The 57,289-nt window shown below is 61.5% G+C and carries 47 protein-coding genes and 2 pseudogenes (1 of these 49 running past the window's edge); 28 read left to right on the forward strand and 21 right to left on the reverse strand.

Annotated elements, in window-relative coordinates:
• Positions 1-300 precede the first annotated feature (300 nt).
• The 9 genes from ACFY9W_RS00290 (at position 301) to ACFY9W_RS00330 (ending at position 11,396) form a co-directional block, all read left to right on the forward strand.
• A complete protein-coding gene (locus tag ACFY9W_RS00290; protein WP_391124208.1) occupies positions 301-2,187 on the forward strand; it encodes a DUF1302 family protein in 1,887 nt (628 codons plus the stop codon).
• 25 nt (positions 2,188-2,212) lie between these two features.
• Positions 2,213-3,577 (forward strand): DUF1329 domain-containing protein, encoded by a 1,365-nt coding sequence (locus tag ACFY9W_RS00295; protein WP_391124211.1) that lies wholly within the window; start codon positions 2,213-2,215, stop codon positions 3,575-3,577.
• 353 nt (positions 3,578-3,930) lie between these two features.
• Positions 3,931-6,648 carry a LuxR C-terminal-related transcriptional regulator gene (locus tag ACFY9W_RS00300; protein WP_391124214.1) on the forward strand — a complete coding sequence of 906 codons (2,718 nt, stop codon included), beginning with the start codon at positions 3,931-3,933 and terminating at the stop codon, positions 6,646-6,648.
• A 159-nt stretch (positions 6,649-6,807) separates the two neighbouring features.
• Positions 6,808-8,415, forward strand: a complete 1,608-nt coding sequence (locus ACFY9W_RS00305; RefSeq protein ID WP_391124217.1) for a response regulator — start codon at positions 6,808-6,810, stop codon at positions 8,413-8,415.
• The gene (locus ACFY9W_RS00310) at positions 8,412-9,104 is read left to right on the forward strand and encodes an ATP-binding protein (protein ID WP_391124220.1); all 693 of its coding nucleotides are present in this window, start codon (positions 8,412-8,414) and stop codon (positions 9,102-9,104) included. Before ACFY9W_RS00305 ends, ACFY9W_RS00310 begins: the two co-directional genes overlap by 4 nt.
• Before the next feature lie 174 nt (positions 9,105-9,278).
• Positions 9,279-9,557 carry an AbrB/MazE/SpoVT family DNA-binding domain-containing protein gene (locus ACFY9W_RS00315; protein WP_391124223.1) on the forward strand — a complete coding sequence of 93 codons (279 nt, stop codon included), beginning with the start codon at positions 9,279-9,281 and terminating at the stop codon, positions 9,555-9,557.
• Entirely contained in the window at positions 9,554-9,901 is a 348-nt protein-coding gene (locus ACFY9W_RS00320) for a type II toxin-antitoxin system ChpB family toxin (protein ID WP_019472461.1), read from the forward strand. Before ACFY9W_RS00315 ends, ACFY9W_RS00320 begins: the two co-directional genes overlap by 4 nt.
• Positions 9,902-9,919: 18 nt before the next feature.
• Positions 9,920-10,564: an MBL fold metallo-hydrolase gene (locus ACFY9W_RS00325; protein ID WP_391124226.1), complete on the forward strand. Its 645-nt coding sequence runs from the start codon at positions 9,920-9,922 to the stop codon at positions 10,562-10,564.
• 109 nt (positions 10,565-10,673) lie between these two features.
• On the forward strand, positions 10,674-11,396 hold the full coding sequence (locus tag ACFY9W_RS00330) for an OmpA family protein (RefSeq protein WP_016501466.1): 723 nt from the start codon (positions 10,674-10,676) through the stop codon (positions 11,394-11,396).
• A gap of 130 nt (positions 11,397-11,526) precedes the next feature.
• Here the strand turns inward: ACFY9W_RS00330 and pta are convergent, their stop codons facing one another.
• Both pta and ACFY9W_RS00340 read right to left on the reverse strand, forming a co-directional pair.
• Complete coding sequence (gene pta, locus ACFY9W_RS00335; protein ID WP_391124230.1) at positions 11,527-13,614, reverse strand: phosphate acetyltransferase; 2,088 nt, start codon at positions 13,612-13,614, stop codon at positions 11,527-11,529.
• A 31-nt stretch (positions 13,615-13,645) separates the two neighbouring features.
• The gene (locus ACFY9W_RS00340; RefSeq protein WP_391124233.1) at positions 13,646-13,948 is read right to left on the reverse strand and encodes a DUF3565 domain-containing protein; all 303 of its coding nucleotides are present in this window, start codon (positions 13,946-13,948) and stop codon (positions 13,646-13,648) included.
• On the opposite strand from ACFY9W_RS00340, the gene ACFY9W_RS00345 reads away from it, so the two are divergent.
• Both ACFY9W_RS00345 and ACFY9W_RS00350 read left to right on the forward strand, forming a co-directional pair.
• Entirely contained in the window at positions 13,947-14,432 is a 486-nt protein-coding gene (locus tag ACFY9W_RS00345) for an FKBP-type peptidyl-prolyl cis-trans isomerase (RefSeq protein WP_391124236.1), read from the forward strand. The two genes, ACFY9W_RS00340 and ACFY9W_RS00345, sit on opposite strands and share 2 nt — an antisense overlap.
• Before the next feature lie 145 nt (positions 14,433-14,577).
• The gene (locus ACFY9W_RS00350) at positions 14,578-15,060 is read left to right on the forward strand and encodes a glutathione peroxidase (RefSeq protein WP_391124239.1); all 483 of its coding nucleotides are present in this window, start codon (positions 14,578-14,580) and stop codon (positions 15,058-15,060) included.
• 48 nt (positions 15,061-15,108) lie between these two features.
• On the opposite strand, the gene ACFY9W_RS00355 is transcribed toward ACFY9W_RS00350, so the two are convergent.
• Positions 15,109-16,305 (reverse strand): glycosyltransferase, encoded by a 1,197-nt coding sequence (locus ACFY9W_RS00355; protein ID WP_391124242.1) that lies wholly within the window; start codon positions 16,303-16,305, stop codon positions 15,109-15,111.
• Between the two features lie 307 nt (positions 16,306-16,612).
• On the opposite strand from ACFY9W_RS00355, the pseudogene ACFY9W_RS00360 reads away from it, so the two are divergent.
• Together ACFY9W_RS00360 and ACFY9W_RS00365 are read left to right on the forward strand one after the other, a co-directional pair.
• Positions 16,613-17,206: pseudogene (locus ACFY9W_RS00360) on the forward strand (PAS domain-containing protein); the annotation flags it as partial.
• A gap of 177 nt (positions 17,207-17,383) precedes the next feature.
• Positions 17,384-17,800 (forward strand): annotated as a pseudogene (locus tag ACFY9W_RS00365) (methyl-accepting chemotaxis protein); the annotation flags it as partial.
• Between the two features lie 185 nt (positions 17,801-17,985).
• Here the strand turns inward: ACFY9W_RS00365 and cysZ are convergent.
• A complete protein-coding gene (cysZ, locus tag ACFY9W_RS00370) occupies positions 17,986-18,714 on the reverse strand; it encodes a sulfate transporter CysZ (RefSeq protein ID WP_391124245.1) in 729 nt (242 codons plus the stop codon).
• Positions 18,715-19,045: 331 nt separating this feature from the next.
• Here cysZ and trxB point away from each other — a divergent pair, with 331 nt between their 5' ends.
• Complete coding sequence (gene trxB / locus ACFY9W_RS00375) at positions 19,046-20,008, forward strand: thioredoxin-disulfide reductase (RefSeq protein WP_391124248.1); 963 nt, start codon at positions 19,046-19,048, stop codon at positions 20,006-20,008.
• Between the two features lie 175 nt (positions 20,009-20,183).
• Here the strand turns inward: trxB and nadC are convergent, their stop codons facing one another.
• Positions 20,184-21,032, reverse strand: a complete 849-nt coding sequence (gene nadC / locus ACFY9W_RS00380; protein WP_016713265.1) for a carboxylating nicotinate-nucleotide diphosphorylase — start codon at positions 21,030-21,032, stop codon at positions 20,184-20,186.
• 242 nt (positions 21,033-21,274) lie between these two features.
• Here nadC and ACFY9W_RS00385 point away from each other — a divergent pair, with 242 nt between their 5' ends.
• From ACFY9W_RS00385 to ampE, 3 genes are all read left to right on the forward strand, one after another.
• Positions 21,275-23,425 (forward strand): DUF1631 family protein, encoded by a 2,151-nt coding sequence (locus tag ACFY9W_RS00385; RefSeq protein ID WP_391124251.1) that lies wholly within the window; start codon positions 21,275-21,277, stop codon positions 23,423-23,425.
• A gap of 88 nt (positions 23,426-23,513) precedes the next feature.
• Positions 23,514-24,086 carry a 1,6-anhydro-N-acetylmuramyl-L-alanine amidase AmpD gene (gene ampD / locus ACFY9W_RS00390; RefSeq protein ID WP_391124254.1) on the forward strand — a complete coding sequence of 191 codons (573 nt, stop codon included), beginning with the start codon at positions 23,514-23,516 and terminating at the stop codon, positions 24,084-24,086.
• Positions 24,083-24,913: a regulatory signaling modulator protein AmpE gene (ampE, locus tag ACFY9W_RS00395; protein WP_391124257.1), complete on the forward strand. Its 831-nt coding sequence runs from the start codon at positions 24,083-24,085 to the stop codon at positions 24,911-24,913. Before ampD ends, ampE begins: the two co-directional genes overlap by 4 nt.
• A gap of 122 nt (positions 24,914-25,035) precedes the next feature.
• On the opposite strand, the gene ACFY9W_RS00400 is transcribed toward ampE, so the two are convergent.
• Both ACFY9W_RS00400 and cra read right to left on the reverse strand, forming a co-directional pair.
• Entirely contained in the window at positions 25,036-25,812 is a 777-nt protein-coding gene (locus tag ACFY9W_RS00400) for a TatD family hydrolase (RefSeq protein WP_391124260.1), read from the reverse strand.
• Between the two features lie 2 nt (positions 25,813-25,814).
• The gene (gene cra, locus ACFY9W_RS00405; RefSeq protein ID WP_391124263.1) at positions 25,815-26,810 is read right to left on the reverse strand and encodes a catabolite repressor/activator; all 996 of its coding nucleotides are present in this window, start codon (positions 26,808-26,810) and stop codon (positions 25,815-25,817) included.
• 284 nt (positions 26,811-27,094) lie between these two features.
• Here cra and ptsP point away from each other — a divergent pair, with 284 nt between their 5' ends.
• Genes ptsP through ACFY9W_RS00420 form a run of 3 tightly spaced genes read left to right on the forward strand, consistent with a single transcriptional unit; the run spans position 27,095 to position 32,631 of the window.
• Entirely contained in the window at positions 27,095-29,947 is a 2,853-nt protein-coding gene (ptsP, locus tag ACFY9W_RS00410) for a phosphoenolpyruvate--protein phosphotransferase (RefSeq protein WP_391124266.1), read from the forward strand.
• Entirely contained in the window at positions 29,948-30,895 is a 948-nt protein-coding gene (gene pfkB, locus ACFY9W_RS00415) for a 1-phosphofructokinase (protein WP_391124268.1), read from the forward strand.
• The gene (locus tag ACFY9W_RS00420; RefSeq protein WP_391124271.1) at positions 30,892-32,631 is read left to right on the forward strand and encodes a PTS fructose-like transporter subunit IIB; all 1,740 of its coding nucleotides are present in this window, start codon (positions 30,892-30,894) and stop codon (positions 32,629-32,631) included. The genes pfkB and ACFY9W_RS00420 overlap by 4 nt, the downstream gene beginning before the upstream one ends.
• Positions 32,632-32,752: 121 nt before the next feature.
• On the opposite strand, the gene ACFY9W_RS00425 is transcribed toward ACFY9W_RS00420, so the two are convergent.
• Positions 32,753-32,974 (reverse strand): putative quorum-sensing-regulated virulence factor, encoded by a 222-nt coding sequence (locus ACFY9W_RS00425; RefSeq protein WP_391124274.1) that lies wholly within the window; start codon positions 32,972-32,974, stop codon positions 32,753-32,755.
• A gap of 202 nt (positions 32,975-33,176) precedes the next feature.
• On the opposite strand from ACFY9W_RS00425, the gene ACFY9W_RS00430 reads away from it, so the two are divergent.
• Positions 33,177-33,653, forward strand: a complete 477-nt coding sequence (locus tag ACFY9W_RS00430; RefSeq protein WP_391124276.1) for a PA2169 family four-helix-bundle protein — start codon at positions 33,177-33,179, stop codon at positions 33,651-33,653.
• Here the strand turns inward: ACFY9W_RS00430 and ACFY9W_RS00435 are convergent.
• Positions 33,650-35,146 carry a diguanylate cyclase domain-containing protein gene (locus tag ACFY9W_RS00435; RefSeq protein WP_391124280.1) on the reverse strand — a complete coding sequence of 499 codons (1,497 nt, stop codon included), beginning with the start codon at positions 35,144-35,146 and terminating at the stop codon, positions 33,650-33,652. The two genes, ACFY9W_RS00430 and ACFY9W_RS00435, sit on opposite strands and share 4 nt — an antisense overlap.
• A 370-nt stretch (positions 35,147-35,516) precedes the next feature.
• Between ACFY9W_RS00435 and ACFY9W_RS00440 the strand changes: the two genes are divergently transcribed.
• The 7 genes from ACFY9W_RS00440 (at position 35,517) to ACFY9W_RS00470 (ending at position 41,272) form a co-directional block, all read left to right on the forward strand.
• Positions 35,517-35,921, forward strand: coding sequence for an NUDIX domain-containing protein (locus ACFY9W_RS00440; RefSeq protein WP_391124283.1), 405 nt, complete (start codon positions 35,517-35,519; stop codon positions 35,919-35,921).
• A 475-nt stretch (positions 35,922-36,396) separates the two neighbouring features.
• On the forward strand, positions 36,397-37,335 hold the full coding sequence (locus ACFY9W_RS00445; protein ID WP_391124286.1) for a GSCFA domain-containing protein: 939 nt from the start codon (positions 36,397-36,399) through the stop codon (positions 37,333-37,335).
• Between the two features lies 1 nt (position 37,336).
• Complete coding sequence (locus tag ACFY9W_RS00450; protein ID WP_391124289.1) at positions 37,337-38,635, forward strand: hypothetical protein; 1,299 nt, start codon at positions 37,337-37,339, stop codon at positions 38,633-38,635.
• Positions 38,613-39,479 (forward strand): UDP-N-acetylmuramate dehydrogenase, encoded by an 867-nt coding sequence (murB, locus tag ACFY9W_RS00455; protein ID WP_391124291.1) that lies wholly within the window; start codon positions 38,613-38,615, stop codon positions 39,477-39,479. The genes ACFY9W_RS00450 and murB overlap by 23 nt, the downstream gene beginning before the upstream one ends.
• Entirely contained in the window at positions 39,476-39,931 is a 456-nt protein-coding gene (locus ACFY9W_RS00460; RefSeq protein ID WP_391124293.1) for an NUDIX domain-containing protein, read from the forward strand. The genes murB and ACFY9W_RS00460 overlap by 4 nt, the downstream gene beginning before the upstream one ends.
• Positions 39,918-40,451 carry a hypothetical protein gene (locus ACFY9W_RS00465; RefSeq protein ID WP_391124295.1) on the forward strand — a complete coding sequence of 178 codons (534 nt, stop codon included), beginning with the start codon at positions 39,918-39,920 and terminating at the stop codon, positions 40,449-40,451. Before ACFY9W_RS00460 ends, ACFY9W_RS00465 begins: the two co-directional genes overlap by 14 nt.
• Positions 40,452-40,465: 14 nt before the next feature.
• Entirely contained in the window at positions 40,466-41,272 is an 807-nt protein-coding gene (locus ACFY9W_RS00470; protein ID WP_391124298.1) for a methyltransferase domain-containing protein, read from the forward strand.
• A 318-nt stretch (positions 41,273-41,590) separates the two neighbouring features.
• On the opposite strand, the gene ACFY9W_RS00475 is transcribed toward ACFY9W_RS00470, so the two are convergent.
• From ACFY9W_RS00475 to ACFY9W_RS00530, 12 genes are all read right to left on the reverse strand, one after another.
• Complete coding sequence (locus ACFY9W_RS00475) at positions 41,591-42,925, reverse strand: OprD family outer membrane porin (RefSeq protein WP_391124302.1); 1,335 nt, start codon at positions 42,923-42,925, stop codon at positions 41,591-41,593.
• Positions 42,926-43,130: 205 nt separating this feature from the next.
• Positions 43,131-43,355, reverse strand: coding sequence for a hypothetical protein (locus ACFY9W_RS00480; RefSeq protein WP_391124305.1), 225 nt, complete (start codon positions 43,353-43,355; stop codon positions 43,131-43,133).
• A gap of 319 nt (positions 43,356-43,674) precedes the next feature.
• Positions 43,675-45,063 (reverse strand): heavy metal sensor histidine kinase, encoded by a 1,389-nt coding sequence (locus tag ACFY9W_RS00485; RefSeq protein ID WP_391124308.1) that lies wholly within the window; start codon positions 45,061-45,063, stop codon positions 43,675-43,677.
• Entirely contained in the window at positions 45,038-45,712 is a 675-nt protein-coding gene (locus ACFY9W_RS00490) for a heavy metal response regulator transcription factor (RefSeq protein ID WP_391124310.1), read from the reverse strand. The genes ACFY9W_RS00485 and ACFY9W_RS00490 overlap by 26 nt, the downstream gene beginning before the upstream one ends.
• Before the next feature lie 9 nt (positions 45,713-45,721).
• Positions 45,722-48,814 (reverse strand): multidrug efflux RND transporter permease subunit, encoded by a 3,093-nt coding sequence (locus tag ACFY9W_RS00495; protein WP_391124313.1) that lies wholly within the window; start codon positions 48,812-48,814, stop codon positions 45,722-45,724.
• Positions 48,811-49,974 (reverse strand): efflux RND transporter periplasmic adaptor subunit, encoded by a 1,164-nt coding sequence (locus tag ACFY9W_RS00500; protein ID WP_391124316.1) that lies wholly within the window; start codon positions 49,972-49,974, stop codon positions 48,811-48,813. The genes ACFY9W_RS00495 and ACFY9W_RS00500 overlap by 4 nt, the downstream gene beginning before the upstream one ends.
• A 257-nt stretch (positions 49,975-50,231) precedes the next feature.
• Entirely contained in the window at positions 50,232-50,966 is a 735-nt protein-coding gene (locus tag ACFY9W_RS00505; RefSeq protein WP_391124319.1) for a YkgJ family cysteine cluster protein, read from the reverse strand.
• A complete protein-coding gene (locus ACFY9W_RS00510) occupies positions 50,963-51,274 on the reverse strand; it encodes a hypothetical protein (RefSeq protein ID WP_391124322.1) in 312 nt (103 codons plus the stop codon). The genes ACFY9W_RS00505 and ACFY9W_RS00510 overlap by 4 nt, the downstream gene beginning before the upstream one ends.
• Positions 51,275-51,362: 88 nt before the next feature.
• Complete coding sequence (locus ACFY9W_RS00515) at positions 51,363-52,262, reverse strand: chemotaxis protein CheW (protein ID WP_391124325.1); 900 nt, start codon at positions 52,260-52,262, stop codon at positions 51,363-51,365.
• A 542-nt stretch (positions 52,263-52,804) separates the two neighbouring features.
• Positions 52,805-53,989: an HlyD family type I secretion periplasmic adaptor subunit gene (locus ACFY9W_RS00520; protein WP_391124329.1), complete on the reverse strand. Its 1,185-nt coding sequence runs from the start codon at positions 53,987-53,989 to the stop codon at positions 52,805-52,807.
• A complete protein-coding gene (locus tag ACFY9W_RS00525) occupies positions 53,986-56,154 on the reverse strand; it encodes a type I secretion system permease/ATPase (protein ID WP_391124332.1) in 2,169 nt (722 codons plus the stop codon). The genes ACFY9W_RS00520 and ACFY9W_RS00525 overlap by 4 nt, the downstream gene beginning before the upstream one ends.
• Positions 56,151-57,289, reverse strand: partial view of a TolC family outer membrane protein gene (locus ACFY9W_RS00530; protein ID WP_391124334.1) — the 3' portion only. It continues 298 nt past the right edge of the window; 1,139 of the gene's 1,437 nt are visible here — the last part of the coding sequence; the start codon falls outside the window, past its right edge; it ends in the stop codon at positions 56,151-56,153. Before ACFY9W_RS00530 ends, ACFY9W_RS00525 begins: the two co-directional genes overlap by 4 nt.

Genomic DNA, 57,289 nt, shown 5'->3' on the forward strand with positions numbered 1-57,289 from the left:
CCCGCACGCTAGAGGCCTCGGCGCCTTGCCAAACGGCAGAAATGCGCCATCCTTTAGCACTGCCAGCCCGCAACCGGAGCAACAGAGCAGCGAGTTGGCGGCACGGAGCGCAAATCACACTTTAGAGGGATCAAGCGCCTGTGCCTTGCTGGCTATAGTCGGGGCCAGGGGATTTTCAGGAATGGGGGAGGGCGACACGCGCAAGCCGTGTCGCCGCGGGCGAAAGCCTGCAAACCGGTCGCTCGGGCCGTTCTTGAAGGGACTCACTGCCATAACAATAAAGTACATGGAGTAGCGTCGATGAAATCTGCAAACCTGTTCTGGCGCCGGGCCAAGTTGCCCCTGGCCGTCAGCCTTGCTTCCACGCTCGCAAGTCCTGCTTTCGCTGTCAGCTTCAACATTGGTGAAATCGAAGGCCAGTTCGACTCCTCGCTCTCCATCGGCGCCAGCTGGTCGACAGCCAACCCCAACAAGAACCTGATCGGGGTGAACAACGGCGGCAAGGGCCTGTCGCAGACCTCCGACGATGGTCACCTGAACTTCAAGAAGGGCGAAACGTTCTCCAAGATCTTCAAGGGCATCCATGACCTGGAGCTGAAGTACGGCGATACCGGTGTGTTCGTGCGCGGCAAGTACTGGTACGACTTCGAGCTGAAGGACGAGGGCCGGGAGTTCAAGGACATCAGCGACTCCAACCGCAAGGAAGGCGCCAAGTCGTCCGGCGCCCAGTTGCTCGACGCCTTCGTGTACCACAACTACTCCATCGGTGATCAGCCTGGCTCCGTGCGCCTTGGCAAGCAGGTGGTGAGCTGGGGCGAAAGTACCTTCATTGGCGGTGGCATCAACTCGATCAACCCCATTGATGTATCGGCGTTCCGCCGCCCAGGGGCCGAGATCAAGGAAGGCCTGATCCCGGTCAACATGTTCTACATCTCGCAAAGCCTGACCGACAACCTGTCGGCCGAAGCCTTCTACCAGATCGAGTGGGACCAGACGGTTGTCGACAACTGCGGCACCTTCTTCTCCCAGCCGGACATCATCGCCGATGGCTGTACCGACAACCTGCGCGTGCTTAACAGCAGCCGCACGGTGCCGGCTGCGGCCCAGCAGTTCCTCGCCACGCGTGGCGTGAACATCAACGAAGAAGGTGTCATGGTGGCCCGTGGCGCCGACCGCGACGCCCGTGACAGCGGCCAGTTCGGTGTGGCCATGCGCTACATGTTCGAACCGCTCGACACCGAGTTTGGCGCCTATTTCATGAACTACCACAGCCGGGCGCCGATCTTCAGCGCTACCGGTGCCGCGCCTTCGGTATTTGCCGGGCTGAGTGCGCTGCCGGCGCAGCTGCGTGCACTGGCGCCGTTGATCGTCGCGGGTAACTCGAAGTATTTCGTCGAGTACCCCGAAGATATCCGCCTGTATGGCCTGAGTTTCTCCACCACGCTTCCCACCGGCACCGCGTGGAGCGGTGAAATCAGCTACCGGCCGAATGCCCCGGTGCAGCTGAACACCACCGATATCCTGTTCGCTGGCGTGCGTCCGATTGGCGGTGCATTGACCAACGCCTCGCTGCTTACCGGCACGCCGGGGCAGGACCTGCACGGCTATCGTCGCAAGGAGATCACTCAATTCCAGACCACCCTGACGCACTTCTTCGACCAGGTAATGGGCGCCAGCCGCATGACTGTAGTGGGCGAAGTTGGGGTCACCCACGTTGGCGGCCTGGAAAACGCACGCGAGACCCGCTATGGCCGTGACCCGGTCTTCGGGCCTGGCCCGCTGCCTGCCACCGGCGGTGCCGACACCTGCCAGGCGCTCAATGCCAGCACCATCGCGGGTGCTGGTGCGGGGGCATCCACTGCCAACCTGAACCGCAACTGCGAGAACGATGGCTACACCACCAGCACTTCCTGGGGTTACCGCGCCCGCGTCATCTGGGACTACAACGACGTGTTCGCCGGGGTCAACCTGAAGCCGAGCGTGGCCTGGTCGCATGACGTTTCCGGCTACTCGCCAGGCCCTGGTGCCAACTTCGAGGAAGGCCGCAAGGCAATTAGCCTGGGCCTGGACGCCGAGTACCAGAACACCTACACGGCGAGCCTGTCGTACACCAACTTCTTTGACGGCAAGTACACCACCGTGGATGACCGCGACTTCGTCGCCCTCAGCTTCGGCGTGAACTTCTAAGCACACAGATCCAGGACGACACGACATGAACAAGACCAGAAGTCTGCTGCAAGCCGGTGTACTGGGCCTGTCCCTGCTGGCGACCAGCGTAATGGCTGCGGTATCCGCCGACGAGGCGGCCAAGCTGGGCAGCACCCTGACCCCGATGGGCGCCGAAAAGGCCGGTAACGCCGATGGCTCGATCGGCCCGTGGGAGCCGCTGTCGAAGACCGCGGGCAGTGTCGACGGCAAGGGCTTTTTGTCCGACCCGTATGGCAGTGACAAGCCGCTGTTCACCATCACCGCGCAGAACGCCGAGCAGTACAAGGACAAGCTTTCGCCAGGCCAGCTGGCCATGCTCAAGCGCTACCCGGATACCTTCAAGATCCCGGTATTCAAGACCCACCGCGGCTCGACCGTGCCGGCTGATGTGTTCGCCGCCATCAAGGAAAACGCCACCAAGACGACCCTGGTCGAAGGTGGCAACGGGCTGAACAACTTCCGCACGGCCGTGCCGTTCCCGATCCCAAAAAGCGGCCTGGAAGTGATCTGGAACCACATCACCCGCTACCGGGGTGGCAGCGTCAGCCGCCTGGTAACCCAGGCTACGCCGCAGCAGAACGGCTCGTTCAACCCCGTGTATTTCTCCGACCAGTTCGTGTTCCGCGACAAGATGAAGGATTACGATCCGAACAACCCGGGCAACATCCTGTTCTACTTCAAGCAGGAAGTGACCGCGCCTGCGCGCCTTGCCGGTACCGTGCTGCTGGTGCACGAAACCCTCGACCAGGTGAAGGAGCCGCGCAAGGCGTGGATCTACAACGCTGGCCAGCGTCGCGTGCGCCAGGCGCCGCAAGTGTCGTATGACGGCCCGGGCACTGCCGCGGACGGCCTGCGGACTTCGGACAACCTGGACATGTTCAACGGTGCGCCAGACCGCTACGACTGGAAGCTGGAAGGCAAGAAGGAGCTGTACATCGCCTCCAACGCCTTCAAGCTCGATGACCCCAAGCTGAAGTACACCGACATCATCAAGGCCGGGCACATCAACCAGGACCTGGCCCGCTACGAGCTGCGCCGTGTCTGGCATGTGGTCGCGACCCTCAAGCCGGGCCAGCGGCACATCTACGCCAAGCGTGACTTCTACATCGACGAGGACACCTGGCAGGCTGCAGTGATCGACCAGTACGACGGCCGCAACCAGCTGTGGCGCGTTTCCGAAGCCCATTCCCAGCCGTATTACAACAATGAGGTGCCGTGGTACACGCTGGAAACCATCTACGACCTTCAATCGGGGCGCTACCTGGCCCTGGGCATGAAGAACGAAGAAAAGCGTGCCTACGACTTCGGCTTCAGTGCCAGCAAGGCCGACTTCCAGCCTGCAGCGCTGCGCCAGTCGGGTATCCGGTAACCTGAAGTTTTCAACTCCGCGTGATCCCCAGAACGCCCCGGCTTGCCGGGGCGTTTCTATTTGCCTGTACGGGCCCTTTCGCGGGCACGCCCGCTCCCACAGGGATTGCTGCGCTTTCAAGGTCAGTGCAGTACCTGTGGGAGCGGGCATGCCCGCGAAGAGGCCGGAGCAGGCAATAAGTCTGCTGAATACCCACCCAACCCCCCGCCCCAGCCCTTGTCCATCAGCCATGTTGCTTTTTGTCGCAGTCTTTTCCACACCAATAGCGCCCATCATCTTCAAATGCGCTGCGTTACCGGCTAGTCTCGCAAGCATCCATAACGCCGTAGTCTTCCACCCAGAATGAGCCGGCCATGACAGACCTGTCCCGTACGCATGGATTCACCAGCCAGGCCCTGGGCCTGCTGGACGGGCGTTTCTTCCGGCCGCCGCTGCCGGACGGCCATGTGCCACGTCTACGGTTGTGCCAACGTCTGCGCGCCGGCCTCGGCGGCCGCTTGCTGTTGGTAAATGCGCCGGCCGGTTTCGGTAAAAGCTCCCTCGCCATCGAATTTTGCGAAGCGCTGCCTCAGCACTGGCGCAGCCTTTGGCTGGGCCTGAGCCAACGGGATGCCGACCCTGGCCGTTTCCTTGAGCGCTTGCTCGAAGGCCTGCAGCAGTACTGCCCGGCCCTGGGGGGCCAAGCGATGGGCTTGCTGAAAATGCGCCAGCGCCACCAGCCGTTCGCCTTCGAAGAGTGGCTCGACGGCCTGCTCGACGAGCTGGCGCTGTACCTGCAAGCCGATACGCCGGTGCTACTGGTGCTGGACGACTATCACCTCGCCCAGGGGCCGGTGCTTGACCGCTGCCTGCAGTTTTTCCTCAATCACTTGCCCGCTGGCCTGGTGCTGCTGGTCACCAGCCGCCAGCGCCCTGACTGGCATCTGGCGCGCCTGCGCCTTTCACGGCAACTGGTCGAACTTAACGAACAGGAGCTGCGCCTTACGGCAGATGAGTCGTTGGCAGTGATCGGTCGCCAGCCCACCGGCCTGCGTGGCCAGGCGCTGGACAACCTGATCCAGCGTAGCGATGGCTGGGTGGCCGGGTTGCGCTTCTGGCAACTGGCGGCCAGCGACAGCGCCGACGAGCAGGCCTTGCCCCAGGCATTGCATGGCGGCGAGGGCCTGATCCGCGACTACCTGCTTGAAGAAGTCATCGACATGCTGCCCGCCGATGTGCAGGCCTTCCTGTACGAAACGGCCAGTCAGGAGCGTTTCTGCGCGCAGCTTTGCGATGCCGTGCGGGGCCGCCACGACAGTGCCGCAGTGCTGCGCTTCCTGCAGGCGCACCAGGTGTTCCTGGTGCCGCTGGACGAGCATGGCCACTGGTTCCGCTACCACCACTTGTTTTCCGACCTGCTGCGCAGCCGCCAAGCCAGCGAACCGCTGGCCGGCCTGCACCTGCGGGCGTGCCGCTGGTTCGAAACCCAGGGCCTGCTGGACGAAGCGGTGGAGCAGGCGCTGCGTGCCGGCCACCTCGATGTTGCTGCCGACCTGGTGCAAAGCTTGTCCGAAGAGCAACTGCTGGCCGAACAGAACGTTGGCATGTTGCTGCGCTGGAAGATGGACCTCCCCGACAGCCTGCTGATCAGCACGCCCCGGTTGATCGTGCTGTACAGCTGGGCGTTGGGCCTGGCGTGCCAGCTGGACGCGGCCGAGGAACTGGCCGGCTACCTCAGCCGCTTTCTGCCCGCGCCTTCGGCGACCGCGCAAAAGTCGATGCTGGCCCAGTGGTTGGCGCTGAGTGGGGTCATAGCCCGTGGCCGTGGCGACCGCGAGCGCACCCTGGCCTATTGCGGTGAAGCGCTGCAGAGCCTACCGAGCAAGCGCTATGGCCAACGCCTGGTGTGCCTGTCGACGCTGTCCAACCTGGCCATCGCCGATGGTGATTTCTGGCGGGCCCGCGGCTGGAACCGGGAAGCCCTGGAGCTGGCCCAGCGAGTCGGCAACCCGTTGTTCGAGGCCTTGGCCCATTACGACCGGGCGCGTGTGCTGCACGCCCGTGGCGAAGTATTGCGGGCGCTGGACGAAGTGCGCCAAGGGCTGCAACGCCTGCAAGGGCTTTCGGCACAGCGGTTGTACGCCGTGCGCGCACGCCTGACGCTTTACGAAGGCTATCTGTTGGTTTCGCGCCTGCAACCGGCCCAGGGCCGTGCGCGGTTGCGCGCGGGGCTGGGCGAGGCGCGGGCCTGCCGGGACATCAGTGTGCTCATCGGCCATTGCGTGATCGCCACGCTCGATGGGCGGGAAGGGCACTTTGCCGAGGCCTTTGCCGAGCTGGCCGAGGCTGAGCGCCTGATGCATATCTGGGACGTCCCCCCGGTCTATTACCTGGCCATGATTACCCTGGTCAAATGCGAACTCTGGCTGGCCCAGGGGCGCACCGACCTGGCCGAGTCGTGGCTGCTGCGTCTGGGCCAGACCTATGGCGGTGAGCAGCCAGCGGCAGCACCGGAGTTCCACCCACTGTTGCCGTTGCACATTGCGCTGCAGCAGGCGCTGCTCGAGCGTATCCAGTTACGTGGCGACGACGCTGCACAACGCTTGGCAAGCCTGGTCGAGCGGGGGCAGGCCAATGGCGGCATGATGCTCACCGTCAGCGCCCTGTGCCAATGGGTCTCCCTGCTGCTGGACGAAGGCCGCGAAGGGCAGGCCGCGCAGTTGCTGCCAGGCTTGCTTGAGGCCGCACAGGGGGGCGTGCTGCAACCGTTCCAGCCGCTACTGGAAAAGCACCCGCTTTGGTTTCACGAGCAACTGCAGGCAGGTGCCACCTGCCCGGTACAGGCCGAACTGCTCAAGTGCCTGCCGCCGCTGCCAAGCGCCAGCACGGGCAGCGGTGAAGCGCTGAGCGGCCGCGAGCTGGCCGTGCTCGAACTGATTGCCCAGGGCTGTTCCAACCAGCAGATCAGTGAGCGGCTGTTCATTTCCCTGCACACGGTGAAGACCCACGCCAGCCACATCAACAGCAAGCTGGGGGTGGAGCGGCGTACCCAGGCGGTGGCCAAGGCGAAATCCCTGGGGCTGCTGGCCTGATACTGGCTCTGTATCACATTGCCCGCTAAAGTGATGGCCTGAGGCCATGGTTTGTGGCCGGCAATGCTCTACCCTCATCTTTCCCGACCAGCTGCCGATACAGCGATCGGTGGCATCGCCTCGCGCGATTTTTCAATCATTCCAAGGCAGGTCGTGTTGATGCTGCAGTACGGGCAAAAAAGCTTTCTGATCGTCGACGACTTTACCGACTTTCGCACGTCGACCCGTTCCATGCTGCGCGAGCTTGGCGTGCGCGACGTGGACACCGCTGACAGCGGCGAACAGGCGCTGCGCATGTGTGCGCAGAAACGCTATGACTTCATCCTGCAGGACTTCCACCTGGGCGATGGCAAGAAGAACGGCCAGCAGGTGCTCGAAGACCTGATCATCGACAAGCACATCAGCCATGAGTGCGTGTTCATCATGGTCACGGCCGAGAGCAGCCAGGCCATTGTCCTCAGCGCCATCGAGCACGAGCCTGATGCCTACCTGACCAAGCCGTTCAATCGGGTTGGCCTGGCCCAGCGCGTCGAGAAGCTGTTCCAGCGCAAGACGCTGCTCAAGCCGATCCTGCAGGCGCTGGACCGCAATCGCCCGGCCGAAGTGTTGGCGGCCTGTGCCGAGCTGTGCAAGAAGGACCCGCGCCTGGCCCCGCTGTGCCTGCGCTATCGGGCCGATGCCCTGCGCAACCTCAACCGCTTCGAAGAACTGGAAAAATTCCTCAAGGCCATCCTGGCCAGCCGTCCGCAACCTTGGGTGTACGCAGCGCTGGGCGCCCTGATGCACAAGCGTGGCCAGAATGCCCAGGCCCAGGGTGTGTACGAGCAGGCGCTCAAGGCGTTCCCGATCATGCCAGGCCTCTACGACGGCATGGCCGAGGTGCTGGTGGCGCAGGGCGATACCAAGCGGGCGCAAAACCTGCTTGAAGAAGCCGTGCGCCTGTCGCCGCTGTCGGTGCGCCGACAGTCCACGCTGGGCAAACTGGCGTTGGAAAACGAAGACTTCGAGAGCGCATCCAAAGCGTTCCGCCATGCGGTTAACCAAGGGCAGAGTTCGCGCTACAAGGATGCCGAAAACAACCTCGGCCTGGTGCAGGCGCTAATGAGCAAGAACGCAGGCTTTGGCCTCGACGCCCGCACCCGGGTCGAGATCAACACCACGCTCAGTGAGGTGGCCAAGGAAAACCCCGAAGACCAGGGCTTGCAGGTGCGTGCGCGGATGATGAAGGCCGCCAGCCTGCAGCAGGCTGGCGACCCGGAAACGGCCGCCAAACTGACTGAGCAGGCGATCCAGCGCCTGGACAAGATGAACCAGTTCTTCTCGGTCGATTCGGCCCTTACCGTTGCCGCGCAGTTGCAGGCAATGGGCCAGGAAGCCGCCGCCATCGGCGTGCTGAAAAGCTGTGTGGAAAGCTATGGCGATGACCCAAAGGTCATGGAGAAAGTGGGCAAGCTGACCGACGACCCCACTGTGCTCAACGCCATTACCGAAGCGGTCACCCTCAATCGCCAGGGTGTGCGCAGTTACCAGGGAGGGCAGCTTGGCGAGGCGTTGCAACTGTTCCGCAAGGCGCTGGGTATGCAGCCGAAGAACATCAGCATCGCCCTCAACACCGCCCAGGCGCTGCTGCGCATCGGCGGTGACAACCCCCAGCCTGCGATCATGCAGGAGTGCCAGGACGCCTTGACCAGCGTGGCCGGCATCCCTGCCAGCGACAATCGCTATGACCGTTACCGCAAACTGCACATCCGAGTGTTCGGCGCATGAATCTAGACAACCAGGGGCTGGATTTTTCCACGGTGATCGCCTCCACCGTGCACGACCTCAAAAGCTCTTTGTCCGCGTTGATCCAGTCCCACAACCAGTGGATGGAACGCTTGCCCGAAGAGCTGCGAGGCGGTGCCGAGCAGGGGATCATGGAGCACGAGTTTCGCCACCTCAACGGCATGCTGGTGCAACTGCTTGGGCTTTACAAACTGGGCATCAACCAGCTACCGGTGTGCCCGGACTACCATGAGCTGGACGACTTCATCGAGGCCCAGTTGGCAGCGCACCAGGAAGTGCTGAAACACAACGACATCCTCGCCACCTGGCGCATCGACACCGACAACCCGTTGGGTTTCTTCGACCGCGAACTGGTGGCCTCGGTGATCGCCAACGTCATTACCAACGCCACTCGCTTTGCCGGGCATGCCTTGCTGATCACCATCGAAGAAGCAGACAACCAGCTGGCGATCTGTGTAAACGATGATGGCCCGGGTTATCCAAAGCACATGCTCGAACGCCAGGAGGAGTACATCCAGGGCATCGACTCGACCAGCGGCAGTACCGGCCTGGGGCTGTATTTTGCGGCGCGGATTGCAGCGCTGCATGAAAGCGGCGGGGTGCGTGGGCGGATCGAGATTTCCAATGGTGGGGCGCTTGGGGGTGGGTTGTTCAGGTTGTTTTTGCCTTGATAACTGGCTGAGCTTGCGTTTCGTTTTTTTTTTTTGCAGTTGGAAGGTGGCTTCCGAAGGTGATGTAGGAGATTTCCTTCTTGAGGTTGCAGGGCTTTTGTCCGGTCCTGACAGGTGACAATGTAGATACGACGTTTCTACATTTCGCTTGCAATCGCTTGGAGGGTTTCTACTATGTATCTACCTTGGGAGATACTCATGCAGATCAAGATTCAGCAGTGGGGCAACAGCGCTGCCATCCGCTTGCCGGCGGCAGTGCTCAAACAGATGCGCCTCGGTGTCGGCTCCACCCTGAGCCTGGACACAGCGGGAGAAACGATGGTGCTCAAGCCCGTCCGATCTAAACCCCAATACACCCTTGAGGAATTGATGGCCCAGTGCGACCTGAACGCACCGGAGCCAGAGGACATGGCCGACTGGAATGCGATGCGCCCAGTGGGACGTGAAGTTTGAAGCGGGTGAAATTCGCCAGGGGCGATATCGTTCGCGTCAACCTCGACCCCACAGTGGGGCGAGAACAACAGGGTGAGGGGCGACCCGCACTGGTACTCACACCGGCGGCGTTCAATGCGTCAGGTCTGGCAGTGATCGTCCCGATCACCCAAGGTGGTGATTTTGCAAGACATGCGGGTTTCGCAGTGACGCTCAGCGGTGCTGGCACGCAGACTCAGGGGGTGATGCTCTGCAACCAGGTCCGCACAGTCGACCTTGAAGCACGCTTCGCCAAGCGCGTAGAGTCGGTGCCCGAAGTCGTCATCCTGGATGCACTGGCCCGAGTGCAAACCCTATTCGATTAACCGGTTCCCGTATTCACCATGCACAATCCATCGCCCGCGCTCATCCGCGAAACCTTCCCCGTAGGCCCCCTGCAATGCAACTGCACCCTGATCGGCGACCCCTTGACCAAAAAGGCCATCGTCGTCGACCCGGGCGGTGACCCGGACAAGATCCTGGCGCGCTTGCAGGCCCACGGCCTGACGCTGGTGAGCATCATCCACACCCACGCGCACTTCGATCACTTCCTGGCCTCGGGCAAACTGAAGGAGCTGACCGGCGCCACCCTGCACCTGCACAAGGACGACCAGGTGTTGTGGGACAACCTGGAGATGCAGTGCCAGATGTTCGGTGTTCCCTACACACCGGTACCGTCCCCCGACCGCTGGCTGGGCGATGACGAAGAGCTGGCCTGTGGCTGTGGTGTGGCGCTGCACACGCCAGGGCACACGCCGGGCTCGATGAGCTTCTGGTTCGCCGATGCCAAGCTGTTGATTGCCGGTGACACCCTGTTCCGCCGTGGCATTGGCCGCACGGATTTGTGGGGTGGTGACCAGCGTGCCATCGTGCGTTCCATCAAGGAGCGGCTGTACCGGCTGGACGAAGAGGCCATCGTGGTGACTGGCCATGGGCCCGATACCCGACTGGGCGATGAGATGCGTGAAAACCCCTTCGTCCGTGCCTGATGGCACATGAAGGCACTTTCATTGAATTTTTCATTGCCGATGCAATCCAAGGCTGGCATAGATCCGTTTGTGATCTGCCGCATTTATGAATTTCAGTAGGAGCTTGTCCATGTTCACCATGCGTCGTCTGATTATCGTCGCAACCGCCGCTGCCCTGATGACCGGCTGTGCCGGCCAGAACCCTTATGACAACCAGGGTCAGGCACAGGGCTCCACGGGGATGAGCAAGACCGCCAAATACGGCGGCCTGGGCGCGCTGGCCGGTGCCATCGCCGGTGCCGCCATCGACCACAACAACCGTGGCAAGGGTGCACTGATCGGCGCTGCTGCGGTGGGTGCTGCCGCTGCCGGTTACGGCTATTACGCCGACAAGCAGGAAGCCGAGCTGCGTGCGCAGATGGCCAACACCGGTGTGGAAGTTCAGCGCCAGGGTGACCAGATCAAGCTGATCATGCCGGGCAACATCACCTTCGCCACCGACTCGGCCAACATCGCCCCAAGCTTCTACTCGCCGCTGAACAATCTGGCTGGCTCGTTCAAGCAGTTCAACCAGAACACCATCGAAGTGGTCGGCTTCACCGACAGCACTGGCAGCCGTCAGCACAACATGGACCTGTCCCAGCGCCGTGCGCAGGCAGTCAGCACTTACCTGACCTCGCAGGGTGTGGATGCCTCGCGTATTTCGGTTCGTGGCATGGGCCCGGACCAGCCGATTGCCAGCAACGCCGACGCCAATGGCCGTGCACAGAACCGCCGTGTGGAAGTCAACCTGAAGCCGATTCCGGGTCAGCAGTATGACCAGCAGCAAGGCCAGGTTCAGCAGTATCCCTGATTGACCCCTGGGCCGCTGCGCGGCCCTTCGCGGGCTCGCCCGCTCCCACAGGATGCGCGTTCGGGGCAGAAGTTCGCTATCCCTGTGGGAGCGGGCAAGCCCGCGAAGGGCTGCAGAGCAGCCCCAGCTTCTAGCGCACCACGCTGGCCTGAATGGCAGTCAAGGCAATGGTATGCACGATATCGTCAACCTGAGCCCCGCGCGGCAGGTCGTTCACCGGCTTGCGCAACCCCTGTAGCATCGGCCCAAGGCTCACCCCATCTGCACTGCGCTGCACCGCCTTGTGCGTGGTGTTCCCAGTATTCAGGTCAGGGAACACAAAGACCGTGGCGCGCCCGGCCACCGGGCTATCCGGCGCCAGCTCCCGTGCAATCGCCGGGTTGGCCGCCGCGTCATACTGCAATGGCCCATCGATCAGCAACTGCTGCGCTGCACCCTGTGCCAGGCGCGTCGCTTCGCGCACTTTCCCCACTTCTTCATCACTGGCCGAATCGCTGGAATAGCTGATCATCGCCACCCGTGGCGCGATACCGAAGGCTTGCGCCGATTCAGCACTCTGCCGGGCGATTTCTGCCAACTCGGCAGCGCTGGGGTGCGGGTTCATCACGCAGTCGCCGTACACCAGCACCTGCTCGGGGAACAACATGAAGAACACCGACGACACCAGGCTAGAGCCCGGCGCGGTCTTGATCAGTTGCAGGGCAGGGCGGATGGTGTTGGCGGTGGAGTGCACCAGGCCCGAAACCAGGCCGTCCACTTCGTCCAGGGCAAGCATCATGGTGCCGACCACCACCGGGTCTTCCAGTTGCTGTTCGGCCATCGGTGCATTGAGGTTCTTGCTCTTGCGCAGCTCGACCATCGGCTCTACATAGCGCCCGCGAATCAGCTCGGGGTCGAGGATTTCCAGGCCTGGCGGCAAGGTTATGCCCTGAGCGCGGGCCACGGCGTCGACATCCTCGGGCTTGGCCAGCAGCACGCAGCGCGCAATGCCACGGGCCTGGCAGATGGCCGCAGCCTGTACAAGCAATGGCTCGGCGCCTTCCGGCAGGACGATACGCTTGTTGGCCTGCTGTGCCCGCTGGATCAACTGGTAACGGAACACCGCCGGCGACAGGCGCATTTCACGTGGGGTACCGCAGCGCTGGTGCAGCCAGGCCGCGTCGAGGTGGCTGGCGACAAAATCGGTAATGAACTCGGCGCGCTCGCGGTCGTCGACCGGGATTTCGCGGTTCAGCGAATTGAGCTGGTTGGCGGTGTCGTACGAGCCGGTGCCGACCGACAAGATTGGCAGGCCAGCCTGCAGCGCACCGCGGCACAAGCCAAGGATGCGCGCGTCGGGCTTGCTGTCACTGGTCAGCAGCAGCCCGGCGAGCGGCACGCCATTGATCGCCGCCAGGCTGACAGCAAGGATGATGTCGTCGCGATCGCCCGGGGTTACCACCAGGGTACCGGAGGTCAACAGCGGCACCGTGTTGGCCACGGTGCGTGCGCAAATGATGATCTTGCTCATGCGCCGTTGCTCATAGTCACCGGCGTTGAGCACTTGGGCACCCAGCAGCTCGGCCACGTCGCGGGTGCGCGGGGCATTCAACTCTGGCTGGTACGGAATGCAACCGAGCAGGCGGAAGTCGTTGCCGCGCAGCAGGGGCGAATGCTCGCGCAGGCGGGTGGCGAAGTCCGCCATGCTTTCGTCGGTGCGCACCTTGTTGAGGATGACCCCGAGCACTTTCGGGTCGCGTGGGCCGCCGAACAGCTGGGCTTGCAGCTCGACCCGGCCGGACAATTCGCTGAGCACTTCGTTTTCCGGTGCCGACACCAGGATCACCTCGGCGTCCAGGCTCTTGGCCAGGTGCAGGTTGACCCGCGCCGCATAGCTGGCGTGGCGCGTGGGCACCATGCCCTCGACCACCACCACGTCATTGCCAATGCAGGCTTGCTGGTAGAGGCGGATGATTTCTTCCAGCAGCTCGTCCAGCTGGCCGTCGCCGAGCATGCGCTCGACCTGGGCCAGGCTCAGGGGCACAGGGGGCTTGATGCCGTGGGTACGGGCTACCAGTTCGGTCGAGCGCTCGGGGCCGGTGTCACCCGGGTGGGGCTGGGCGATCGGCTTGAAGAAGCCGACCTTGAGGCCTGCGCGTTCAAGGGTGCGCACCAGGCCCAGGCTGATGGAGGTCAGGCCGACGCCAAAGTCGGTCGGCGCAATGAAAAATGTCTGCATGCGTGCTTCTCGAAATAAGCGGTGCAAGAAATTAACGGCCAAGGGTAGCGCTATCGGCCCCTTGTGCGCACCAGCCGCATGCGAAAGGCTGGCCGATGTGCTGCGCACGCTGGGCCGGGTCGAGCACCCAGGGGCGTGCCTGCCACGGCGGCTGGTGGCGCAGGTGCTGGGTATGGCCGCAGGACAGTTCGGCCACCCAGTGGCCTTCTTCGTCCTGATGGAAGCCGGTGATCCGACTGATGGGCCGTTGCTCGTCCGCAGTGCGTTCGCAATCGGGCGATGGCTTGGTTACACTTGTCCGCTCTACATACTTTTGCAAAAGGTCTTGCCCCATGCTGATCGCCGCCAACAAGGCAGTCTCCATCGACTATACCCTGACCAACGACGCCGGGGAGACCATCGACAGCTCCGCCGGTGGCGCGCCGCTGGTTTACCTGCACGGTGCCGGCAACATCATTCCGGGCCTGGAAAAAGCCCTGGAAGGCAAACAAGCCGGTGACGAGCTGAATGTTTCCATCGAGCCGGAAGACGCCTACGGCGAATACCTGGCCGAGCTGGTAAGCACCCTGAACCGCAGCATGTTCGAAGGCGTGGACGAGCTGGAAGTGGGCATGCAGTTCCACGCTTCGGCGCCGGACGGCCAGATGCAGATCGTCACCATCCGTGACCTCGACGGCGACGACGTCACCGTTGACGGCAACCACCCGCTGGCCGGCCAGCGCCTGACCTTCCAGGTCAAGGTTGTCAACGTGCGTGACGCCAGCGACGAAGAAATCGCTCACCGTCACATCCACGGCGAAGGTGGCCATCACCACTGATTTTCTGCGCTAAGCTCAGAAAGTCGCCAGGCGCTCGGGCAAGCCGATTTGCCTTCCTACGGGAGGGGGACGGTTTGGACGAGCGCCTTTTTAGTGGGCGGAATTCGCCTGCGCGGCAACCGGGAACCTGAGAGGGGATGTCATCATGAGTGCATTTCACGACCTGAAACTGGACGCGCTGAACGGCGGGGAACTGCCCCTCGCTCCGTTCAAGGGCCAAGTGGTGCTGGTGGTCAACGTTGCCTCCAAATGCGGTCTTACGCCGCAATACAAGGCCCTGGAAAACCTCTACCAGGTTTACAAGGAAAAGGGCTTCAACGTGCTGGGCCTGCCGTGCAACCAGTTTGCCGGGCAGGAGCCGGGCAGCGAAAAGGAAATCCAGGATTTTTGCAGCCTCAACTACGGCGTGAGCTTCCCGCTGGGAGGCAAGCTGGAAGTCAACGGGCCGCAGCGCCATTCGTTGTACCGCCTGCTGGCAGGTGAGGGGGCCGAGTTCCCCGGCGACATCACCTGGAACTTCGAGAAGTTTCTGGTCGGCAAGGATGGGCGGGTGCTGGCGCGCTTTTCGCCGCGCACGGCGCCGGATGATCCGACGGTGGTGCAGGCCATCGAGAAGGCACTGGCCTGAAGTTCCTGTGGGAGCTGGCATGCCCGCTCCCACAGGAACACGTAACCTTCAGGTTCGAGTTTTGAGTGCGATGGGGCCAGCATTTGTAGGTGAAGCAGCAACCTGACTGCGGGCTGCCTGCAAATGCCCCTCAAACTGCTCGACAATCGCCGGCCAGCCCTGGCGGCTGGCATGCTGCCGCGCATTCAGGCGCACCCGACGCAACGTTTCCTCTTCTTCCAGCAGCCAGCAAGCCGAGTCGATAAACGCGGCCTGGTCCCCCGGCATGGCCAGCGCACCGCTGTGGCCATGGCGAATATGCTGCGCAGCGGCCGCCTCATCGTAGGCAACTACCGCCAACCCCGAGGCCATGGCCTCAAGCACCACATTGCCAAACGTCTCGGTCAGGCTTGGGAACAGGAACAGGTCGCCACTGGCATAGTGCTCGGCCAGCACCTCACCGCGCTGGGCACCACAGAACACCGCATCCGGCAATTGCTGCTCAAGCGCGGCCCGCTGTGGGCCGTCACCGACAAAAACAAGGCGCAGGCGTTTCTGTGGATAAGTTTTCTGCAGTGCCTCAAGGCAAGGCCGTAGCAAGCCAAGGTTCTTTTCCGCTGCCAACCGGCCGACATGCAGCACGGCGATATCGTCCGGCCCAAGCCCCCAGCTTTCGCGCAGCGCTTCGCTGCGCCGGGCAGGGTTGAACAGGCAGGCATCGACACCCCGGGCCAGCAACTCCAGGCGCTCGAAACCACGGCGTTCAAGCTCCCGGCGCTGGCTGAGGCTAGGCACCAGGGTGATGGCCGTGCGCCGGTGGAACCAGCGCAGGTAGTGCGTGAGCATGCGTGCCAGCAGGCCCAGCCCGTACTGGCCGGAATACTGCGGAAAATTGGTATGGAAGCCGCTGACCACCGCCACCCCCAGGCGCCGGGCCGCACGGAGGGCGCTGAGCCCTAGCGGGCCTTCGGTAGCGATGTACAGCACATCCGGGCGTTGCCGGCGCCAGCGGCGCAGCAACTTGTGCATCGACACCTCGCCCCACTGCAAGCCCGGGTAGCCAGGCAGCGCCCAGCCGCGGCACAACATCAGGTTCGGGTCGTTGTGCGCTGGCCCTTCACCGGTCTGGCGCGGGCGCACTACCTCGACGTCGTGGCCGCGTTGGCGCAACCCTTCGCTGAGGCGGCCAAGGGTGTTGGCCACGCCGTTGATTTCAGGTGGAAAGGTTTCGCTGACCAGGGTAATGCGCAGGGCGGGTGTATTCATGACAAAAAGTTTCCGCCTACTCGGTTGCGCCTATGTGACCGCCATGTGACATGCAGATGACGCCTGACCACCGTCGCCTCGGGCTTTGAGAATATTTCCTTGCGCGTCTCTCAAGAAAGGCGCTTCGCCAGCCGATGCAGATGCATTCGACTAGGTGATGCGCTCCGGGAGAGCGGTGATGTTCAACAGCAAGCTCAAGCAAGAAATCCGGCAACTGCGCGAAGACCTGATGTCTGTGGAGCAGGTCAAGAGCAGTCTCGACAACGAGATGCTGGTACTTCAGCTCGACCCCCAAGGACGGATCGAGATGGTCAACGGCAACTTCGAGAGCGAGATGCTCTACCGTGCCGAACAATTGCTTGGACGCAACATCGAGGACATCGTCCCCGGCCATGTGAAGTCGCTGGACTTCTACCAGCGCATGAAAAGCGCGATCAGCCGCGGCGAGCACCTGAACGGCGCCTTCCGCCTGCTGCGTGGCAATGGCCAGGAAGCCTGGCTGCGCTCGATCCTGCAGCCGGTCAAGAACAGTGAAGGGCGCATCAAGTATTTCACCCTGCACTCCAGCGACCTCACCCGTACCATCGAGACCTCGCGCGAGCATGAAAGCCTGATCAAGGCACTGATGCGCTCCACCGCCGTGATCGAGTTCAACCTCGACGGCACCATCCTCACTGCCAATGACCGTTTCCTGGCTACCGTCGGCTACCGCCTTGAGCAGATTCGCGGCAAGCACCACCGCATGTTCTGTGAGCCAGAGGAGGCCAATTCGGCCGGCTACCAGGCGTTCTGGGACAAGCTGCGCCGTGGGGAATACATTGCTGAACGCTTCAAGCGCATCGATGCCCATGGCCGGGTGATCTGGCTGGAGGCCTCGTACAACCCTATCTTTGACGCCCACGACGTGCTGTACAAAGTGGTCAAGTTCGCCACTGTGATTACCGACCAGGTCAACCAGGAGATGGCAGTGGCGGAGGCGGCAGATGTTGCCTACAACACTTCGCTGGGTACCGATGTCAGCGCCCAGAAGGCTACTGATGTGGTTACCCAGACTGTCAGCGTGATGCGCGGCCTGGAAGCTTCGATGCAGGAGGCGGCCGAGGGCATCCAGGCGCTGGATACCCAATCGCGGGTGATCGGCTCGATCATCAAGACCATCAGCGACATTGCCGGGCAGACCAACCTGCTGGCGCTGAACGCGGCCATCGAAGCGGCCCGCGCGGGCGAACAGGGGCGTGGCTTTGCCGTGGTTGCCGACGAAGTGCGCCAACTGGCGTCGCGCACCAGCACCGCCACCGAGGAAATCGCCCGGGTGGTGAAGCAGAACGAGCAACTGGCGCAGGCGGCGGTTGAGATCATCGATACCAGCAAACGCCAGGCGGAGCAGGGGCTGGCGCTGGCTGACGAGACCGGTAACGTGATTGTCGAGATCCAGGACGGGGCCAAGCGGGTGGTGGATGTGGTGGGGCAGTTTTCCAGCCGGTTGGGGCAGTGAAGTTCAGCGATAGGGCCGTGACACGGCCCTTGTGGGACTAACTGTCCTGCTCAAAATCTAAAAGTTGAAGCCATACCTGTGGGAGCGGGCTTGCCCGCGAACACGGGCGAAGCCCGTGCCATCCACCGCGGAGCCTGCTTCGCGGGCATGCCCGCTCCCACAGGGACCGCGCCAGCATGCAGAAACTAGTCGCGTTCCCGCACCCAGAACAACGTAGCCCCGGCCACCGCTGCCGGCATCATCAGCACGTTTACCCCCGGAATCATCAACGCCAGGTAGGTAATGCCGCCAAAGCCCAGCGATTGCCAGCGCTTCTGCCGCAGCCAGGCGAGCATGTTCTGCCAGCTCATCTTGTTGTTGTCCGCCGGGTAGTCGATGTACTGGATGGCCATCATCCACACCCCGAACATCAGCCACAGCGGCGCGGCCACCACATTGACCACCGGGATCAGCGACAGGATGAACAGGCCAATTGCACGCGGCAGGAAGTAGCCCAGCTTGCGCATCTCGCGGCTGAAGGTGCGTGGCACCATGGCCACCAGCTCGCCCCAGCTGAACGCCGGAAAGGTGTCTTCACCACGCACCACCACCTCGACCTTTTCCGCCAGAAAGCCGTTGAACGGCGCGGCGATGATGTTGGCCACCAGGGTGAAGGTGAAGAACACCATCAGCAGCAGCAAGGCCACGAACAGCGGCCAGAGAATGTAGCTGAGGAAGCTCAACCAGTTCGGCAGCGTCGGCATCAGTGCATCCAGCCACAGGCCGAACTGGTGGCCGGCGAAGTAGACAAGGCCACCGAACAGCAGCAGGTTGACCGCCAGCGGCAGCAGCACGAACAACCGCAGGTTGGGGCTCAGCACCAGTTTCAGGCCTTCGCGCAGGTATTGGGGGCCAGAGAGGACAGGGGCTTGCATCGGGAGACTCCGCAGAGAAGGAAAACGCGCTGACCTTACCGAGTTTGCCGCGCCGACGAAAGGCGGGTAGCGGGCGGGAAACGGGATGTAACAAAAGCGCCAGGGGCTTGTTTATCGATGAAATCGCAGCATAGACGATGGCTATGAGGTGGATTGTCTAAGGATATTTCCTTAATCTTTGCGACCTCGCTACAGTGCGCTCAACTTTCCGCTTTTCGGGCCTGCGCGTTGTAGCCTTCCCCAAGTGCTGCGTGGGTCCGTTTTAAATTTCCAGCTGGCGCAGCCGGTACAACGATGCCGGCCCGTGCGGCCCGCTCGACAGGAGTTCGACATGTCTGAAGTACGTCATTCGCGCGTCATCATTCTCGGTTCCGGCCCTGCCGGTTACAGCGCTGCAGTCTATGCTGCCCGCGCCAACCTCAAGCCGCTGCTGATCACCGGCATGCAGGCCGGCGGCCAGCTGACCACCACCACCGAAGTCGACAACTGGCCAGGCGACCCCCACGGCCTCACCGGCCCTGCCCTGATGCAGCGCATGCAGGAGCACGCTGAGCGCTTCGAGACCGAAATCGTCTTCGACCACATCAATGCCGTCGATCTGGCCAACAAACCGTTCACCCTGCAGGGTGACAGCGGCAGATACACCTGCGACGCGCTGATCATCGCCACCGGTGCCAGCGCCCGCTACCTGGGCCTGCCGTCGGAAGAGGCCTTCATGGGCAAGGGTGTTTCGGCCTGCGCCACCTGTGACGGTTTCTTCTACCGCAACAAGCCGGTTGCTGTGGTTGGCGGCGGCAACACCGCCGTGGAAGAAGCGCTGTACCTGGCCAACATCGCCAGCAAGGTAACCCTGGTGCACCGTCGTGAGACCTTCCGCGCCGAGAAGATCCTGGTCGACAAGCTCAATGCCCGTGTGGCCGAAGGCAAGATCGAGCTCAAGCTCAACGCCAACCTGGACGAAGTGCTGGGCGACAACATGGGCGTGACCGGTGCGCGCCTGAAGAACAACGACGGCAGCAGCGACGAAATCAAGGTCGACGGCGTATTCATCGCCATTGGCCACACGCCGAACACCTCGCTGTTCGAAGGCCAGCTGACCCTGAAGGACGGCTACCTGGTGGTGAACGGCGGCCGTGAAGGCAACGCCACCGCCACCAACGTTGAAGGTGTGTTCGCTGCGGGTGACGTGGCTGACCACGTTTACCGCCAGGCCATTACCTCGGCCGGCGCCGGTTGCATGGCGGCACTGGACGTTGAGCGTTACCTGGACGGCCTGGCCAACGCCTCGTTCTGATCCAGGATCGCCGGGGCCGCTTTGCGGCCCATCGCCGGCAAGCCAGCTCCCACAGGTACTGCACTGTCCTCAGGTCTTGCACCTGACCTGTGGGAGCTGGCTTGCCGGCGATAGGGCCTTGGGCAACCCCAAAAAAACCGGCTCGATGGCCGGTTTTTTATTGCCTGCGGTCAGCTCACAGGCTCAACCGCATCGACAGGTCCACCGCCTTCACATCCTTGGTCATGGCGCCGATCGAGATGTAGTCCACGCCGGTTTCGGCAATCACACGCAGGGTTGTTTCATTGACCCCGCCGCTGGCCTCCAGCTTGGCCTTGCCCGCGTTGATGCGCACCGCTTCGCGCATTTCTTCAAGGTTCAGCTCATCCAGCATGATGATGTCCGCGCCAGCGGCCAGCGCTTCGCGCAATTCATCCAGGCTTTCCACTTCGATTTCCACCGGTTTGCCCGGCGCGATGCGGTGCGCCGCAGCCACGGCTTCGGCTACGCCACCACTGGCGGCGATGTGGTTTTCCTTGATCAGGAACGCGTCGTACAGGCCGATGCGGTGGTTATCGCAGCCGCCGCAGGTCACCGCGTACTTTTGTGCCAGGCGCAAGCCTGGCAGGGTTTTGCGAGTGTCCAGCAGGCGAACCTGAGTACCCTCCACCAGGTCGGCCAGGAAGCGTGCACGGGTAGCCACGCCCGACAGCATCTGCAGGAAGTTCAGCGCACTGCGCTCACCGCTCAGCAGCGAACGGGCCGGGCCTTCCAGGTGAAACAGCGGCTGGTTGGCCGTGGCACGTTCACCGTCGGCCACCTGCCAGTGCACCGCCACGCGTGGATCGAGTTGGCGGAACACGGCATCGACCCACGCGGTGCCGGCAATCACGCAGTCTTCACGGGTGATGATGGTGGCCTTGGCCAGGCGCTCGGCCGGGATCAGCTGCGCGGTGATATCGCCACTGCCGATGTCCTCCAGCAGCGCGCGGCGTACGTTGGCTTCGATTTCGGCGGTCAGGTCGGCAAGGCGTAGGTTCGGCATGGTCGGCTCCACAAGCTAGATGCCCGCGATTATAGGGCAGGGGGCTGGTGTGTACAGCCGCCTTGGCGATGACCTTTGGTCGGGCGCAGTGAGCAATCGGAGCTAATCCGGGTCATTAGCCAGCCGGTGAATCGGCGCTGGCAGCTGTGCGTTTTTTTACCGATAATAGCGCCCAGTATTTGGCGTCATAGCTTTGACGATCTTGGCCCATTCCGGGCAAGACACCCTGCAAGGAATCCAGGATGCATAAAGAAGGCAAGTTGGTGTCCTTGGCGGCAGCCAACGACCGAGGGGGGCGTATGCCTCTGCCTTGCCTTCCTGTATTGCTGCTGCAGGTCCGCGACAAGGCTGCCCTGCAGTTGCGCCAGGGCCTGCAGGATTTGTTCGACAACGCCGACGACACGCTCTTCGAAATGGCCGACAAGTCGGTCGACCGCTGTGACCGGAACCTGTACTTCGAGGCCATGCGTGACCTGCGCCTGAAGCGCAAGAGCATTGAACGTGGCTTTCTGGATACGTTCTACGACACCTTCGTGCGTATCGGCCAGGTCGACCTGCTGGCGAGCCTTGCCGAGCCAGGCAAGCCGCGCAGCAAGGCCCAGGTGGAGCGGGCCGTTGCTATCGAGGGCATGGTGGCAAGGGTGCTGTCACGCGATGGCATTGCCCTGCAACAGTTGAACCTGCGTTTGCAGGCGTTGCTCGACCGGCCGCTGAACGAACAGCACAACCCTTTGGGGCCCACCGCTTTATGTGGCTACTTCCTGGATGCAGGGCGCAACCTGGGGGTTGGGCTGCGGGTCAAGCTGGTGCTGCTGAAACTGTTCGAGCGCTATGTGCTGCGCGATGCAGACATGATCTATGGCGAGGCCAACCAGCTGCTGGGCGCCGCTGGTGTACTGCCCGAGCTGCAACCGGCACCGCGCCGGCGCACCGAAGACCGATGCATGCGCGCACAACGTGGGCCAATGAAACTTGGGCAAGACGTGGGCACCGACGCGGCAGGGCAGGCTCTCTTCGCCTCGATGCAAGCGCTGCTGGCCCCGGCACGCGGGCAGTTTGCACCTCGATTGCAGGCCGTGGCTGCCGCCCGGCCGATCAGTACCGCCGACCTGCTGAGGCTACTGTCGCATTTGCAGCACTACGTACCCGCCACCCATGAGGCCGATGACTTCGACCTTGGCCAACAGCTTGAGCAGCTGTTGTTGCGGGTCAGTGTGCGCAGCGGCACGCGCCGGCGCATCGACGTGGCGGACGAGGACATGATCAACCTGGTCGCCTTGCTGTTTGCCTATATCCAGGGCGATGACAACCTGCCAGCCAGCCTGCGCGCGCTGCTTGTGCGCCTGCATATTCCCATGCTCAAGGTCGCGCTGATGGACAAGGCGCTGTTCAGCCGGGCCAGCCATCCGGCGCGCCGGCTGCTCAACGAGATCGCGGGCGCGGCCATTGGTTGGGAATGCGATAGCAAAGGCCTGCGTGACAACCTGCATGTGCGGGTAGAGCGTATCGTCCAGCGCTTGCTCAATGATTTTGTCGAAGATTGCGGCCTGTTTGCCGAGTTGCTCGACGATTTCCTTGCCTTCAACCAGGAGGAACGGCGGCGCAACGAATTGCTGGAACAACGCACCCGCGATGCCGAAGAGGGCCGGGCCCGCACATTGCAGGCCAGGCAGCAGGTGCAGCACGTGCTCAATCAGCGCCTGCGTGGCCGCGTTTTGCCGCAGGTGGTGGTGCACATGGTGGTGCAGGCCTGGAGCCAGGTGCTGTTGCTGGCCTGGCTCAAGCAGGGCGAGGCCTCCCAGCCCTGGCGGGATGCGCTTCATACCCTGGACACGCTATTGGCCAGCATCACCCCCGGGCACGAGCCGCAAACCCTGTTGCAGCAGGTGCCGGGCTTGCTCAAGGCACTGCGTGATGGCTTGGCCAGCGTGGCCCTGGATTCGGCGGCAACCCGTGAATTCTTCTTGCAACTGGAACAATTGCACCTGCGTGCCTGCTCAGGCACCAAGCTACCCACTGGTAATGAGGTTGTCGAAGTGCTGGTGGACGCGGACATTGTGCTGGCGATTGCCGAAGAGCCAGCCTGCGCACCGCTGCACATTGCCGACGGACAGGCACTGGCGATGCGCCAAGTGCAGCGCTTACGTATCGGTACCTGGGTTGAAGTACGCGATGACGACGAAGCGCTGCGCTGCAAACTGGTAGCGCGCATTGGTAGCAGCGACCGGCTTGTATTTGCCAACCGCACCGGCATGAAAGTACGTGAGTGGAACGGAACCGGCCTGGCCCAGGCACTGCACCGAGGCGATGTGCGGGTGCTGGATGACGGGTTGTTGTTCGAGCGGGCACTGGAGGCGGTGCTCGACGGGCTACGGCAGGCGCAGGCGCAGTAGGTGGCAACATTACAATCATTCACATGCACACGGCGTTGACAGCAGGGCATACTGTGGCTCTGTTCACGGCGCTTTCAGGATCTGCCCCATGCAATTGGACCGTGCCACTGGCTGGTTCCACGGAATCGGAATCACCCACTGCCCCTCGCCGAATTTCAATGCCCGCCCCGACGGCGAATCGATTTCCCTGCTGGTGATCCACAACATCAGCCTGCCGCCAGCCTGTTTCGGCACCGGCAAGGTGCAGCAATTCTTCCAGAACCGCCTGGACCCAGCCGAGCACCCTTACTTCGCCAGCATCAACCACCTGACCGTATCGGCACACATTTTTGTCGAACGTGACGGGGCAGTGACCCAGTTTGTGTCACTGCTCGACCGCGCCTGGCACGCGGGTGTGTCGTGTTTCGACGGGCGCGAAGGCTGCAATGACTTCTCTATCGGTATCGAGCTGGAAGGTACTGACGACCTGGCCTATACCGATGCCCAGTACGCCGTGCTGGAGCAACTCACCCAACACATTCGCAGTGCCTGGCCTGCCATCGACCTGGGTCGCATCCAGGGCCACAGCGACATTGCCCCGCAACGCAAGACCGACCCCGGCCCGTCCTTCGATTGGCCGCGTTACCGCGAAGCGTTGTTGCACAAAGAGGACAAGGCATGAGTTTTCTGGTGTTGCTGCTGGCGCTGTGGGTCGAGAAGTTTTCGGCCCTGCGTCACCAAGTGCAGCGTGACGGGTTTTTCCTTGGCGAGTTGGTGCGGCTGGAACGCAGCGGCAAGGTTCACCCCTTGTGGACGCTGGCCATCCTGGTGCTGGCACCGGTAGCGCTGCTGGTGTTGCTGCTGCATGTGCTGGAGCCGGTAGCGTATGGGCTGTTGGCCTTGCCGGTACACCTGTTGGTGCTGGTCTATAGCCTGGGCCGTGGCGATGCCAAGGCTTCGCTTGGGCCGTTCCGCGATGCCTGGCGGCGTGGTGATGACCAGGCAGCGCTGCATGTTGCGGAGCGTGACCTGGGCCTGGCAGCCGACGAGCCGCACAGCCTGTTGGTGCGCGTGCAGGGCAACCTGCTGTGGCAGGTGTACCAGGGCTTTTTTGCGGTGATCTTCTGGTATTTCGTGTTGGGCCCGGGGGCTGCGTTGGCTTACCGCCTGCTGGCGCTGTGCGGCGAGCACAGCCAGCAGCCGGCGTTGAAGGCGCGTGCCGAACAGCTGCGGCATATCATGGACTGGTTGCCGGTTCGTTTGCTGGCCTTGAGCTTTGCTTTGGTGGGCAACTTCCTCGCGGTCACGCGGGTGATGCTGCATGAGGTGCTCAACTGGCACATCAGCGCTGCGCACCTGGTGGCCAGGGTAGGGCGCATTGCCGACGATATTCCCGAGGAAGAAGACAGCCAGCGTGGGTTGGGGCGGCTGGACAGCCTGTGGGAACTGCTGCTGCGCTGTGCGGTGCTGTGGTATGCCGGGTTTGCACTCTGGACCGTGCTGGTCTGAGGCCATTCATTGGCTTCTTCGCGGGTAAACCCGCTCCCACAGGTACGGCGTAGTTTTCACAACTGGCGCGGACCCTGTGGGAGCGGGTTTACCCGCGAAGAGGCCGTCACAGGCGAGAAACCCTACCAGCCAAACAACTCGTAAGCATTGCGGCTACTGGCCTCTGCCAGCACCCCGGCATCAATCCCCATTACCTCTGCCAGCACCCCGGCAATCTCCGGTAAATGCTCTGGGCTGTTCCGAACCCCCGGGTACATCACCGGCGCCATATCCGGCGCATCGGTCTCCAGCACCACACTCTCCAACGGCAGCCGCGCCAAGGTCCTGCGTAGCCGCAGTGCCTGCGGCCAGGTTGCGGCACCGCCAAGCCCGAGCTTGAAGCCTAGCTTGATGTACTCACGCGCTTCTTCGTAACTGCCGGCAAAGGCATGGATCACCCCCGCACGCGCCGGCTTGTAGCGCTTGAGTGTGGCGATCACCTGGGCATGGCTGCGGCGCACGTGCAGCAGGGCGGGCAGCGTGAAGTCGCAGGCCATTTGCAGTTGCGCTTCAAACAGCTCCTGCTGGCGCGCTTTGTCCAGGTCTTCAAGGTAGTAGTCCAGGCCAAACTCACCCACTGCGCAAAGCCTCGGGTCGCCGTGCAGGCGCCCCAGCCATTCGCGCAACTGCACCAGGTGCTCCGGGCGGTGCTGGTCGAGGTAGACCGGGTGCAGGCCGAGCGCGGCGAACAGGCGCTGATCGCTGCTGGCCAGGTCCAGCACCCGCTGGAAGTTCGCCTGATACACCCCCAGTACCACCATCCGCTCCACGCCACGCGCCGCCGCGTTGGCCAACAGGCGCGGGCGGTCGGCGTCGAAGTCGGGAAAGTCCAGGTGGGTGTGGGTGTCGATCAGGCGCATGTTCAGGCCGCTGTGATGCGCTGCTTGAAGGTCCGGCCGACGGCATGCACACCAGGTTCGTAGCGCTTCTCCTCGATGGCCGCCAGCGCCAGTTCAAGCGCTGTGGACGCAATCAGACCGTGTTGCTGGGCCATGGCATTGACCGGCAGCGGCAGGAAATCGAGCAACTGGTTATCGCCAAAGGTACCCAGTTGCAGCTGGCGAGAATCCGCAGGGCGCGCCTGCAAGGTGTCGAACACGCCTTGCAGCAGCACGTACGAGGTGGTCACCAAGGCATCTGGAAGGCCGCCCAGATCATCGATCAGTTGCTGCATCAGGCGCTGGCCGCATTCACGGCTGAACGCTTCGCCCTGGTAGCGGCGGACTTCACCGGCATAACCTTGCAGTGCTTCTTCGAACCCGCCGGCACGCGCCTGGCTGACGGACAGCTCAGGGCGGGCGCCAATCAGGGCGATGCTGCGTGGGGCGGCGCTGAGCAGGCTGGCGGCCAGTTGGCGGCTGGCGTCGCGGTCATCGCTGATCACCGAGCAGAAGTGGGCAGGGTCCAGGCGGCGGTCAATGGCGATCACCGGCAGGCCTTTACCCTGTAAATCGCGGTAGCTGTCGTCTTCTGGCGGCAGGCAGCTGGCTACGAAAAGCGCGTCGCAACGGCGCGCGCGGAACAGTTGCTGCAATTGGCGCTCGCTGTCGGGCTGGTCGTCGCTGCTGGCGATCAGCAGCTGGTAGCCACGGGCACGGGCACCTTGCTCCAGCTGCTTGGCAATACGGGCGTAGCTGGGGTTCTCCAGATCCGGGAGAATGAAGCCCAGGGTGCGGGTGTGCCGGCTGCGCAGGCCGGCGGCCTGCGGGTTAGGGGTGAAGCCGTGGGCCTCGACCACCGCACGCACGCGTTCGACGGTGGTATTGCTGATGCGCTGCTGTTCAGCCTTGCCGTTGATGACGTAGCTGGCTGTGGTCACGGACACACCGGCCAGACGGGCGATATCGCTGAGTTTCACCGAATTTTCCTTGTTATTTCCGGGGCTGGCTGTAAGGCCGGACCGGGTAGTTTGACCCAGCGCAGGCATCACGCGCAGACGACCATTGTCGCAATTGTCCGACAGGATGGGGCTTTTTACCGGGCAGATTATCGAGTAACGTGGCCGTCTGGTCAGATTAATCGTTTCAGCTGCCGAATTTTCTGCCTCGGCTGCCATCTGTGCAAGGCTGTTGAACTGGCCCTTCATGTGAATTTCACAACAATACTCCAGTACCCGACCGGGAACTGCAAAAGGAGAAGGTCATGCTCGAGCTCGCCAAGGAGCAGATAGCCATGGGCCAGGTGGCCGCCGACAAAGCCGGGGCATTGCGCCTGCTGGCCGAGCGGCTGGTTGCCGATGGCCTGGTCGCCGACGGGTACCTGCAAGGGCTGCAGGCCCGTGAGGCCCAAGGCTCAACGTTCCTTGGCCAGGGCATCGCCATTCCCCATGGCACGCCGCAAACCCGTGACCTGGTGTATGCCACCGGCGTGCGCCTGTTGCAGTTTCCCGAGGGCGTGGACTGGGGCGATGGGCAAAAGGTGTACCTGGCCATTGGTATTGCCGCACGCTCCGATGAGCACCTGCGCCTGCTGCAACTGCTGACCCGCGCCTTGGGCGAGACCGACCTGGCCGAAGCGCTGCGCCGGGCCAGTTCTGCCGACGCGCTGCTCAAGCTGCTGCAAGGTGCGCCTCAGGAACTGGCACTGGATGCACAACTGGTCGGCCTGAACCTGCCCGCTGAAGACTTCGACGAACTGGCCTGGCGTGGTGCCCGCCTGCTGCAGCGTGCCGACTGTGTGGACAGCGGCTTTGCCGCCGTGCTGCAACAGGCTGAGCCGCTGCCACTGGGCGAGGGCCTGTGGTGGCTGCACAGCGAGCGCCAGGTGCGACAACCAGGCCTGGCGTTCATCACCCCGCAGCAGCCACTGCGTTACCGCGGCCAACCGCTTAACGGCCTGTTCTGCCTGGCCAGCCTGGGTGCCGCTCACCAGGCCCTGCTCGAGCGCCTGTGCGAAGTGCTGATCGAAGGCCGTGGGCAGATGCTTTACCAGGCCACCAGTAGCCGTGCGGTGCTCGAAGTACTGGGGGGCGAGGCACCAGCGGACTGGCCCAGCGCGCGCATCGTGCTGGCCAACCCGCATGGCCTGCATGCCCGCCCGGCCAAGGTGCTGGCGCAACTGGCCAAAGGCTTCGAGGGGGAAATCCGCGTTCGTCTGGTCGACAGCGCGCAGCCGGCGGTATCGGTGAAGAGCCTGAGCAAGCTGCTCAGCCTGGGCGCCCGCCGTGGCCAGACGCTGGAGCTGGTGGCCGAGCCGGGCATTGCCGCCGATGCTTTACCGGTACTGGTGGCCGCCATTGAGCAAGGCTTGGGTGAAGAGGTAGAGCCGCTGGCGCAACCTGTGGCAGCCGTGGCCAGTCCCGCGGCCGAAGTGCTGCAAGCCCCTGTGCCCGGTAGCCGCATTCAGGGCGTGGGCGCTGCTCCCGGCATTGCCAGCGGCCCGGCGCATGTGTGTGTCGAGCGTGACATCGATTACCCGCTACGCGGTGAGTCCACTGCACTGGAGCGGCAAAAGCTGCGCCAGGCCATAGCGATGGTAGACAGCGACCTGCAGGCTTTGGTCAAGCGAAGCGACAAGGCGATTGGCGAGATCTTCGTCACCCACCAGGAAATGCTCGCCGACCCGGCACTGACCGACGATGTCGAACAGCGCCTTGCCCAAGGCGAAAGCGCCGCGGCTGCCTGGATGGCGGTGATCGAAGCCGCAGCCCGCCAACAGGAGGCGTTGCACGATGCCTTGCTGGCCGAACGCGCCGCCGACCTGCGCGACATCGGCCGCCGCGTGCTGGCGCAATTGTGTGGCGTGCCGGCTCAGGTCGAGCCCGAGCAACCTTACGTGCTGGTAATGACCGAAGTCGGCCCGTCCGATGTGGCGCGGCTGGACCCAAGCCGGGTTGCCGGTATCGTTACCGCCCAAGGCGGCGCGACCGCCCACAGTGCTATCGTCGCGCGCGCGTTGGGCATCCCGGCGGTGGTCGGCGCAGGTGCGTCGATACTGTTGCTGCAAAGTGGCACGCCGCTGTTGCTCGATGGCCAGCGCGGTGTGGTCAACGTGGCGCCGCCAGCTGATGAGCTGCAACGGGCGCTGGCGGAGCGCGACCTGCGCGAGCAAAGGCTGCAGGCTGCCTGGGCCAACCGCTTCGAGCCGGCGGTGACCCGCGATGGCCACGCTGTCGAGGTGTTCGCCAACATCGGTGACAGCAACGGCATTGCCAAGGTGGTGGAACAGGGCGCCGAAGGCGTGGGCCTGCTGCGCACCGAACTGATTTTCATGGCCCACCCCCAGGCCCCGGACGTGGCCACCCAGGAGGCCGAGTACCGCCGCGTGCTCGATGGCCTGGGCGGGCGGCCGCTGGTGGTGCGCACCCTTGATGTCGGCGGTGACAAGCCGCTGCCGTACTGGCCGATCGCCGCCGAGGAAAACCCCTTCCTGGGTGTACGGGGCGTGCGCCTGACCCTGCAGCGCCCGCAGATCATGGAAGCCCAGCTGCGCGCCTTGCTGCGCGCTGCCGACCAGCGCCCGCTACGCATCATGTTCCCGATGGTTGGCCAGGTGCACGAGTGGCGCGAGGCGCGGGCCATGGTCGAGCGCCTGCGGGCTGAAATACCGGTGGCCGACCTGCAACTGGGGATTATGGTCGAGGTGCCTTCGGCCGCTTTGCTGGCCGCGCAACTGGCGCGTGAAGTGGACTTTTTCAGCATCGGCACCAACGACCTGACCCAGTACACCCTGGCCATCGACCGTGGCCACCCGAGCCTTAGCGCCCAGTCCGACGGCCTGCACCCGGCGGTGCTCAGCCTGATCGACATGACCGTGCGTGCTGCCCATGCCCACGGCAAGTGGGTAGGTGTGTGCGGCGAGTTGGCGGCCGACCCTCAGGCGGTGCCGGTGCTGCTGGGCCTGGACGTGGATGAACTCAGCGTTTCTGCGCGCAGCATCGCCGAAGTCAAGGCTCTGGTTCGCCAGGCCGATCACCAGACGGCCCGCGCCCTGGCGCGCGGGGCCCTGCAACAAGACAGCGCCGCAGCGGTTCGCGCGCTGGTGGAGCGTTACTGAATGGCCAAGATCCTTACCCTCACCCTGAACCCGGCGCTAGACATCACCATCGGCCTCGATACCTTGCGCCCGGGGCAGGTCAACCGTAACCAGGCACAACAGAGCCACGCGGCGGGCAAAGGGCTGAACGTTGCCCAGGTGCTGGCCGACCTGGGCCATAGCGTGACCGTTGGCGGCTTCCTGGGGCAGGATAACTTGCAGCCCTTCGAGGCACTGATCGGCTGGCGCGGCTTTGCCGACTGCTTTGTGCGCGTGCCCGGTGAAACCCGCAGCAACATCAAGCTGGTCGAGGCTGATGGCCGCGTCACCGACATCAACGGCCAGGGCCCGGAAGTTGACGAGGCGGCACGCAGCGCCTTGCTGCGCCGGCTGGAACAGGTTGCCCCCGGCCACGATGCCGTGGTGGTGGCAGGCAGCCTGCCACGCGGGATCAGTGCCGAGTGGTTCCGCCAGTTGCTTGACCAACTGAAGGCCCAAGGCCTCAGGGTAGCCCTGGACAGCAGCGGCGAAGCCCTGCGTGCAGGCCTGCAAAGCGCACCCTGGCTGGTCAAGCCCAATACCGAAGAGCTGGGCGAAGTACTTGGCCTGGCTGTGGATAACCCGGCGCAGCAGCGTGCTGCCGCCGAGCGGCTGCTGGCAAGCGGCGTCGAACACGTGGTGGTGTCTGCGGGTGAGCAAGGTGTCAGCTGGTTTGCCAGCGGCCTGGCTTTACACGCCCGCCCGCCCGCCGTGCGGGTTGCCAGCACGGTGGGCGCGGGGGACTCGTTGGTCGCAGGCATGGTGCATGGCCTGTTGCAGGGCGAGCCCCCTGCGCAGACGTTGGCCCGCGCCACCGCGATTGCCGCCCAGGCCGTCACCCAGGTTGGCTTCGGCATCCGTGACCGCCAGCAACTGGCGCAGCTGGAAGCCGCCGTGCAACTGACAGAACAACAAGAGGGTTGCCGATGAACATTGCCATTGTCACCGCCTGCCCCAACGGCCAGGTGTCGAGTGTGCTGAGTGCGCGCCTGATGTCTGCCGCTGCGCAGCGGCGCGGCTGGAGCACCAGTGTAGAAGTGCAGGATGCCGAGCACCCGGAACGGCAGCTGAGTGCTGCGCAGATCGCCGAGGCCGACTGGGTGCTGGTGGTCAGCACCGGCCCGGTGGACCTGGGCCGCTTCGTCGGCAAGCGCGTGTACCAGAGCACGCCCTCGCAGGCGCTGGCTGATCGCGAAGGCTTCCTCGATGAAGCCGCCACCAATGCCCGGTTGCTGGCGGATGTACCGGCAAGCCCGGTAGTTGCTGACAGCGCTGGCACGCGCATCGTTGCCGTCACTGCCTGCCCGACTGGCGTAGCGCACACGTTCATGGCCGCAGAGGCCTTGCAGCAAGCCGCGCAGCAGTCGGGATACCAACTGACCGTCGAGACCCAGGGCTCGGTGGGCGCGCGCAACCCGTTGTCTGCCGAGGCTATCGCTGAAGCGGATGTGGTGCTGCTGGCCGCAGATATCGAAGTACCTACTGCGCGGTTTGCCGGCAAGCGGATCTACCGCTGTGGCACCGGCATTGCGCTCAAGCAGGCTCGCGCAACGCTGGACAAAGCGTTGGCTGAAGCGAAAGTGGAAAGCGCTACCGACACTGCGGCGCCAGCCACCACGGCGAAGGGTGAGAAGACCGGTGTGTACAAGCACCTGCTCACCGGGGTGTCGTTCATGCTGCCCATGGTGGTGGCGGGTGGCCTGTTGATTGCCCTGTCGTTCGTGTTTGGCATCGAGGCCTATAAAGAGCCGGGTACCTTGCCGGCGGCATTGATGCAGATTGGTGGCGAGGCTGCGTTCAAACTGATGGTGCCGCTGCTGGCGGGCTATATCGCCTGGTCCATTGCCGACCGCCCGGGGCTTGCGCCCGGCATGATCGGCGGGCTGTTGGCCAGTACCTTGGGCGCTGGTTTCATCGGTGGGATTGTCGCCGGCTTTCTTGCCGGTTACAGCGCCAAAGCCATTGCCCGCTGGGCGCGCTTGCCCACCAGCCTTGAAGCGCTCAAGCCGATCCTGATCATTCCGCTACTGGCCAGCCTGTTCACCGGCCTGGTGATGATCTACGTGGTTGGCCAACCGGTGGCGGCCATGCTCGAAGGCCTCACGCACTTCCTCGACAGCATGGGCACCACCAATGCCATCCTGCTGGGGCTATTGCTGGGCGGGATGATGTGCGTCGACCTTGGCGGGCCGATCAACAAGGCTGCCTATGCCTTTTCGGTAGGGCTGCTGGCCTCGTCCAGCTACGCACCGATGGCGGCGACCATGGCTGCCGGCATGGTGCCGCCGATCGGCCTGGGCATCGCCACCTTCCTTGCCCGGCGCAAGTTTGCCCAGAGCGAGCGCGAGGCGGGGAAGGCGGCCTTGGCGCTGGGCTTGTGCTTCATTTCCGAAGGGGCGATCCCGTTTGCTGCCAAGGACCCGCTGCGGGTGATTCCGGCCAGTATCGCCGGTGGGGCGTTGACCGGGGCGTTGTCGATGTACTTCGGTTGCAAGCTGATGGCGCCGCATGGTGGGTTGTTTGTGCTGCTGATCCCCAATGCGATCAATCATGCACTGCTGTATTTGCTGGCGATCGTGGCGGGTAGCCTGCTGACGGCAGTGGTGTATGCGGTGATCAAGAAGAGCGAGCAGGTGGAGTTGGCGGTGGCGCCGGTGAAAGGGTAAAGATTTTCATAGGGGCTACAGGCCTCTTCGCGGGCGCGCCCGCTCCCACAGGGATCCTGCAAACCTCAAGTTCATGCAGTACCTGTGGGAGCGGGCGTGCCCGCGAAGAGGCCGGAACAGGTCACCGCCCATGCTTCTGCCGCAACGGCACCAGCAGATCCCCCAGCCCGTTGTGGTCCACCTCATGCATCAACGCCAGCAATCCACCCAGCTCCCCCGCCGGAAAGCCCTTGCGCGCAAACCACGCCAGGTAGTCACCCGGCAAGTCGGCAATGATGCGCCCCTGGTACTTGCCAAACGGCATGGTCCGGGTCACCAGCAGTTCGAGGGTTTCCGGTTTCATCTTCGGCGCACCTGGCAGTTCAAAAGTGCCGACCATACTGCAATCTGCACGAGCGCCCAAGCGGCGATCATGCAGAACGCCCTCATGTGTCGTTAGCCTTCTTGATTTAACTTATTGATTTTAATGGTTTTATTTTCACTTGATAGCTTGGCACGAACACTGCTCCCTTACAGATGACTATCACCTGCCAAGGAGTTCGACCATGAGCAACCCCAACAAAGACGTGATTGATGTGCTCAACGACCTGATCGAGTACAGCAAGGATGGCGAGAAGGGCTTCAAGACTTCGGCCGATGATGTGAAGAACCCCGAGCTGAAAGCGTTCTTCGTCCAGCGTGCCGGCGAGTGCGCCAACGCCGCTGGCGAACTGCAAAGCGAAGTGCGCCGGTTGGGCGGCGACCCGGAAACTTCCACCAGCATCAGCGGCGACCTGCACCGTGGCTGGGTCAACCTCAAGTCGCTGGTCACTGGCAAGGATGAAGAAGCGGTGCTCAACGAAGTGGAGCGGGGTGAGGACCACGCCCTGAAGGCCTACAAAGAGGCCCGCGAAAAACTGGTCAAGCTGGGCCGCACTGCCAGCGACATGACCTACAGCCTGGTGGAAAAACAGCTGCAAGGCGTGCAGCGCAACCATGACCAGGTGAAGGCCCTGCGCAACGCCGCCCGCGCCCGCTCCTAAGCGTCAGGCCCCTCTGCCTCTACCCGGTTGCGGCCCTTGGCCTTGGCCCGGTAGAGCGCTTCGTCTGCGGCACCCAGCACCCGGGTCAGGTCGTGCTGGGTGCCAGACAGGCCGATACCGATGCTCACCGTGACGGCGTGGGCATCATCGGCAAAGGGTGCCAACGCTTCGACACTGGCACGGATGCGCTCGGCCAGCAGCTGTGCGCCAGCCAGGTCGGTTTCCGGCAGTACTACCTGGAATTCCTCCCCACCGTAACGCGCAGCCAGGTCGGCCGGCCGGCGGATGCACGCCTCGATGGCCTTGGCCACTTCGCGCAGGGCATGGTCGCCACCGGCATGGCCATGGCGCTGGTTGAATGCCTTGAAATGGTCCACATCCACCATCAGCACCGCCAGCGGCTTGTGATTGCGCTGCGCACGCGCCCATTCCTGGCGCAGCACCTGGTCCAGGCGGCGGCGGTTGGCCAGGCCAGTCAGGCTGTCAGTGGCGGCCAAGGTTGCCAGGCCTTGTTCGGCCTCCTGGCGGCGGCGCAGTTCGCGGCCCAGTAGCAGGGTCAGCCAGAGAATGCCCACGCACAGCACACCGGTGGCCACGCTGACCAGGATCGCGGTGCGCCGCCACGACTGGAACACTTCGTCGGCCGAATGCACCACCAGTACGATCAATGGCAACTGCGCGACCCGGGCGAAGGTGTACATGCGCGGGCTGCCGTCGGTGCCGGAGCGGGCGGTGAAGTTGCCGCTTTGCTCACTGATAATGCGCTGGAAGTTGGGCCGCTCGGCATAGTTGGTGCCGATCAGCGGGTCTTGCGGGCGCGAGGGTTGGCGGGCGAGCAACTGGCCGTCGGTATTGAACAGGTTGATACTGCTGTCGTCGCCTATGTCCAGGCGCTGGAACAGGTCGCTGAAGTAGGACAGGCGCAGTGCCCCCGCCGCCAAACCGGCAAACTCGCCATCGGGGCCGGGGATGCGCCGGCTGAAGCTGATACACCAGTCCAGGTCACCCAGCCTGGCCTTGAACGGCGGGCCCACCAGCAAGCCAAGGTTGGCATTGCGCTGGTGCGCCTTGAACACCCCGGTATCGCCGAAATTGGCCTTGCGCGGCACGCTGCTGGTGGAGTCGCCCACCACATTGCCTTGCTTGTCCAGCCACAGCACATCACCGCGCTTGCGGTCGACGAAGGCCTCGTTGAACAGCAGGCGCTGGCGCAAGGGGCCAGGTATTTCCGGCAGTTCCTTGCGCCCGACGGCCCAGATCAGGCCCTGCAACGACTGGTCGTAGAGTTCGGCGTTACGCAGGATGTCGCTTTCGATCAGCTGGACGATGTTGTTGGACGAGCGAATGGCTGACAGTTCGACGCTGTCGCGCTCACGCGCCAGCAGGTAGCTGACGATGGCCACGATGGCGAGCACGGCAAGGCAACTGCCCAGATTGAGGGTCAGTTCGGGGTGCGACCTGAGGAATGCGAAACGCGGTAATCGGGTGGGCATGCTCGCTACTGCGTGGGCAGGGCCATTCGCGGCGGCGACATTCTAGGGAAGCAAGGATTGTCGGACAAGATTTGTCCGACGGAATCACGCATGGCCGTATCTCGGCTACAGGTCGAACCCTGTGGGAGCGGGCTTGCCCGCGAAGCAAGCGCCGCGGTGTATGGCACCGGCTTCGCCGGTGTTCGCGGGCATGCCCGCTCCCACAGGGTTATTTCGTAGGCGCCGAACATATGGTGCAGAGCACCTTTCACCGCTGATTCCTTCGCCGATACTTTTTCGTCATAACTCAAAACATTTTCTTGTTTGACTAAGCTGCGACAAGTACTAATCTACTGACAATGATTTCTCTAAGTGACGTAGGGTTCGACACATGGCATTTGACGATACATTTCGCTTGAGTTCCCATGCTGTGATACTTAACGAAAACAATGAAGTCCTTCTGTTAAAGGCGAACTATGGATGCTTCTCTTGGGGGCTTCCCGGCGGGGCTTTAGAAATTGGGGAAACTATTCATGAAGCATTGGCTAGAGAGTGTCTTGAGGAGTTGAGTCAGCCGATAACCGCTGCAACACTGACTGGCGTATATTATCATAAGCACTATAACTCGCAGGCCTTTATCTTTCGTTGCAACATAAATGAAATTTCAAAAATAACGCTGAGCAGTGAGCATTCAGAATACAAATTTTTCCCCGTATCCTCCCTGAGTGAAATCCAAAGTATTCGCGTCAATGACTGTTTGAGCTTTTCTGGAGTCGTTACCAGCAGAAAGTTCTAAGAGAGCGCTTTAGTTATCCCCGCTTTCCATTATCTCCGCTGAATAAGTCTACCTCCGCTTGAAGCCCTTTCTTCTGCCGGCCAGAGCTGCACCAAGCACTCCCATACCTGGCTCTATTGACTTTTTTGCTCGCAAGTTAACCTCTCCCACGCATTCAATGCTGCTATCGCACACCACATGAACCCTGTGCGCGCAGTAACCCACTCAGTTGATCCTCGTACTTGTTAGGTCGCACTGAATATTGCTGAAGGCGCAATATCTCAAGCGTCGTCATACGAGCACGTGAGATACAAATCAAAGCAAATTAATAACCTATTGATATTATTCAAGAAAATCTGGTTGTGGGAATTCTCCTGCGTTGTTGGTTGACTTTTCCTACGACAACTTACCGTATTTCTCATCGCAATTTGTTCTACGATCAGTATCGCAAGCTACTCCTCAGATAAAACCTACGACACGATCACCGAGAGCAGCGATGAAGAAATATAAAGACATGGATTTTCTAGGCGCAAGGTGGAGCAATTCCACGCAGTCTCCATATGAGACAAGAAATGCAAGCAGATGGCTAACGGAGCGCTCGAAAATCCTATCAATTGGAAGCTGCTTTGCAGTAAATTTCGCACGCTGGATATCATTGCATAACATCTGTACTACAGCTCCCGAGTGGGGGCTTCATTACAATACAAAAACTATACTTAATGAGCTGTCGCTTTGTGCGAATGGAATACAGAAAAACATTACTTGGGCGGTTGAATCAGGTGATGGCAGGGTCCGTTTTCATGACGCAAAGAGACACCCTATCAATAAGGACTCCGAATTTGAGCTATCTGAGGAGCAGATCAAACTAGAGATTCATGGAAAAAACGCAATAAAGAACTCCACAGCCTTCATCATCACCGTCGGTCTCAGCGAGATTTGGGAGCAGAAGATTGGAGATGACTGGCATTACTTAAACCGGGCCCCTCTGCAAAACATTATTTCTGATAAGCCATTAATCTTTCGTAATCGCTTTCAGACTGTAAGTGAAATTAAATCCGACCTTCTTGAAATAATAAATGTTATTCACTCTGCACGCCGCGGCGCAGTGCCAATTATTTTTACAGTATCTCCAATACCGTTAAAAACCAGCGGTGTACCTTACGACCCCAGGATTGCAAATGTCAGGTCAAAATCGAATCTGGTTGCTGCAATTCATGAATTATTTGATGAACACCCAGAGCTAGAGAGCGTTTCATACTTTCCTGCTTTTGAGATGTTCTTTCAATCATCAGGTCAGCCAGCGGCATGGCAGCATGATGGAAGGCATGTTACAGCAGAGAAAGTGGATTCCGTCTGTCGGATGTTCATTTCAATCTATGCAAAAAATACTGAACATTTCAACAGAGATATCAATTTTGTAGTGCCGGAGGTTTGATATGAACAGGGCAACTCTTACGCCATTGAATTACGATCTAAACCTAATACCTACGATTCATATATCACCCTCAAAAAACTCAACGCTTCCGTTATTAGCAGCCTCCATACTCATCGAAGGAGTCACTCTTCTAGAAATTGATGATGATCATATTGATGACGTTAAAACCATGATTGCAATCCTATCCAAACTAGGTGCTCGCTGCATCCAAGAAAAAGATCGATTAATCATTGATGCACGTGGCCCTATTCACTCCGAAGCTTGTTTTAAAGAGTGCTCAGACACGCGCTACAGCTTATTGCTGCTTGGTATATTGAGTTCGCGTACCGGAAGTGCCAAGGTTTCGGTTCCTGGTGGCTGCGATCTCAACCGTCCCTTCGATTATCATATTGAATGCCTAACCAAGCTCGGAAACACCGTAAGCTATAACGACGATGAAATATCATGCACCAAAACTGCTGAGCCGATAAAAACACTACAATTACCATATCCATCTGTTGGCACTACACTTCAAGCAATATTTTCGTGTGCCACTGGCAGTATTAACTCAACAATAACCATCCAGAATTCGGCCCTAGAGCCAGAAATTGATGATGTAATAGCCTTTCTCAATAAGGCCGGTACAAAAATCTTGCGAAACGGTACTGACTTGATTGTAGTGCCCGTCAGCAATCAAACACTTCAAGGAATCAAACACAAACCCATTTTTGACCGAATCGAAGCTAGCTCTTATGCTTTTGCATCGATGGCCGTTAGAAAATTGGTGCTGCTTAAAAACTGCCCAACTCAATTCATGGGTGAGCCACTTCAAATCTTGGATCATTTGAAGTGTGCTTACTACCTTTTAGGCGAGGGGGACATACTGATCGATGGCAGAGTATTTGACGAACATCAGTCCCTCGAAATCACAGCGCGCCCTTATCCAGGTTTTCCCACTGACCTGCAACCTATCTTAGCCGCTCTTTGTTGCACCCTTAGTTCACAATATATAATTCGAGATATGGTTATGCCATGCCGCACAAATTATGTTGATGAGCTTAGAAAAATTGGCGCAGAGATCTCCTGCTTGAAAAATACGATTTCGATCAAGGGGTTCAAAAAGAAGGCCAACCAAATATCGATAAACGTATCTGCTCCAGATCTGCGAGGCGGAATGGCAATAGTGCTATTAGCGATCTCCAGCGGATGTCATATCAACATCACCGCCTTTAATCAAATACTGCGTGGCTACTCGAGAATAATAAGTAACGCCCAAATACTTGGAGGTCAGATAACTTATGACAGCGCCACAAAAAACTGATCTAACTGAATTAAATTCCTACTGTATTAACTCAAGCGCAGAGCGTACGTACTCACCAACCAACTTGAGGGAACTGAAATCCGCAGTGGCGCATAGTGAGGGCACAAATCGAATAATCCTTGGAGGTGGTAGCAACATAATCCTTAGCAAATCCAACTATTATTGCGACACTTCATTTTTACTCATGCAGCGGATGCATAAGAAAATTAGTTGGGAAGGCACTTTATGCACAGCAAGCAACTCAGTCCGCCTGCAGACACTCGTCCAGGAATCAATTGACAGAAATCTGGCAGGCCTTGAAAGACTAATAGGAATACCCGGTACAGTCGGCGGGGCTATTTACATGAATGCCGGAGCTTTCGACTGCGATATTCATCAAGCATTAGTAGAGGTGACAACTTTCAATGTTGAAAGCTTCTTGGTCACTACTTATAACAAGGATGAGTTAAGGAGCTCTTATCGAGCCAGTATATTTCAAGAAAGCAGAGAAATTATCATACAAGCCAAATTTAAATTTATACGAGGTGCACCTAACCAAGCTGTCGCCCTGTCAGCTAAAACCATTCTAAACAAACGCAATATGACGATGCCATATATTTTACCGAATGCCGGAAGCGTTTTCAAAAGGCCAAGTCACGAACTTAGAGTGGGTGAAATGATAGATGCGTTAGGAATGAAAGGATTTCGAATTGGAGGTGCCATGATATCCGAACTTCATGGTGGGTTTATTGTAAATATTTGTCAGGCAACTGGAGGCGATGTGATAGCGCTAACCCAACATATACAGGGCGCAGTTTTTAGGGAATACAACACAACGCTCAATCTCGAACAAATCATAATATGAAATTCTATTTCCTCGAAAATATAACAAGCAAAATTAAGTCCATCCTCGGATCCCCTAGTCTAGGTGTTAAAGCCGTAATATTTAACAATAAGCAGCAAGTCCTTTTAATACAGCATACTTATCGAGTCGGCTGGCATTTGCCAGGAGGAGGGATAATATCCGGAGAAACACCGCGCGCGGCCGTCTGCAGAGAAGTACTAGAGGAAACAGGTCTTACAATTTCCAATCCTATGCTCGCGTCCGCCCTCTTGAATAAATGGAGGTATCAGCATGACTACGTCTTACTTTACAAGGTAACTGCTTTTTCAGGGTTCCCAAAGATTCAAGATCATCATGAAATAGAAAACATTGGCTGGTTCAATTTGAACAGGCTACCTGATGAGATTACATCAAGCACAAGAAGTCGAATATCTGAATTACTTAATGGAGACAACCTAAATGATCACTGGTAGCAATCTAAAAGTCACCTGCTTGCAAAAGCTAAGCAGCGCTTGCGAAGAGTGGGCGCCTGACGTGGTTTTTTCCTTTGTTGATCCCGGTACTCGAATAACAAAGTACTTAGATTATCAGCCAGCCAAGCACTTTATTTACGAGATCTATGATCAAGAGCAAAGCGCAAATCTTGAGCACATGGCATCAGTTGTAAAACAATACATGAAAGACATCAGCGGACTAGAAGCCCGAGATGGTACAAAAATACTCTTTCACTGCCACGCAGGTGTAAGCCGAAGCACCGCATTCGTATACATTTATTTACATTATCATGGCTCTAACGCTTTTGCGAAGCTATTGCAATTAACAAACAAACCCTGGCCGAACTATAAAATATGCGAAATGGCTGAGAACCTTTATTTTTGTCCTGGAGATCTTACAGCAGATCTTCAGCATTACAGGCGGCAGTACAAAAATCGTTTGCGAGCTTACAGGTGCCTTAATCTTGCCAGAGGTTTGACTTCACCAGTAAAACGATAAATCAGGATCTCAATATGAAAGACTACAGACTTGCAATCGGATTAAATGACTGTAATCGCCTACAAATGCTGAATGAAATATACAATCCCTCAAGCTTAGCTTTTTTGCAAAAACATGTATTGTGCAACCAGCCGCCAGCATCAATTCTGGAGATAGGGTGTGGGCATGGACATATGACATGCATTTTGGCGAAAGCCTTGACTCCACACGGTGGGGAAGTCATAGGTAGAGATATATCTGAGAGCCAACTTGAAATTGCAAGGGAAACTGCAAGAAAAAACAATCTTAGAAATATCAGCTTTGAGTGCAGTGATGTCAGTATTAAAGCTGACATCACCGGGTGCTTTGATTGCACCTACAGTCGTTTTCTACTCATGCACTTGCATGACAGAATAGACGCTTTGAAGTTTATCAGCGAATCTTTATCGGAGAATGGGATCTCAATATTTGAAGAGCCTTGTCTAAGCAGTCAATTTTGCCATCCCTACTTTCCGGAATTTTATGAGGCGAATGCCTTGACGATTAAATTAGGCGAAAAACTTAACCTCAATTACAATAATCCCGTATCACTGCTGGACGAAATTTCAAAGCTGTATCACATAGAGGCTATTAACGTTTCGCAGCCGATATTAGCAACAGCTGAACATAAAAAAATAATATATGAATCATTTAATCAGATTTCAATGGATTTACTAAGTCATGCCCTTTGTAGCGAGGCAGATGTCCATCGAATAGCGGAGTCGCTTTATAGCTTCTCTTGCTCTCTCGATGGTTTTGCAGCCGGACTGAGAGTGCTACAAGTCAAGGCGCGGCGAAAATAGATAATCAACTTGAGCAGTTATCGGTTGGGCACTATTTTTACTACCTATGACTGCATGGCTCGATACCGCGTCGAACAGAAAAGGCGGTCGCGTAGGTTGGCACAGGTGCTACTGGCCCGAAATAAATGTGGGAGCGGGCTTGCCCGCGAAGCAAGCTCCGTTGTGTATGGCACCGGAATCACAAATGGGGCTGCTAGCGCAGCCCATCGCCGGCAAGCCAGCTCCCACAGGTACTGCATCAGGCTTGGTGGTTGCGCAGTATCTGTGGGAGCTGGCTTGCCTGCGATCGAGGGCGGAGCCCTCGCTAGCGGTCCTGGATCAGAACACGTTCAGCGGATAATCCACGATCACGCGCACTTCATCGTTGTCGCTGTTGCGGTCAATCGACGCATAACCCTGGCTGCCACGGTGGGTGGCATAGCGCACCAGTACCGACAGGTCTTTCAGGTCACCCTCCTGGAACACGTACTTCACGTCCAGGTCGCGCTCCCAGTGCATGGCGTTCTTGCCATCTTCACGGTAGTAGTCGTAGTGGGTGGTGTCCTTCACCGCCTTGGTCAGGTCGGCTTCACCGCGCGAGTACGACAGCGAGGTGGTCAGGCCAGGCACGCCGGCGCCGGCGAAGTCATAGTCGTACTGCAGCTTCCACGAACGCTCGTTCGGCGCGTTGAAGTCCGAGTACATGCGCGAGTTGTCCAGGTACACGCTGTCGCCCAGGTTGATGTAGTCGAACGGCGTGTTGCCGTTGACCCGCTGGTAGGCGGCGGTGACGCTGTGGAACCCGGCGTTGACGGTGAAATGCACGCTGTAGGTGTTGTTGTCGATCTTGCCCAGCAGGGCCTGGCCGGTGTCCTGGGTGTGGTAGAAGTGCACGCCCGGGTTCAGGCTGACCAGGTCGTTGACCACGTAGGTGTAGTCGAAGTCAGCGTAGTACTGGTTCCAGATGTCCTTCAGCTCGGCGGCGTACAGGTTGGCGGTGATGTTCTCGGTACCGCTCCACGAAGCGCCGGCCCAGTTCAGGTGCTTGCTCTTGTCGTGCTCGTTCAGCGAGCCGTAGTAGGTATCGATACGGCGGTGGCCGCTTTGGTTGTACGGGTGGGTGAAGCTCACCTGGCCGCCTTCGAGCAGCAGGCCGTCGATGCTGGTGTTGGTCAGGCTCACACCGCGGAAGGTCTGTGGTAGCATGCGCGTTTCGCCGCCAGCGATCACCGGGTTGGTGAGGAACAGGTCACCAGCTTTCAGCTCGGTGTCGAAGGCCTTCAGCTTCACCGCAGCGCCCGCTGTGGAGAACGAGTGCGGGGCAGCGCCCAGTTCGTCGTTGTCCTTGATGTGCTGGGGCAGGATGCTGGTGCCGGCATGGCCGCCACCGCCATCGAGCTTCAAGCCCAACATGGCATGGGCATCCAGGCCAAAGCCGATTACGCCCGGGGTGTAACCAGACTCGAAGCGCGCAACCGCGCCCTGGCCCCACTCGCGGGTGTCACGCACGCCGGCATTGTGGTTGTCGCGGTTGAAGTAGGCATTACGGAAATGCAGGTTGAAGGACGACCCTTCGATGAAGCCATCAGCCTTGTCTTCATCTGCCTGGGCGGCGAAAGGGATCGTTGCAGTCAACGCAATGAACAGCGGGGTAAAACGAAACGCGGAAGGCACCGGTACTAGCTCCTTTGGTATGACGGTGGGGCAGTTGTTATTTTTGAATGTGCGTCTTTCTTATAGGTGAACGTTACAGCCGGGCTGATAGTTACAGCACATAAAAAAAGCCGCTGATCGGCAGCGGCTTTAAAAGGCTAACATATCGGCACCGGTGGTGCCCATGGCGTAGCCAAGGGAAATCGGGAGCAGTGACAGCGCTTTATCAGCTGTCGGCGTTGGCATCGACAGCAGCCTTGGAAGCTGTCTGTTTGGCGTCTTTTGCAGCGTCAGCCTTGTTTGCGGCTACAACGTCGCGGGCCTCTTGATGGACGGCGGCGAGCTCTGCATTACGGGTGACGAAAGCGCTGGATTCTTCGGCCATGGCCAGGGGCGACAACAACAGGGAAGACAGAACGAAGACGCTGGCAATACCCATACTGTTGGACATTTGAAACTACCTTCTTGCGGTGCAAGTGCTAATGAGGACAGGGGTAAAGTTAGTCCTTTCAATGCACTGGAAACAGAGCGAAGTGCGATAAGCACTGTTGCGCAAAAGGTAACGATCCATCAAAAAGCAATAGTACTTTTGGCGCAAAGGCCCGCGCTAGACGCGGTCCTTGTGGGAGGAACTGTCTTGTTCAAAATCTGAAAGCTTGCGCAATCTCTGTGGGAGCGGGCAAGCCCGCGAACACCGGCAGCGCCGGTGCCATCCACCGCGTCGCCTGTTTCGCGGGCATGCCCGCTCCCACAGGGACCGCGACCTCCTGTCAGGCATGGGTGGGTAGCTTGATACCGAAGGTATTCGCCCCAGCCCCACTGCGCACAAACACCTCCCCCCCATGCATCAGCGCAATCGCCTTGACGATGGCCAACCCCAGCCCATGGTTGCCCCCACCGCTGTTGCTGCGTGCCGCATCCACCCGGTAGAAACGCTCGAACAGCAACGGCAGGTGCTCATCGTCAATCGCCGGCCCCGGGTTGCTCACGGCAATGCTCACCTGCCCAGGCCCGGCATCGATCTGCACCTGGATCACCTGGTGCGGCGCCGTATGCTGCACGGCGTTGTTCAGCAGGTTGATCAACGCCCGGCGCAGTTGGGCCTTTTCGATAGGCGCCTGGGCATCGCCGGTCACGCTCACGCTGACCTGCGCGTCTTCGAGGATGTAGTCCAGGTAATCGAGGGTGGTCGCCACTTCCTCGGCCAGCGAGGCCTGAGCCAGGGCGGTGGCCTTGCTGCCCTGGTCGGCACTGGCCAGGAACAGCATGTCGTTGATGATGCTGCGCAGGCGCTCCAGCTCTTCCAGGTTCGATTGCAGCACTTCGAAGTAATGCTCTGCACTGCGCCCGCGAGTAAGCGCTACCTGAGTCTGGCCGATCAGGTTGGTCAGCGGCGAGCGCAGTTCGTGGGCAACGTCGGCGTTGAACGCTTCCAGCCGCGAGTAGGCCTGGCTGACGCGATCGAGTGCGGCGTTGAAGGCACCGGCAAACTGCGCCAGTTCCGGGGGCAGGGCGTGGGTTTGCAAGCGCCCGTCCAGGCGTGGCGGGGCCAGGGCCTGGGCCTCGTTGGACAACGCCAGCAGCGGGCGCAAGCCAATACGCGCCACCCAGTAGCCCAGCACGGAGGCCAGCAGCACGCCGAGCACTGCCAGCCCGACAATCGCCACCAACAGGCTGTGCTGGGCCTGCCAGAACGTTTCGGTGTCGATGCCGATCAGAAAGCGCAGCGGTGGCCGCTCGCCCAGCGCAGGCAATTCGCTGACCAGCACCTTGTAAGGGTAGGGCCGGTCGGGCAGGCGCAGGTCGCGCATACCCTGCGGGCCTTCGGCGAAGGCGCGTACAAGCTCGCCAGGGTGGCCATATTCATAGGCAGGGTTGCTGCTGACTACCCAGAAGCGGATGCGCTTGTCTTCTTCGCCGAGCAGGTTGAGCTTGTTGTTGATCTTGGCCCAGTGATCGGGCGTGCCGAAGCGGTTGAGGGTGGATTCGAGCACGCTGAAACGCGCGTCCAGTTCGGCCTGCGGCAGCAGGTCGAGGCTGCGGTCGACCTGGCGGTACAGCGCCGAGCCAATCAATATGAATACGCCCAACGCCACCAGGATGAACAGCGCTGACAGGCGCAGGGCGATGGAATTACCCCGCACGGTTTTCCAGGACATAGCCCATGCCTCGGATGGTGTGCAGCAACTTGTTGTCGAAAGGCCCATCGAGCTTGGCGCGCAGGCGTTTGATCGCCACTTCGACGACGTTGGCGTCGCTGTCGAAGTTGATATCCCAGACCAGCTCGGCAATCGCGGTCTTCGACAGGATTTCACCCTGCCGCCGGGCCAACACACTCAGCAGCGAAAATTCCTTGGCGGTCAGGTCCAGGCGCTGGCCGGCGCGTGAGGCCTTGCGTGCCATCAGGTCGATCCACAGGTCTGCCACTTGCACTTGCAGCGGTTCATGGCTGCTGCTGCGCCGGGTCAGGGCTTGCAGGCGGGCGACCAGCTCAAGAAAAGAGAACGGCTTGCCCAGGTAGTCGTCGGCGCCTTCCCGCAGGCCATGGATGCGGTCTTCGACCCGCTCGCGAGCGGTCAGCATGATCACCGGCGTCTGCTTGCGTGCGCGCAAGGCGCGCAGCACGCCATAGCCGTCCAGGCCGGGCAGCATCACATCCAGCACGATTACCGCGTACTCGCCTTCCAGGGCCAGGTGCAGGCCGTCGATGCCGTCCCGCGCCAGGTCCACGGTAAAGCCCTGTTCGCTCAGGCCACGATGCAGGTAGTCGGCGGTTTTTTCTTCGTCTTCGATGATCAGCACACGCATGGTCTTGTCCTAGCTGGCACTTGGCGCTGCCGCACGGGCAGCCTGGCGGCGGTGGAACAGGCGCTCCAGGGCCAAGTATATGACCGGGGTGGTGAACAGCGTCAGGGCCTGGCTCACCAGCAGGCCGCCCACCACCGCAATGCCCAATGGCTGGCGCAACTCGGCACCGGTGCCGAAACCGAACATCAGCGGTACCGCGCCGAGCAAGGCGGCCAGGGTGGTCATGATGATCGGCCTGAAGCGCGTCAGGCATGCCTGGTGAATCGCCTGCTCCGGCGTCAGGCCATGATGGCGCTGGGCTTCAAGGGCGAAGTCGATCAGCAGGATGCCGTTCTTCTTGACGATACCGATCAGCAGCACCACCCCGATCAGGCCCATGATGCTGAAGTCCTGGCCCATGGCCCATAGCAGGACCAACGCGCCCAGGCCGGCCGAGGGCAGGGTGGAGATGATCGTCAGCGGGTGGACGAAGCTTTCGTACAGCACGCCGAGGATGATGTACACCGCCACCAGCGCCGCCAAAATCAGCCAGGGCTGGCTCGACAACGAACTCTGGAACGCTTGGGCCGCACCCTGGAAGTTGCCGCTGATGGAGTCGGGCATGCCCAGCTCGCGCTGGGTGCGGTCGAGGATGCTTACGGCATCGCCCAGGGCCACGCCAGGGGCCAGGTTGAACGACAGGTTGGCCGCCGGGAACAGGCCATCGTGGCTGATCGACAACGGCCCGGTACTGGGCGGGGCCACGTGGGCCACTGCCGACAGCGGTACCATTTCGTTGCTCAGCGGCGAGCGCAGGTAGAAGTAGTTCAGGCTCTCGGCCTTGCCGCGTTGGCGGGCATCCAGTTCGAGGATCACCTTGTACTGGTTGGTGTCGGTCTGGAATTCGCTGATCTGCCGCTGGCCGAAGGCATCGTAGAGGGCCTGATCGACGTCGGTGGTGGTCAGGCCGAAACGCGCTGCGGCCTGGCGGTCGATGTCGATGCGGGTAACGCTGGCGCCCAGTTGCAGGTCGTTGGACAGGTCGCGGAACGCCGGGTTTTCACGCAGGCGGTCGGTCAGGCGTTGGGTCCACAGGTTCAACGCCTCGCCATCGTTGCTCTTGAGCACGTACTGGTACTGGGTGCGGGACGGGCCAGAACTGAGGTTGATGTCCTGGCCGGCGCGCATGTACAGGACAATGCCCGGTACCTGGGCCAATTTGGGGCGCAGCCGGTCGATCAGCTCGCTGGCCGACACATCGCGTTCGCCACGCGGCTTCAGGGCGATCCAGAAGCGGCCGTTGGCGATGGTCTGGTTGCTGCCGGTGACACCCACCGAATGGGAGAACGCACGTACGGCCGGGTCCGCCTCGATGATCTTCGCCAGCGCCTGGTGCTTCTCGATCATCGACGGGTACGAAACGTCCGCTGCGGCTTCGCTTGTGCCCAGAATGAAACCGGTGTCCTGCAACGGGAAGAAGCCCTTGGGGATGGCCACGTAACCGGCCACCGCCAACGCCAGGGTCACGCCAAACACGCCGAGGGTCAGGCGCTGGTGGGCAAGGGCGCGGTTCAGGCCTTTTTCGTACCACTTGACCAGGCGCTCGCCAAAGCCGCCCTTGCGTTCACCGGGCGGCCGGCGCATGAACAGCGCGCAGAGGGTGGGTGCCAGGGTCAACGAGACCACCACCGAAATCAGGATGGTGGAGGTGGCGGTCAGGGCGAACTCCTTGAACAGCCGTCCAACCACGCCGCCCATGAACAGCAGCGGAATGAACGCGGCAATCAGCGAGAAACTGATCGACACCACGGTAAAGCCGATTTCCCCGGCGCCCTTCAGTGCCGCCGTGCGGCTGTCGTCGCCGGCCTCCAGGTGGCGGTGGATGTTCTCGACCACCACGATGGCGTCGTCGACCACGAAGCCCACCGAGATGACGATGGCCACCAAGGTCAGGTTGTTCAGGCTGAAACCCAGCACATACATCAGCGCGCAACTGGCGATCAGCGACACGCCGAGCACGCTGGACACCACCATGGTTGCCGACCACTGGCGCAGGAACAGTGCCATCACCCCGATCACCAGGGCCACGGCGATCATCAGGGTCAGTTCAACTTCGTGCAGCGAGGCGCGAATGGTCTGCGTGCGGTCCTGCAGCACCGATACCTCGACCGAGGCCGGCAGCATCTCTTGCAGCTTGGGCAGGGCGGCCATGACCCGGTCCACGGTATCGACGATGTTGGCGCCGGGCTGGCGGAAGATCACCAGGTTCAGCCCTGGCTGGTCGCCGGACCAGGCTTTGACGTAGGCGTTTTCGGCGCCGTTGATCACCTTGGCCACATCCTTCAGGTGCACCGGAGCGCCGTCGCGGTACGAGACGATCAGTTGCGCATAGTCCTCGGGGTGGAACAGCTGGTCATTGGCGGCGATGGTCGACACGCTGTGTTCGCCGTACAACGCACCCTTGGCCAGGTTAAGGCTGGTCTGCTGGATCGCCTGGCGCAGGTCGGCCAGGGTCAGGCCGATGGCGGCCAGTTTCTCGGGTTGTGCCTGCACGCGGATCGCCGGGCGCAGTTGCCCGGTGATGTTGATCAGGCCCACCCCTTCGATCTGGCTCAGCTGCCGCGCCAGCAGGGTTTCGGCGTAATCGCTGAGGTCGTTGCCGGGCATCTGGTTGGAGCTGACCGTCATCACCAGCACCGGGCTGTCGGCCGGGTTGACCTTGCGCCAGGTCGGCGGGTTGGGCAGGTCTTGCGGCAGTCGGGCGGTGGCGGTGTTGATCGCCGCCTGCACCTCCTGGGCAGCGGTGTCGATATTCTTGTCCAGGGTGAACTGCAGGATCAGGGTGGTCGAGCCCAGCGCGCTGCTGCTGGTCATCTGGGTCATGCCGGGGATGGCGCTGAATTGCACCTCCAGCGGCGTGGCCACCGACGACGCCATGGTTTCCGGGCTGGCGCCGGGCAACTGGGCGGTTACCTGAATGGTCGGGAAGTCCGCCTCGGGCAGCGGCGCTACCGGCAGGCGCGGGAAGGCAATGGCGCCCAGCAGCACCAGGGCGAAGGTCAGCAGCAGGGTGGCGATGGGGTGGTCGATGCACCAGGCGGAAACACCGTTGCGCGTGTTCATGGCTGGCTCCGGCGGTCAGCCATTTCCGACGGCGCGGGGGCATCAGGCGTGACCTCTACCCGTGAGCCCGGCTTGAGCCGCGACTGGCCGTCGAGCACCAGCCGCTCGCCCGCTTTGACCCCGGCAATGATGTTCAGCCCGCTGTCCTGGTACAGCACCTTGACCGGCACACTGGTGACCTTGTCGCCATCCAGGCGGTAGACGAAGTGCCCGTCAACGCCGCGTTGCACCACCGGTGGCGGCACCACCAGGGCGTTTTCTTCCACGGCGGTGCGCAAGCGGATGGTGACCAGCTGGCCCGGCCACAGGTGGCCGTCCTTGTTGTCGAACTCGGCTTTTACCCGCACGGTACCGGTGGTGGCGGAAATCTGGTTGTCGATCAGCGCCAGGTGGCCTTCGCCGAGCAGGCTGCGTTCGCCGTCGGCGTCCATGTAGGCTTGTACCAGCGCCGGGGTGGATGCCTTCAACAGGCTTTGCAGCGTTGGCAGCATCTGCTGCGGCAGGGCGAATTCGACGGCAATCGGGTCGATCTGGGTGACGCTGAACAAGCCTTGGGTGTCGCTGGTACGTACCAGGTTGCCCGGGTCGACATTACGGATGCCAACGCGCCCGGTGACGGGTGAGCGGATCTGCGTGTAGGAAAGCTGCACCTCGGCGTTGGCGATGGCAGCCTGGTTACCTTTGACCGTGGCCTGCAACTGATTGACCAGCGCCTGTTGCTGGTCGAGGGTTTGCTTCGATACGCCGTCATCGCTGCTGAGCAGGCGGTAGCGCTTGAGGTCGACGCCAGCCACCTGGATCTGTGCCTGGCTCTGGCCAAGCTGGGCGCGGGCCTGGTCGAGGCTGGCGCGGATGCTGCGGTCGTCGAGGGTGGCGAGCAGGTCGCCTTCCTTGACCCATTGGCCTTCCTTGACCAGCACCTGGGTGAGCACCCCTTCGACTTGTGGCCGCACCTCGACGCTGTGCAGCGACAGCACTGTTCCGATGGCACTGGCGTAGCGCGGCACGTCTTGCTGGGCGACGTTGATCACGCGAACCGGCACGGCGGTTTGCGCGCGGGCGGCCGGTGCGGGTTGGCGCTGGCTATACCAGCTGCCCGCTACCACCAGGGCCAGGAGCGCCAAGGCGGCGAGGATGACAGAGCGGGACGGACGTCGCATCGGTGCGGGCACCTTGGCCAGAGGGGAAGAAAACGGTTGTCTGTACTCAATCTTATAGCCCCCGGACCGGGTCGGCAGCGTGACCGCTGGCTGACAGCCGTGTCAGTTTCGCGACCTTTAGTCATGCGCGGTTTTTTTGTGGGAGCGGACGCGCCCGCGAACACCGGCAGAGCCGGTGCCATCCACCGCGGTGGGTTCTTCGCGGGCATGCCCGCTCCCACAGGGATTGTGCAACGCCCTGCAGTTTGGTGGTTTGGCTAGAAACCGATAAAGGCGTAGTACACCGGGGTCTCGCTGGTCGTGCGCAAACCAAGCCCCTGCAAGCTCGCGACCAGCGCTTCATCCTGCACATGCAAGGTCCACTGCCCCTCGTCATCCCCCTGCACCTGCGCCAGCGCAGTGGCAAACGCCCCCATGTCCGGCAGGTAAGCGGTAAACCCATTACCCTTGAGTGCACTGGTGGTCATGCCCAGCGCCTGGCACACCGCCACCTTGGCAGCAATGTCATCCCTGTCGGCCTGCCGTGAGGCTTGCACCAGCGCTTCCAGCTCCGCATCGACCAGTTGCGTGCCGTGGATCAGTTCCGGCCCCTGCTGCCACGCCTCCGGCGGGCAGTCCTTGTTGTCCGGGCGCAGCGGAATGTGCGGGTTGATCTCGACGGGGTAGATGCGACAGACCAGCGGGCGTTCATCGTAGATGGTGCACAGGTCGTTGTCGTCGAGGTTACGGCAGCGCCCGGGGTTGAAGGCGGCAAAGGTCACCGTCACGCGTGCCTCGCCGTCGCCGCAGTGCACGGGGTGGGAGCGGCGCAGTACATGCTCGCGCTGGTCGGTCGGCATGCCGGGGCCGTCGGTGACGAACGCCTCGATCAGCACCACCACCTGCCCGGCATCGTCCGCCCAGCGTCGCGCCTCATCAAGGGTCAGCGGCACATGGTGGCCGGTGCAGCACTTGCCGCAGCCGGTACAGCCGAATCGCAAGCTGTCGGTCACTTGGCTTCCGGGCTCCACTCGCTGACAAAGGCACGCTGGTGCTGGCGGTCGTACAGGCACAACTCGGTGCCGGTGCGTTGCTGCATGTGCTTTTGCGGGTAGACGCCTTCGATCAGCAGGGCGCTCATGCCCACCTGGTCATCGAACTCGGCGGGCTTGCCACGGGCGTGGGCATCCTTGAACTGGCTGGCGGCCAGGCAGGCCTTGAGCATCTGCTGGCGCTGCTCGTTCCAGGCCTGGCTACTGGAGGCCTGGGCAACACCGCTGAAGAGGGCGCAGATGATCAGGATAGAGCTGAAAAACTTCATACGCGATTCCGGCAGTTTTCTCACGAGGGGCGCGAATTATGCCCGGCTCACCCCCGGCGGCAAACCGGGGAGTTTGTCTCGGAATATATCAGTGCTCGGCGAACACCACGGTACGCGCCGCCACCACCAGACAATCGGTCAGCTCTGGCGAGGAAAACTTGGTCAGGATGGCGTTGGCCCCGGCCTGGGTTGCCTTCTCGCTGCTCATGGCGCTGTCCAGCGAGGTGTGCAGCAGTACGTACAGGTGCTGGAAGTCTGGCGTTTCGCGCAGGGTGCGGGTGAAGGCGTAGCCGTCCATCTCGCTCATTTCGATGTCGGAGACAATGATGTTGATTTCCTGCGCGGTGCCTTGCAGTTCCAGTAACACGTTGATGGCGTCCTTGGCGCTGCGCGCGGTGTGGCACTCGATGCCCAGGTTGCGCAGGGTGTGCACCGACTGCTGCAGGGCTACCTGGCTGTCGTCCACTACCAGGATGTTGGCGGCGGACAGGAGGCTGGCATCCTCATCGCTCAAGGTGCCGTGATGCGGCTCGGCTACCGGTGGGGCGATGGCGTGGATGACTTTTTCGATGTCCAGCACCTGCACCAGGGTGTTGTCCACGCGGGTCACGCCAGTGATGAACGAGCGGTTACCTGAACCAAAGGGCGGCGGTTTGATGTCGGTGCTCAGGCAATGCACGATGCGGCTGACCGCCTGCACATGCAGGCCCTGGCGCGAGCGGCTGATCTCGGTGACGATCAGGCAGCCACCTTGCGGGTCTTCCAGCGGTCGCTCGCCGATGGCGCGGGACAGGTCGATGACCGACAGCGAATGGCCGCGCAAGGTCGCGACCCCTTTTACGTGGGGGTGCGCTTCGGGCAGCTTGGTCAGCGGCGGGCAGGGGATGATCTCGCTGACCTTGAGCAGGTTGATTGCCATCAACTTGCCGCTGCGCAGGGTGAACAGCAGCAGCGACAGCGAGTCCGCGCGGGCATTTTGCGTGGCCATGGTGACCTTCGGTGGGGAACAGGGGATAACGGGTTATCGGCCTGTTCGGGCTGGGCTTTAGGTCTGTATTGCCTGTTCTGGCCCAATCGCCGGCAAGCCAGCTCCCACAGGTACAGCGCAGCTCTCAGGCCCTGCGCTGTACCTGTGGGAGATTCTATGGTTTCTTGCAATGGCATCAGGGTTGCCAGGTGCTCGCCACGGCATCTTCAGCGCCTGTGAGATCGAGCGCCGCCCGCGCGGCGCATCGCGAGCAAGCTCGCTCCTACATTTGTTTCGGGCCAATTATTCCTGTGGGATTTGCGCGCGAACGCTTTGGCGCATGACTCGATATTGCGTCGAACGAACAAGGCGGTCGCGCGCGCATGGCACAGGCGTAACTGGCCCGAAACAAATGTAGGAGCGAGCTTGCTCGCGATGCGCCGCGCGGGCGGCGCTCGGTCTCACAGGCGCTGCATACCTTATGGCCAACACCTGCCAGCCTTGACGCGATCCCTGTGGGAGCTGGCTTGCCGGCGATTGGGCCGCAAAGCGGCCCCGGCCAGTTACCGTTCGCGCAGGGCCTCCTTGGCCCGGTTCAGCGGCTTGATCAGGTAGTCCAGAATGGTCTTTTCCCCGGTGCGGATATCCACCGTGGCCACCATCCCCGGCACGATCGCAAAGTGCTTGCCGGCCTTGTTCTGCAAGCTGTCCTGCTCGGTACGGATGAACACCCGGTAGTAGTAGATTTCGGGCTTCACTTCATCCTGCAAGGTATCTGGCGATATACCTACCACCTTGCCGTCCAGCCCGCCGTACACCGAGTAGTCATAGGCACTGATCTTGACCTTGGCCGCCTGGTCCGGGTGGATGAAGGCGATGTCGCGTGGGGCAAACCGGGTTTCGATCAGCAGGCGTTCGTCCATCGGCACGATCTTCATCACCTGGCCGCCCGGCTGCACCACGCCGCCCAGGGTGTTGACCTCGATGTCCTTGACGATGCCGCGTACCGGCGAACGCAGGGTCAGGCGGGTGAGCGAGTCGCTGCGCCCGCGGATCACCTCGGCCAGGCTGTCGGCCTCGGCGCTGGCCTTGGCCAGTTCTTCCCGGGCCCGCACCAGGTAGTCGGAGCGGGCTTCGTTGGCCTTGAGCTCCAGTTCCGAGCGCTGCCGGTTCAGGCGGATCACCTCGACCCGGCTGGAGGCGCCCATCTTGGCCAGGTTTTCGGTGATCTTCAGTTCGCTGCGCACCAGTTGCAGCGAGTCCTGGATGCCCGCCAAGGTCTGCTCCAGGCCCCGTCGCCGGGTCTGGTACAGGGCGGTTTCAGCGTCGATCAGCTCGGGTGAGTCGCGCAGGCTTTCGGGGAACGTCAGCGGCTTGCCAGTCACCTCGGCCTGCAAACGGGCCTGGCTGGCCTTGGCGGCGCGGTACTTGGCCTCGCTTTCGCCAACGCTGGAAGCGGTCTTGGTCGGGTCGAGCTGGGCCAGCACCTGGCCGCGCTCCACCAGGTCGCCCTCGGCCACGCTCATCTGCGCCACGATGCCGCCCTCGAACGACTGGATTACCTGCTCCCGTGAGCTGGGGATCACCTTGCCGGTGCCGGTGGACACTTCGGTCACTTCGAACCAGGCCGCCCAGGCCAGGAACGCCGCCAGCATCAGCGCGCAGATGGTGATGATGCGGCCGGCGCGGAATACCGCCTGGTCGTCCTGCCCGTCCAGGTAGGAGGCCGGTAGTTCATGGTTGCTCATGCCTGCGCTCCTTGCAGTTTGGCCATTGCGGCATCACGCGTGTCGTCGATGACGATGCGCCCGCCATCCAGCACCACGATGCGGTCGACCCGTTGCAGCACGCTCAGGCGGTGAGTGGCGATCACCAGGGTGCGGCCCTGGCAGAAACGCTCCAGGTTATCCAGCAGCTTGCGCTCGGTCAGGTCGTCCAGCGACGCGGTCGGCTCGTCCAGCAGCAGTACCTGCGGTTGACGCACCAGCAGGCGCGACAGCACCAGCGCCTGGCGCTGGCCGCCCGACAGGCCCAGGCCACCTTCCAGAATCAGGTGATCCATGCCTTTGGGCAGACGGCGCACGAAGTCCAGTGCCCCCGTGGCGGCGAGTGCGGCCACCAGCTCCTGGTCGCTGGCCTGGCCGGCGCCCAGGGTGAGGTTTTCCCGCAGGGTGCCGTGGAACAGGCGCGCGTATTGCGGCAGCAGGCCCACGTCACGGCGCAGGTCGGCAGGGTCGAGGTGGGCCAGGGCGATACCGTCCAGGCTGACTTCGCCTTGCACCAGGTCCATGGCCCCACCCAAGGCTTGCAGCAGGGTCGATTTACCGGCGCCGTTGCGGCCGAGCACGGCAATGCGCTCGCCCGGTTGAATGTCCAGCTGGCCGATGTTCAGTACGGGTGGGGATTCTTCGCTGTAGCGCAAGTTGGCCTGGCGCAGGCGGTATTCGCCGCGGATCGCCGGCAGGTGTACACGGGCTTCGCCCTCGGGGTGGTCGACCGGGGACTGCATCAGCTTGTCCAGCCCTTGCAGGGCCACCTTGGCCTGTTGCCAGCGGGTCAATACATGGGTCAGTTGAGCCAGCGGCGCCATCATCCGCGAAGACAGCATCGAGGCTGCCACAAGGCTACCGGTGGTGAGGTCGCCGGCAATCACCATGGGTGCGCCTATCACGATGACCACGGCAAACACCGCGCCTTGCACGTTCTGCGTCCAGGTCACCAGGCCATTGGTGAGGGTGCGCAGGCGCAGGTTGGTATGGGCGCAGGCGGCATTGTACTGGTTCCATTGCCGCTCGAAGCGTGCTTCGGCCTGTAGCGCCTTGATCTCGTCCAGGCCCTGGATACTTTCCACCAGCATGGCGTTGCGCAGCGCCGACTCGCGCATCGAAGCATTGGCCAGCCGCGCCAGGCGGCGCTGTGCCAGCAGCCCGGGCAGCACCATGGCCAGCAGCGCCACCAACGGGATGAACACCAGCACGCCGCCGATCAGCCAGAACACCAGCAGGAACAGCAGGAAGAACGGCAAGTCGGCCAAGGCCGTGGCGGTACTGGAAGTGATCAGGTCACGGATCGACTCCAGCTCGCGCAGTTGCGAGATGAACGAACCGGTGGACTTCGGCCGCACCGAGTTGCGCAGGCGCAACGCATGCCCGTAGACCAGGTCGCTCACCCGCAGGTCGGCGCGCTTGCCGAGCAGGTCGGACACCTTCAACCGCAGCAGGCGCATGCTGAAATCGAACACCAGCGCCAGCACCACGCCGCCAAACAGCACGTACAGGGTGGGCAGCGATTCGGCCGGGATCACCCTGTCGTACACCTGCATCGAGAACAGCACCCCCGCAAGGGCCAGCACGTTGGCCACCAGCGAGGCGACCATGACCTGCCCATACGGGCGCAAGTCGCGCAGCACGATACGGGCGAACCAGTGGCGGTCGTAGGGCGCGGTGTAGTCGTCGGTGCGCACGTCACGCAATGGCCGCGCCGGACGCAGCAGGGCGACCCGGTTGATACGGCCCTTGAGGGTATCGCGGGGCAGGCGTGAGGTAAGGCCCTGGTCGCCGGCAAACACCACGGCCAGGTCGTCCTCTTCGGTCACCGACTCGACCACTGCCAACTGGCCGTCGTCCAGCTCCAGCACCAGTGGCGTACGCCACTGCCGCAGGCCCTTGGCATCGAAGCGCACGAAGCGCAGCGCCAGCCCGGCCTGGCGGGCCATGTGCCGTAGGATTTCGTCCAGCGGGCGGGCGTCCTCGACGGCGGCCAGGCGAATACGCTGTGGCGACACGTCCAGGCGGTAGTGGTGCGCTACTTGTAGCATCACTTCCAGCCAAGGGCCCAGGTCTGGCCGGTGAGCCTCTTCGGGGGCCGCAGCGGGCGCCTGGTTTGGCAGGGTTACATTGATCGAATCGCTCATGGCTGGATCTCCACACCTTGCAGGTTGCGCCCGTCAAGGCCAAAGGCCGTGCGCAGGGCGCCGGTGTTGTACAGGCAGTCGACATCCAGGCGCAGCAGGTCGGAGCGGGTGCCGGCAAGTTCGAAACGTGACTGGTAGATCTCGCCCTCGGCGTTGAGCAAGTCGAGCAGCGGCCGGGTGCCCAGGTCGAGGTACTGGCGGCCATAGAGCATGCGGGCTTCCTGAATGCTCACCTGACGCGCCTCCAGCGAGGTCAGGCGACGGCCTAACCCGGAGGTTTGCGCCATGGCTTCGGCCAGGCCGCGACGGGCTTGCAGGCGGGCGGCATCCTCGGCGGAGTCGGCAGCGGTCAGGGCATGGCCGGCGGCGCGACTACGGGCGCTGATGGCGCCGCCCTGATAGATCGGTACCTCGACGTTCAGGTAGATACCCGCCTGGGTGCGGTCCATGCGTGAGTTGTCGCGGTTGTAGTCGTTGTCCAGGTAATGGTTGACCTGCGGTTGCAACGACAGGGTCGGGTAGGCCTCGGCCTTGGCCTGGGCCAGCTCGGCCTGGCCCTGGGCGCGCTGGGCCAGCGCCATCAGCACGGCAGGCAGGCGGTCATCGCCTTGCGAGGGGCGCTTGCAAGCCTGGTTCAATGCGGGAGGTGACTCTTCGGCCAGTGCCGGTGGGGTCACGCGGCCCATCAACGCCGCCAGGGTCGAGCGCCAGCGCTCGTACTGCGCCTGGTATTCCTCCAGCGTGGCCCGGGCGCTTTCCACGCGGGACTCGGCCTGCACCACATCGGAGCGGGTGCTGGCGCCCATGTCGCTGCGCTGGCGAGCCATGCCGGCAATGTCGCCGACCCCGCGGATCTGGTCGCGGGCAATGGTCATCAGCTGCTCGTAGCGGCGGGTTTCGATCCAGGCATAGGCGGTGTCACGGGCCAGGTCATCCACCACCAGCAGGATATTGGCCTGGGCGCGTGCGGCGGCGGCCTGGGCGGCGCTGACGGCGCTGTCGACCTTGCCGAAGTCGTAGAGCATCTGCTTGAGCGACAGGTTGAGGGCCTGGCTGTTGCGGTCGCCGCCATAACCGGTGTCATAACCGGTGCGGATACCGCCGGAAATCTGCGGGTAGTACCCCGCACGGGCGA

Source organism: Pseudomonas sp. NPDC008258 (genome assembly GCF_042956345.1).
Classification (GTDB): Bacteria; Pseudomonadota; Gammaproteobacteria; order Pseudomonadales; family Pseudomonadaceae; genus Aquipseudomonas.

Bases quoted from the DNA above. Each gene is read 5' to 3' on its own strand.
- nadC (WP_016713265.1), bottom strand. From the start codon at position 21,032: ATGCCGAACCTACGCCTTGCCGACCTGACCGCCGAAATCGAAGCCAAC.
- ACFY9W_RS00345 (WP_391124236.1), top strand. From the start codon at position 13,947: ATGCTGATCGCCGCCAACAAGGCAGTCTCCATCGACTATACCCTGACC.
- murB (WP_391124291.1), top strand. From the start codon at position 38,613: ATGACAGCGCCACAAAAAACTGATCTAACTGAATTAAATTCCTACTGT.
- ACFY9W_RS00300 (WP_391124214.1), top strand. From the start codon at position 3,931: ATGACAGACCTGTCCCGTACGCATGGATTCACCAGCCAGGCCCTGGGC.
- ACFY9W_RS00445 (WP_391124286.1), top strand. From the start codon at position 36,397: ATGAAGAAATATAAAGACATGGATTTTCTAGGCGCAAGGTGGAGCAAT.
- ACFY9W_RS00385 (WP_391124251.1), top strand. From the start codon at position 21,275: ATGCATAAAGAAGGCAAGTTGGTGTCCTTGGCGGCAGCCAACGACCGA.
- ACFY9W_RS00330 (WP_016501466.1), top strand. From the start codon at position 10,674: ATGTTCACCATGCGTCGTCTGATTATCGTCGCAACCGCCGCTGCCCTG.
- ampD (WP_391124254.1), top strand. From the start codon at position 23,514: ATGCAATTGGACCGTGCCACTGGCTGGTTCCACGGAATCGGAATCACC.
- ACFY9W_RS00510 (WP_391124322.1), bottom strand. From the start codon at position 51,274: ATGAAGTTTTTCAGCTCTATCCTGATCATCTGCGCCCTCTTCAGCGGT.
- ACFY9W_RS00450 (WP_391124289.1), top strand. From the start codon at position 37,337: ATGAACAGGGCAACTCTTACGCCATTGAATTACGATCTAAACCTAATA.
- ACFY9W_RS00490 (WP_391124310.1), bottom strand. From the start codon at position 45,712: ATGCGTGTGCTGATCATCGAAGACGAAGAAAAAACCGCCGACTACCTG.
- ACFY9W_RS00420 (WP_391124271.1), top strand. From the start codon at position 30,892: ATGAACATTGCCATTGTCACCGCCTGCCCCAACGGCCAGGTGTCGAGT.
- ampE (WP_391124257.1), top strand. From the start codon at position 24,083: ATGAGTTTTCTGGTGTTGCTGCTGGCGCTGTGGGTCGAGAAGTTTTCG.
- ACFY9W_RS00350 (WP_391124239.1), top strand. From the start codon at position 14,578: ATGAGTGCATTTCACGACCTGAAACTGGACGCGCTGAACGGCGGGGAA.
- pta (WP_391124230.1), bottom strand. From the start codon at position 13,614: ATGCAGACATTTTTCATTGCGCCGACCGACTTTGGCGTCGGCCTGACC.
- ACFY9W_RS00520 (WP_391124329.1), bottom strand. From the start codon at position 53,989: ATGAGCAACCATGAACTACCGGCCTCCTACCTGGACGGGCAGGACGAC.
- ACFY9W_RS00515 (WP_391124325.1), bottom strand. From the start codon at position 52,262: ATGGCCACGCAAAATGCCCGCGCGGACTCGCTGTCGCTGCTGCTGTTC.
- ptsP (WP_391124266.1), top strand. From the start codon at position 27,095: ATGCTCGAGCTCGCCAAGGAGCAGATAGCCATGGGCCAGGTGGCCGCC.
- pfkB (WP_391124268.1), top strand. From the start codon at position 29,948: ATGGCCAAGATCCTTACCCTCACCCTGAACCCGGCGCTAGACATCACC.
- ACFY9W_RS00465 (WP_391124295.1), top strand. From the start codon at position 39,918: ATGATCACTGGTAGCAATCTAAAAGTCACCTGCTTGCAAAAGCTAAGC.
- ACFY9W_RS00425 (WP_391124274.1), bottom strand. From the start codon at position 32,974: ATGAAACCGGAAACCCTCGAACTGCTGGTGACCCGGACCATGCCGTTT.
- cysZ (WP_391124245.1), bottom strand. From the start codon at position 18,714: ATGCAAGCCCCTGTCCTCTCTGGCCCCCAATACCTGCGCGAAGGCCTG.
- ACFY9W_RS00430 (WP_391124276.1), top strand. From the start codon at position 33,177: ATGAGCAACCCCAACAAAGACGTGATTGATGTGCTCAACGACCTGATC.
- ACFY9W_RS00525 (WP_391124332.1), bottom strand. From the start codon at position 56,154: ATGAGCGATTCGATCAATGTAACCCTGCCAAACCAGGCGCCCGCTGCG.
- ACFY9W_RS00310 (WP_391124220.1), top strand. From the start codon at position 8,412: ATGAATCTAGACAACCAGGGGCTGGATTTTTCCACGGTGATCGCCTCC.
- ACFY9W_RS00480 (WP_391124305.1), bottom strand. From the start codon at position 43,355: ATGTCCAACAGTATGGGTATTGCCAGCGTCTTCGTTCTGTCTTCCCTG.
- ACFY9W_RS00400 (WP_391124260.1), bottom strand. From the start codon at position 25,812: ATGCGCCTGATCGACACCCACACCCACCTGGACTTTCCCGACTTCGAC.
- ACFY9W_RS00315 (WP_391124223.1), top strand. From the start codon at position 9,279: ATGTATCTACCTTGGGAGATACTCATGCAGATCAAGATTCAGCAGTGG.
- ACFY9W_RS00295 (WP_391124211.1), top strand. From the start codon at position 2,213: ATGAACAAGACCAGAAGTCTGCTGCAAGCCGGTGTACTGGGCCTGTCC.
- ACFY9W_RS00435 (WP_391124280.1), bottom strand. From the start codon at position 35,146: ATGCCCACCCGATTACCGCGTTTCGCATTCCTCAGGTCGCACCCCGAA.
- ACFY9W_RS00355 (WP_391124242.1), bottom strand. From the start codon at position 16,305: ATGAATACACCCGCCCTGCGCATTACCCTGGTCAGCGAAACCTTTCCA.
- ACFY9W_RS00470 (WP_391124298.1), top strand. From the start codon at position 40,466: ATGAAAGACTACAGACTTGCAATCGGATTAAATGACTGTAATCGCCTA.
- ACFY9W_RS00325 (WP_391124226.1), top strand. From the start codon at position 9,920: ATGCACAATCCATCGCCCGCGCTCATCCGCGAAACCTTCCCCGTAGGC.
- ACFY9W_RS00305 (WP_391124217.1), top strand. From the start codon at position 6,808: ATGCTGCAGTACGGGCAAAAAAGCTTTCTGATCGTCGACGACTTTACC.
- ACFY9W_RS00290 (WP_391124208.1), top strand. From the start codon at position 301: ATGAAATCTGCAAACCTGTTCTGGCGCCGGGCCAAGTTGCCCCTGGCC.
- ACFY9W_RS00495 (WP_391124313.1), bottom strand. From the start codon at position 48,814: ATGAACACGCGCAACGGTGTTTCCGCCTGGTGCATCGACCACCCCATC.
- ACFY9W_RS00460 (WP_391124293.1), top strand. From the start codon at position 39,476: ATGAAATTCTATTTCCTCGAAAATATAACAAGCAAAATTAAGTCCATC.
- ACFY9W_RS00440 (WP_391124283.1), top strand. From the start codon at position 35,517: ATGGCATTTGACGATACATTTCGCTTGAGTTCCCATGCTGTGATACTT.
- ACFY9W_RS00340 (WP_391124233.1), bottom strand. From the start codon at position 13,948: ATGGGGCAAGACCTTTTGCAAAAGTATGTAGAGCGGACAAGTGTAACC.
- ACFY9W_RS00485 (WP_391124308.1), bottom strand. From the start codon at position 45,063: ATGTCCTGGAAAACCGTGCGGGGTAATTCCATCGCCCTGCGCCTGTCA.
- trxB (WP_391124248.1), top strand. From the start codon at position 19,046: ATGTCTGAAGTACGTCATTCGCGCGTCATCATTCTCGGTTCCGGCCCT.
- ACFY9W_RS00500 (WP_391124316.1), bottom strand. From the start codon at position 49,974: ATGCGACGTCCGTCCCGCTCTGTCATCCTCGCCGCCTTGGCGCTCCTG.